Source organism: Acinetobacter sp. CIP 64.2 (assembly GCF_000369645.1).
Classification (GTDB): domain Bacteria; phylum Pseudomonadota; class Gammaproteobacteria; order Pseudomonadales; family Moraxellaceae; genus Acinetobacter.
Genome location: NZ_KB850122.1, coordinates 1471970 through 1529640 on the forward strand (window position 1 = coordinate 1471970; position 57671 = coordinate 1529640).

At 40.9% G+C, this 57671-nt stretch carries 52 protein-coding genes and 3 tRNA genes (2 of these 55 running past the window's edge); 26 read left to right on the forward strand and 29 right to left on the reverse strand.

The annotated features are described in order from the left end of the window. Nucleotides 1-677, reverse strand: the beginning of a protein-coding gene (gene uvrB / locus F895_RS04115; protein WP_005243234.1) for an excinuclease ABC subunit UvrB. It extends 1348 nt beyond the left edge of the window; the window shows 677 of its 2025 coding nt (coding positions 1-677); it begins with the start codon at nt 675-677; the stop codon falls past the left edge of the window. 483 nt (nt 678-1160) lie between these two features. Here uvrB and F895_RS04110 point away from each other — a divergent pair, with 483 nt between their 5' ends. Then, nucleotides 1161-2399 carry an acyltransferase family protein gene (locus F895_RS04110; protein WP_005243235.1) on the forward strand — a complete coding sequence of 413 codons (1239 nt, stop codon included), beginning with the start codon at nt 1161-1163 and terminating at the stop codon, nt 2397-2399. Nucleotides 2400-2471: 72 nt separating this feature from the next. Continuing rightward, entirely contained in the window at nt 2472-3269 is a 798-nt protein-coding gene (locus F895_RS04105) for an A1S_2505 family phage non-structural protein (RefSeq protein WP_005243236.1), read from the forward strand. A 34-nt stretch (nt 3270-3303) separates the two neighbouring features. Here the strand turns inward: F895_RS04105 and F895_RS04100 are convergent, their stop codons facing one another. Beyond that, a complete protein-coding gene (locus tag F895_RS04100) occupies nt 3304-3483 on the reverse strand; it encodes a hypothetical protein (protein ID WP_005243237.1) in 180 nt (59 codons plus the stop codon). Nucleotides 3484-3697: 214 nt separating this feature from the next. Between F895_RS04100 and F895_RS04095 the strand changes: the two genes are divergently transcribed. Further along, entirely contained in the window at nt 3698-4933 is a 1236-nt protein-coding gene (locus F895_RS04095; RefSeq protein WP_005243238.1) for a pyridoxal phosphate-dependent aminotransferase, read from the forward strand. A 71-nt stretch (nt 4934-5004) separates the two neighbouring features. Here F895_RS04095 and F895_RS04090 read toward each other — a convergent pair whose 3' ends face one another. Further along, complete coding sequence (locus F895_RS04090; RefSeq protein WP_005213532.1) at nt 5005-5424, reverse strand: GFA family protein; 420 nt, start codon at nt 5422-5424, stop codon at nt 5005-5007. Between the two features lie 182 nt (nt 5425-5606). On the opposite strand from F895_RS04090, the gene F895_RS04085 reads away from it, so the two are divergent. After that, nucleotides 5607-6044 carry a PaaI family thioesterase gene (locus F895_RS04085; RefSeq protein WP_005243239.1) on the forward strand — a complete coding sequence of 146 codons (438 nt, stop codon included), beginning with the start codon at nt 5607-5609 and terminating at the stop codon, nt 6042-6044. A gap of 38 nt (nt 6045-6082) precedes the next feature. Here F895_RS04085 and F895_RS04080 read toward each other — a convergent pair whose 3' ends face one another. Then, nucleotides 6083-6514 (reverse strand): hypothetical protein, encoded by a 432-nt coding sequence (locus F895_RS04080; RefSeq protein ID WP_005243240.1) that lies wholly within the window; start codon nt 6512-6514, stop codon nt 6083-6085. Between the two features lie 236 nt (nt 6515-6750). On the opposite strand from F895_RS04080, the gene F895_RS04075 reads away from it, so the two are divergent. From F895_RS04075 to F895_RS0119080, 4 genes are all read left to right on the forward strand, one after another. Beyond that, nucleotides 6751-6826, forward strand: a tRNA-Asn gene (locus F895_RS04075). A gap of 180 nt (nt 6827-7006) precedes the next feature. Continuing rightward, nucleotides 7007-7315 (forward strand): DUF8200 family protein, encoded by a 309-nt coding sequence (locus F895_RS04070; protein ID WP_005243241.1) that lies wholly within the window; start codon nt 7007-7009, stop codon nt 7313-7315. Between the two features lie 85 nt (nt 7316-7400). Beyond that, nucleotides 7401-7476: transfer RNA gene (locus tag F895_RS04065), tRNA-Asn, on the forward strand. Nucleotides 7477-7534: 58 nt separating this feature from the next. Next, complete coding sequence (locus tag F895_RS0119080) at nt 7535-7975, forward strand: DUF2726 domain-containing protein (RefSeq protein ID WP_026040205.1); 441 nt, start codon at nt 7535-7537, stop codon at nt 7973-7975. A gap of 19 nt (nt 7976-7994) precedes the next feature. Here the strand turns inward: F895_RS0119080 and F895_RS04060 are convergent, their stop codons facing one another. From F895_RS04060 to glnA, 5 genes are all read right to left on the reverse strand, one after another. After that, on the reverse strand, nt 7995-8201 hold the full coding sequence (locus F895_RS04060) for a hypothetical protein (RefSeq protein ID WP_026040204.1): 207 nt from the start codon (nt 8199-8201) through the stop codon (nt 7995-7997). Between the two features lie 105 nt (nt 8202-8306). Further along, a complete protein-coding gene (locus tag F895_RS04055) occupies nt 8307-9644 on the reverse strand; it encodes a lipase family protein (RefSeq protein WP_005243245.1) in 1338 nt (445 codons plus the stop codon). Nucleotides 9645-9753: 109 nt separating this feature from the next. Next, nucleotides 9754-10635 carry a 4-hydroxybenzoate octaprenyltransferase gene (gene ubiA, locus F895_RS04050; protein WP_005243246.1) on the reverse strand — a complete coding sequence of 294 codons (882 nt, stop codon included), beginning with the start codon at nt 10633-10635 and terminating at the stop codon, nt 9754-9756. A gap of 15 nt (nt 10636-10650) precedes the next feature. After that, the gene (locus F895_RS04045; RefSeq protein ID WP_026040203.1) at nt 10651-11142 is read right to left on the reverse strand and encodes a chorismate--pyruvate lyase family protein; all 492 of its coding nucleotides are present in this window, start codon (nt 11140-11142) and stop codon (nt 10651-10653) included. A gap of 391 nt (nt 11143-11533) precedes the next feature. Next, nucleotides 11534-12949: a type I glutamate--ammonia ligase gene (gene glnA, locus F895_RS04040; protein ID WP_171057879.1), complete on the reverse strand. Its 1416-nt coding sequence runs from the start codon at nt 12947-12949 to the stop codon at nt 11534-11536. 617 nt (nt 12950-13566) lie between these two features. Between glnA and F895_RS04035 the strand changes: the two genes are divergently transcribed. The 3 genes from F895_RS04035 (at nt 13567) to F895_RS04025 (ending at nt 16911) form a co-directional block, all read left to right on the forward strand. Next, complete coding sequence (locus F895_RS04035) at nt 13567-14151, forward strand: aminodeoxychorismate/anthranilate synthase component II (protein ID WP_005243249.1); 585 nt, start codon at nt 13567-13569, stop codon at nt 14149-14151. 355 nt (nt 14152-14506) lie between these two features. Continuing rightward, nucleotides 14507-15871 (forward strand): L-cystine transporter, encoded by a 1365-nt coding sequence (locus tag F895_RS04030; protein ID WP_005243250.1) that lies wholly within the window; start codon nt 14507-14509, stop codon nt 15869-15871. 143 nt (nt 15872-16014) lie between these two features. Then, on the forward strand, nt 16015-16911 hold the full coding sequence (locus F895_RS04025; protein WP_005243252.1) for a phosphotransferase: 897 nt from the start codon (nt 16015-16017) through the stop codon (nt 16909-16911). Between the two features lie 73 nt (nt 16912-16984). Here the strand turns inward: F895_RS04025 and F895_RS04020 are convergent, their stop codons facing one another. Both F895_RS04020 and F895_RS04015 read right to left on the reverse strand, forming a co-directional pair. Then, entirely contained in the window at nt 16985-19756 is a 2772-nt protein-coding gene (locus tag F895_RS04020; RefSeq protein ID WP_111828193.1) for a M1 family metallopeptidase, read from the reverse strand. A gap of 7 nt (nt 19757-19763) precedes the next feature. Further along, nucleotides 19764-22490, reverse strand: a complete 2727-nt coding sequence (locus tag F895_RS04015) for a TonB-dependent receptor plug domain-containing protein (RefSeq protein WP_005243254.1) — start codon at nt 22488-22490, stop codon at nt 19764-19766. Between the two features lie 355 nt (nt 22491-22845). On the opposite strand from F895_RS04015, the gene trpD reads away from it, so the two are divergent. The 6 genes from trpD (at nt 22846) to F895_RS03985 (ending at nt 28126) form a co-directional block, all read left to right on the forward strand. Further along, nucleotides 22846-23895, forward strand: a complete 1050-nt coding sequence (gene trpD, locus F895_RS04010) for an anthranilate phosphoribosyltransferase (protein WP_010590093.1) — start codon at nt 22846-22848, stop codon at nt 23893-23895. A 9-nt stretch (nt 23896-23904) separates the two neighbouring features. Then, complete coding sequence (trpC, locus tag F895_RS04005) at nt 23905-24711, forward strand: indole-3-glycerol phosphate synthase TrpC (protein ID WP_005243257.1); 807 nt, start codon at nt 23905-23907, stop codon at nt 24709-24711. A gap of 314 nt (nt 24712-25025) precedes the next feature. Then, nucleotides 25026-25958, forward strand: a complete 933-nt coding sequence (locus F895_RS04000; protein WP_000743262.1) for an IS5 family transposase — start codon at nt 25026-25028, stop codon at nt 25956-25958. A 458-nt stretch (nt 25959-26416) separates the two neighbouring features. Then, nucleotides 26417-27106, forward strand: a complete 690-nt coding sequence (locus F895_RS03995) for a Smr/MutS family protein (RefSeq protein WP_005243258.1) — start codon at nt 26417-26419, stop codon at nt 27104-27106. A 91-nt stretch (nt 27107-27197) separates the two neighbouring features. After that, nucleotides 27198-27746 carry a GTP cyclohydrolase I FolE gene (gene folE, locus F895_RS03990; protein ID WP_171057872.1) on the forward strand — a complete coding sequence of 183 codons (549 nt, stop codon included), beginning with the start codon at nt 27198-27200 and terminating at the stop codon, nt 27744-27746. 14 nt (nt 27747-27760) lie between these two features. Then, nucleotides 27761-28126, forward strand: coding sequence for a cupin domain-containing protein (locus tag F895_RS03985; protein WP_005243260.1), 366 nt, complete (start codon nt 27761-27763; stop codon nt 28124-28126). Between the two features lie 36 nt (nt 28127-28162). Here the strand turns inward: F895_RS03985 and F895_RS03980 are convergent, their stop codons facing one another. The 4 genes from F895_RS03980 to hemE form a co-directional block, all read right to left on the reverse strand. Further along, the gene (locus tag F895_RS03980) at nt 28163-30043 is read right to left on the reverse strand and encodes an Lnb N-terminal periplasmic domain-containing protein (protein WP_005243261.1); all 1881 of its coding nucleotides are present in this window, start codon (nt 30041-30043) and stop codon (nt 28163-28165) included. A gap of 77 nt (nt 30044-30120) precedes the next feature. After that, the gene (locus tag F895_RS03975) at nt 30121-30591 is read right to left on the reverse strand and encodes a DUF3015 family protein (RefSeq protein ID WP_005243262.1); all 471 of its coding nucleotides are present in this window, start codon (nt 30589-30591) and stop codon (nt 30121-30123) included. A 181-nt stretch (nt 30592-30772) separates the two neighbouring features. Then, entirely contained in the window at nt 30773-31567 is a 795-nt protein-coding gene (locus tag F895_RS03970) for a DUF817 domain-containing protein (protein ID WP_005243263.1), read from the reverse strand. A 44-nt stretch (nt 31568-31611) separates the two neighbouring features. After that, nucleotides 31612-32685, reverse strand: coding sequence for a uroporphyrinogen decarboxylase (gene hemE, locus F895_RS03965; protein ID WP_005243265.1), 1074 nt, complete (start codon nt 32683-32685; stop codon nt 31612-31614). A 198-nt stretch (nt 32686-32883) separates the two neighbouring features. Between hemE and F895_RS03960 the strand changes: the two genes are divergently transcribed. Beyond that, a complete protein-coding gene (locus F895_RS03960) occupies nt 32884-34080 on the forward strand; it encodes a L,D-transpeptidase family protein (RefSeq protein ID WP_005243266.1) in 1197 nt (398 codons plus the stop codon). 57 nt (nt 34081-34137) lie between these two features. On the opposite strand, the gene F895_RS03955 is transcribed toward F895_RS03960, so the two are convergent. Continuing rightward, a complete protein-coding gene (locus tag F895_RS03955) occupies nt 34138-35409 on the reverse strand; it encodes a GGDEF domain-containing protein (RefSeq protein ID WP_005243267.1) in 1272 nt (423 codons plus the stop codon). A gap of 163 nt (nt 35410-35572) precedes the next feature. Here F895_RS03955 and pyrC point away from each other — a divergent pair, with 163 nt between their 5' ends. The 3 genes from pyrC (at nt 35573) to F895_RS03940 (ending at nt 37352) form a co-directional block, all read left to right on the forward strand. Continuing rightward, nucleotides 35573-36607 carry a dihydroorotase gene (gene pyrC, locus F895_RS03950; protein ID WP_005243268.1) on the forward strand — a complete coding sequence of 345 codons (1035 nt, stop codon included), beginning with the start codon at nt 35573-35575 and terminating at the stop codon, nt 36605-36607. Further along, nucleotides 36592-37257, forward strand: coding sequence for a ribonuclease T (rnt, locus tag F895_RS03945; RefSeq protein WP_005243269.1), 666 nt, complete (start codon nt 36592-36594; stop codon nt 37255-37257). Before pyrC ends, rnt begins: the two co-directional genes overlap by 16 nt. A 19-nt stretch (nt 37258-37276) precedes the next feature. Continuing rightward, nucleotides 37277-37352, forward strand: a tRNA-Glu gene (locus tag F895_RS03940). 87 nt (nt 37353-37439) lie between these two features. On the opposite strand, the gene F895_RS03935 is transcribed toward F895_RS03940, so the two are convergent. From F895_RS03935 to F895_RS03910, 6 genes are all read right to left on the reverse strand, one after another. Further along, complete coding sequence (locus tag F895_RS03935; RefSeq protein ID WP_005243270.1) at nt 37440-38684, reverse strand: NADH:flavin oxidoreductase/NADH oxidase family protein; 1245 nt, start codon at nt 38682-38684, stop codon at nt 37440-37442. A 105-nt stretch (nt 38685-38789) separates the two neighbouring features. Next, a complete protein-coding gene (locus F895_RS03930) occupies nt 38790-40388 on the reverse strand; it encodes a dipeptide ABC transporter ATP-binding protein (RefSeq protein ID WP_005243271.1) in 1599 nt (532 codons plus the stop codon). Continuing rightward, nucleotides 40366-41376, reverse strand: a complete 1011-nt coding sequence (locus tag F895_RS03925; protein WP_010590059.1) for an ABC transporter permease — start codon at nt 41374-41376, stop codon at nt 40366-40368. The genes F895_RS03930 and F895_RS03925 overlap by 23 nt, the downstream gene beginning before the upstream one ends. Continuing rightward, nucleotides 41376-42446 carry a microcin C ABC transporter permease YejB gene (locus F895_RS03920; RefSeq protein WP_005243274.1) on the reverse strand — a complete coding sequence of 357 codons (1071 nt, stop codon included), beginning with the start codon at nt 42444-42446 and terminating at the stop codon, nt 41376-41378. The genes F895_RS03925 and F895_RS03920 overlap by 1 nt, the downstream gene beginning before the upstream one ends. Before the next feature lie 16 nt (nt 42447-42462). Beyond that, nucleotides 42463-44313 carry an extracellular solute-binding protein gene (locus tag F895_RS03915; RefSeq protein ID WP_005243276.1) on the reverse strand — a complete coding sequence of 617 codons (1851 nt, stop codon included), beginning with the start codon at nt 44311-44313 and terminating at the stop codon, nt 42463-42465. Nucleotides 44314-44319: 6 nt separating this feature from the next. Then, nucleotides 44320-47571 (reverse strand): lytic transglycosylase, encoded by a 3252-nt coding sequence (locus F895_RS03910; protein ID WP_005243277.1) that lies wholly within the window; start codon nt 47569-47571, stop codon nt 44320-44322. A 305-nt stretch (nt 47572-47876) separates the two neighbouring features. Here F895_RS03910 and dnaQ point away from each other — a divergent pair, with 305 nt between their 5' ends. The 3 genes from dnaQ to nudC all read left to right on the forward strand — a co-directional run bounded on the left by dnaQ (nt 47877) and on the right by nudC (nt 51760). Further along, the gene (gene dnaQ / locus F895_RS03905; protein ID WP_005243278.1) at nt 47877-49235 is read left to right on the forward strand and encodes a DNA polymerase III subunit epsilon; all 1359 of its coding nucleotides are present in this window, start codon (nt 47877-47879) and stop codon (nt 49233-49235) included. Nucleotides 49236-49361: 126 nt separating this feature from the next. Next, a complete protein-coding gene (locus F895_RS03900; protein WP_005243280.1) occupies nt 49362-51008 on the forward strand; it encodes a hypothetical protein in 1647 nt (548 codons plus the stop codon). Next, complete coding sequence (gene nudC / locus F895_RS03895) at nt 51008-51760, forward strand: NAD(+) diphosphatase (protein WP_005243281.1); 753 nt, start codon at nt 51008-51010, stop codon at nt 51758-51760. Before F895_RS03900 ends, nudC begins: the two co-directional genes overlap by 1 nt. A gap of 18 nt (nt 51761-51778) precedes the next feature. Here nudC and F895_RS03890 read toward each other — a convergent pair whose 3' ends face one another. The 4 genes from F895_RS03890 to F895_RS03875 form a co-directional block, all read right to left on the reverse strand. Next, nucleotides 51779-52651 carry an alpha/beta hydrolase gene (locus F895_RS03890; protein WP_005243282.1) on the reverse strand — a complete coding sequence of 291 codons (873 nt, stop codon included), beginning with the start codon at nt 52649-52651 and terminating at the stop codon, nt 51779-51781. A gap of 3 nt (nt 52652-52654) precedes the next feature. Then, the gene (locus F895_RS03885; RefSeq protein WP_005243284.1) at nt 52655-53365 is read right to left on the reverse strand and encodes a BON domain-containing protein; all 711 of its coding nucleotides are present in this window, start codon (nt 53363-53365) and stop codon (nt 52655-52657) included. A 71-nt stretch (nt 53366-53436) separates the two neighbouring features. After that, nucleotides 53437-53841 carry a YraN family protein gene (locus F895_RS03880; RefSeq protein ID WP_005243285.1) on the reverse strand — a complete coding sequence of 135 codons (405 nt, stop codon included), beginning with the start codon at nt 53839-53841 and terminating at the stop codon, nt 53437-53439. A 12-nt stretch (nt 53842-53853) separates the two neighbouring features. Beyond that, complete coding sequence (locus tag F895_RS03875) at nt 53854-54786, reverse strand: penicillin-binding protein activator (protein ID WP_005243286.1); 933 nt, start codon at nt 54784-54786, stop codon at nt 53854-53856. Between the two features lie 16 nt (nt 54787-54802). Here F895_RS03875 and rsmI point away from each other — a divergent pair, with 16 nt between their 5' ends. Continuing rightward, entirely contained in the window at nt 54803-55645 is an 843-nt protein-coding gene (gene rsmI, locus F895_RS03870; RefSeq protein WP_005243287.1) for a 16S rRNA (cytidine(1402)-2'-O)-methyltransferase, read from the forward strand. A 66-nt stretch (nt 55646-55711) separates the two neighbouring features. On the opposite strand, the gene F895_RS03865 is transcribed toward rsmI, so the two are convergent. Continuing rightward, nucleotides 55712-56353 (reverse strand): cation efflux transmembrane domain-containing protein, encoded by a 642-nt coding sequence (locus F895_RS03865; protein WP_005243288.1) that lies wholly within the window; start codon nt 56351-56353, stop codon nt 55712-55714. Nucleotides 56354-56414: 61 nt separating this feature from the next. Here F895_RS03865 and F895_RS03860 point away from each other — a divergent pair, with 61 nt between their 5' ends. Further along, on the forward strand, nt 56415-56864 hold the full coding sequence (locus F895_RS03860) for a MerR family transcriptional regulator (RefSeq protein WP_005243289.1): 450 nt from the start codon (nt 56415-56417) through the stop codon (nt 56862-56864). Between the two features lie 21 nt (nt 56865-56885). Here F895_RS03860 and F895_RS03855 read toward each other — a convergent pair whose 3' ends face one another. Both F895_RS03855 and F895_RS03850 read right to left on the reverse strand, forming a co-directional pair. After that, nucleotides 56886-57134, reverse strand: a complete 249-nt coding sequence (locus F895_RS03855; RefSeq protein ID WP_005243290.1) for a hypothetical protein — start codon at nt 57132-57134, stop codon at nt 56886-56888. A 173-nt stretch (nt 57135-57307) separates the two neighbouring features. Further along, a protein-coding gene (locus F895_RS03850) for an FAD-dependent monooxygenase (protein ID WP_005243291.1) crosses the window boundary here: on the reverse strand, nt 57308-57671 show its end. The gene runs 869 nt beyond the window's last position; only the last 364 of its 1233 coding nucleotides appear in the window; its start codon lies off the right edge, out of view — the gene reads right to left on this strand; its stop codon occupies nt 57308-57310.

Consider the following 57671-nt stretch of genomic DNA (forward strand, 5'->3'; position numbering starts at 1 on the left):
ATCGAATCAACTTCGTCATCAAACAATTCCACCCGAATCGCATCTTTATCCGACTCAGCAGGGAAAATATCAATGATTTCACCACGAATACGATAGGTACCGCGCAAGAACTCCAGTTCATTACGGGTATATTGCATCTCCACCAAACGGCGAATGATCTCATCACGACTGACGCGATCGCCTTGTACAATATGCAACAGCATTTGCATATAGGCATTGGGATCACCCAAACCATAAATTGCCGAAACCGATGCCACAATAATGGCATCACGTCGTTCTAATAAAGCGCGCGTTGCCGAAAGACGCATTTGATCGATGTGATCATTAATCGCAGAGTCCTTTTCAATAAAGGTGTCTGAAGATGGGACATATGCCTCAGGTTGATAGTAATCGTAATAACTGACGAAATACTCCACCGCATTATTTGGGAAAAAAGCTTTAAATTCACCATACAGCTGTGCCGCAAGTGTTTTGTTGTGTGCCATGATAATGGTTGGCCGCTGGGTCTGAGCAATCACATTGGCCATGGTATAGGTCTTACCAGAACCCGTTACCCCGAGCAGCAATTGATTACGAAAACCTTGGTTAATACCACTAACCAATTTCTCAATCGCATGAGGCTGATCTCCCGCCGGTTGGTAATTGGTGACTAACTCAAATGGTTGGTTTTCGCTCACACGTACGCTCGTAATAAAATTTAAAATCTACAAGTAGTATACAAAATAATTCGTTTTTTGTTGAGTAAAACTTCATCAAAAAACACTCTACTGAAATAACAAAATCAATAAGTTATTAGGCTAAAAATCAAAAAAAACCTCACCAAAATAAAAAACAATAACAACCAATTGCTCAAAAAAAATGAAGTGCAACTCAAAATAAAAACAACCAACAAATAACACCAAAATAAAATACATTTTGGGACATTTTTTTTAAAAATAACAAGGTTAAAATCAAACACTAAAGCCAAAAAATAATAACAACATAGGCCAAAAAACAAAAACAACAAAACAAATATCAAATAAAAACAACAAAATAAAAAACAAAAAAAATTTAAAATCAAATCAAAACAAAGATAAAAAATCTCAAACATCAAAATAAAAACATTGATAAAAAAAATCTAAAACTATAGTTTTTTTCATTTTAACCACCTATCAGGAACTATGCAAAAAAACAAATTTATCGGATTAGATTTATTAAGATTCACAACAGCAATTATTATGGTAATGCTTCATGTTCAAGCAATAATGGCTGAATCTTTTATAAAGTACTTAGCATATAATGGATTCTATGGGACCAGTATATTTTTTATTTTATCTGGATTTATCCTAACTCATGTATATAAAAATAAAATCATTCAAAATAAATTTTCAAACGCAGATTTTTTAATTAAACGTTTATCCGCCTTATATCCTATACATATATTCACGCTACTCATTGCTTTATCCTTTACTTTAATACTCACTTTCTCACAATCAAAAAATAGCTCTTATTTTATGGAGATCGGCATACAAACCTTACCAGGAATTATTTCAGATGAAAAAATAAATCTTAGTGTAGGAGACTTTATCACCTATATAATAGAAAGTCTTTTTCTTATCCAAGCATGGGAGTTTAAATACTTAGCATTAAATGCTGCGGCATGGTCTATTTCTACACTTTTTTTCTTTTATTTATTTTTCAAAATCTCAGTTAAAAAAATATCTAAATTAAAAAAATACTTTTTAGTTTTATTCTACATATGGATTATTTACTTAAGCATTCCTGTTTTTTTCACTTATAATCAATATTTTTCTTCTGATGCTATTGGTTTTATTCATAGAAATCCACTTATCAGGATACCAGAGTTTATTTCTGGAATAATACTATATTTCATATATCTGAGTAAAAACAACCTAATAAAAAAATATAGATATTTTTTGGGTGTAATTGGCTTATCAGGCTTTATAGTTATGGGCATTTTAGTTAAATCCTCTCCTGAAAAATGGTTTTTTGTTTCCCACAATGGTTTATTCTTATTTCCACAATTAGCACTTTTATGTGCTTTCATTAACACTCCGGTACCCACCCCACAATTCATCTCTTTATTTCAGCGGTTAGGAAAAGCATCTCTCTCCATCTATATGTTACATCTACCTTTATTACATATATACTTTACTGGTTATAGACTTATTTTAGGATTCATGAACTCAAACTCGTTATCTGAGGTAATACCTTTAGCAAAAGAAGTTAAAAATTTAGATTCTATTTCTGTCATTTTATTTTTATTTATTCTGATTTCTATAAGTCTATTTATTCAAGATAAATTATTTACTCCTCTACAATCAAAAAATTCTCAAAAATTAATTTCTGCAAGGCACAATTACAAAAATCGAAACCTCAATATGTCGAGTAAAGAATAATGTCTTTCTCTACTTGACCTAATTGTATTTCCACTGCAACATGGAGTTATACTCTATTGCAATGATAACAATATGGCTTACCAATACCATGATGAAACAATAATAACGGAACTGCCTGAGGATACTGTCTTTGTTTTTGGCAGTAACTTAGCGGGTATCCATGACAGTGGTGCAGCACGTATCGCAGCCCAACATTTTGCAGCAGTGAATGGTGTTGGCCGTGGTTGGGCTGGACAAACATTCGCGATCCCAACCCTAAATGAACACCTACAACAAATGCCATTGGCTCAAATTGAGCATTATGTAGAAGACTTTAAAGTGTATGCAAAACACCATCCAAAAACGAAATACTTCTTAACAGCTCTAGGGTGTGGGATTGCGGGTTATAAAGTGTCAGAAATAGCACCTTTATTTAAAGGGATTAACAGCAATGTGATTTTCCCAGAATCATTTCGCCCCTATATCGAAGAAGATGCTGTTTCGCAATTTCCAGACCTAACCGCCGATGCAGTACATGCCTTTATTTCAGATGAGGTGATTTTCTATTTTGATCATGGCTATGAGTCTTTCGAAGAAGCACTGGATCAGACCAATCTAAGCCCAGCGGAAAAAGCCATTGCGCTGGTGGTATTGAATGAAGAACTCTATCCACGTGATCGTTATGGCCGCGGTCGTGAACATGAAATTAATGATATTTTAGGCAAGCTCAATGGCAAGATTTTTAATTTCCATAACAATGAAGAAGGTGCCATGACCTTTGTTAGTGTAATCATTGCCTTAATGGAATTGTATGACATTGATGAATATGATTTTCTCAAGCTTTGGCGCGGCGAGTTGCAAATACAGCATCCTTTAAACCGCCAGCATTGAGCAGAAAAAAGCCAATCAACAGATTGGCTTTTTTTTAACGTTTACCCATCGAACGACGTGTACCGCGTGGTGGCATCCAAGTGCGATCGGCATATTGCTCAGGTTTTGGGCGAACCTGATTATGGGTTGCATCCTCAGAGTCATCCTGAGGAGATGGCATAGGAAATGGCAATTTCACCAAAGCCTTTTTGGCTTTAGGTTGTTGGGTAGTCATTGGAATTCTCTCGAAATCTAGATTTCTAACCGCATATTGTAATAGATTTTTGTGCTTTTGATAAAAATAAAATATGTAAAAAAACAGAATGATTTTAAAGCTTAAAATTTAGTAACTTTTTATGCGATTCAGGCAAGTTTCAGCCACAAAGAAGGCTATTTAAGCTAAGATAAGCTGCTTTTTATTTTTTAATCCCATAAGAAGGAATAATGCCGTGGACGTACGTCTCTCTGATCGTGTCAATGCTATCAAACCGTCCCCTACACTTGCAGTCACCAACAAAGCTGCCGAGCTTAAAGCTGCGGGTAAAAACGTGATTGGTTTAGGTGCAGGCGAACCAGACTTCGATACCCCTCAACACATCAAAGATGCTGCAATTGAAGCAATTAATAAGGGCTTTACCAAATATACAGCGGTAGACGGCACTCCAAGCTTAAAAAAAGCAATTATTGCGAAACTCAAACGCGATAATAATTTAGATTATCAAGCCAACCAAATTTTGGTGTCTTGCGGTGGTAAACAAAGCTTCTTTAACTTAGCGCTTGCTTTGTTAAACAAAGGTGATGAAGTAATCATCCCTGCGCCATTCTGGGTAAGTTATCCAGATATGGTGATCATCGCTGAAGGTACACCAGTCATCGTGAAATGTGGTGAAGAACAACGTTTCAAAATTACACCTGAACAATTAGAAGCGGCGATTACCCCAAACACACGTTTAGTGGTATTGAATAGCCCGTCTAACCCAACAGGTATGATTTATACCAAAGCTGAATTAGAAGCTTTGGCAGAAGTATTACGCCGTCACCCACAGGTTTTTGTTGCATCAGATGACATGTATGAACCAATCCGTTGGGAAGATGAGTTCTACAACATCGCAACTGTTGCACCAGACCTATATGACCGCACGATTGTTTTAAATGGTGTGTCTAAAGCCTATGCCATGACAGGCTGGCGTATTGGTTACGCGGCTGGCCCTGCAAAAATCATCGGTGCAATGAAAAAAATCCAGTCTCAATCCACTTCAAACCCAACTTCAATTTCACAAGTTGCGGCTGAAGCGGCATTGAATGGCCCACAAGACGTTTTACAACCAATGATTGAGGCTTTCAAGCGCCGTCATGATCTAGTTGTAAATGGCTTAAATGACATCAAAGGTATCTCTTGCTTACCTGCTGATGGGGCGTTCTATGCCTATGCCAATATCCGTCCATTGATTCGTGCCAAAGGTTTAAAATCTTGTACAGAATTCTCTGAATGGTTACTGGAAGAAACTGGTGTTGCTGTTGTTCCGGGTGATGCGTTTGGTTTAGGCGGATTTATGCGTATCTCTTATGCAACTGCTGATGAAGTATTAGTTGATGCTTTAGCACGTATCAAAAAAGCGGCTGATTCAATTGAAGGCGTTGATGCCGCAATTGCATCTATCCAAGCAGAAAAAGCTGCAAAATAATTTTTGCCGCAATAAAAAAAGAAGCTTCTCTATGAAGCTTCTTTTTTTATGTCTAATAGAAAGTCGGAATCCTACTCAGCAGATTCACCACTAAAGAGCGCAACCACCTCAGCTTCAGTCATTTTCTTGGTCGAATTTTGAAAAGCATAAAACTCAGGTTTGCAGTCAATATAGATTTCCAGATCAAGATTTAAATCTTGAGGCGACTCATTCAATGCAAAGGCGTTGATATTGCAATAATTCTGATCTTTAGTTCGCCAAAATAAATTGGTACCACAAGCATTACAGAAACCTCGCTCCCCCCAAGCCGATGAGTTATAAACAGAGAGATGGTCTTGTTTTAAAAATTTTAAGCTGCCCTGTTTCACATCAATGGTCATAATCACACCACTGGTCTGTCGACGACAGATTGAGCAGTGGCAAGCATGCACATCATGATTGCTTAATTCAACTTCAAATGTGGTTTCGCCACAAACACACTGTCCTTTCATTATAAATCTACCTGTTATTCAAAATTGTTATTGATGAATTATCGTTAGCATAAAACAAAGCAAACATGGCGCAATCAATAATTTGTAAAACTTACTCTTCAGCGATGAACTGTATTGACAGACTTGAGTGGAAAGACTACGTTATGTATAAGTTCCTTTTTAGAACTATTTAGGAAAAAAAGATGAAACACCCAAAAGAAATGAACGGACTGGAATTTCTAACCGCAATGTGTGCAGGACAAATTCCACCAGCCAGTATTAGTGAAACGATTCCTATGCAACCTGTTGAAGTTGCTGAGGGCTATATCAAATTTGAAGTACAAGCAGATCAGCGTCACCTCAACCCTCTCGGGGGTGTACATGGCGGTTTTGCTGCAACAGTACTCGACTCAGTAACAGGTTGTGCAGTTCATACACTTTTAGAAGCAGGCGTTGGTTATGGCACCATCGACCTGAATATTAAAATGTGTCGGCCTATCCCTAAAAATCAAAAGCTGACTGCAACAGGCAACATCATTAATATCAGTAAAAATTTAGGCATCTCTGAAGGCAAGATTGTCGATGCAGATGGCAAGCTTTATGCCCATGCAACCGCAACCTGTATGATCATTCGCCCATAAACAGCGCTAAGGATAGATATGGGCTATTCACCATAGCCCTATGCAATGGCTTTATTCACATGAAACTTTTTTGGTCGAATACATAAATGGCTAAAAACTGCATATTGCCAAATGCTTTTTACTTGTACTGAGACAATCTTCTGCTCTGCCGCAGACCAAGCAAGCGCAGTATTTGCACCTAAAAAAAGCTCTCCACCTAACTGAAACAAATACAAAGGTGATTGTTCATCAATATTGGCAGCACTCTTTTGTACCAAGAGGTCTTTAGCTGTTTGAATTTTCCATTTATTGCCAAACCATAATTGCAACAAATCGCCCAAGTACAAGGCCTGCTGTTTAAATGGAAAAGTATTAAGCAAAGCATGTTCAACAGGCGTGTAATACTGCGCAGGATCTTGAATAATTTCGAGATAGTGTTGTTGATAAAAAGTAAAATTTGAAAAAATAGACTGAATATTTAGAATAGTCATTTCGACCTCCAGTTTAGCCATTTTAGTGCTGGCAAGTAGGGTTAAATCCACACTGTTTAGATGAATATCTAAACGTTCTTTCTAATTCGAATCTAGCAATAGCCTGTTCAAAGTTCAAGTTTTTTTTCCTACTTTATCGTAATTGTGCAAATAAAAAGCATACGATGCAAAAATGAAGGAAACATGACATTTTTATCTTGACCAATTTAAAAAGCTGCCTATAATGGCACTCAGATTCTCCCATAGCTCAGTCGGTAGAGCGACGGACTGTTAATCCGCAGGTCCCTGGTTCGAGCCCAGGTGGGAGAGCCAAGATTCTAAAAAGCCTAGATCATTGATCTAGGCTTTTTTATTTGAACTGCATAAAATATGTTTATAACAACAATTACGATTATTTTGTTCGTTTCATGTTGAGTATCGTTTAAATTTCAACCTCCCCTCTTATTTTAACTATAAAATAAAATTTAACGATGATGTTAAGGAAAACACATAATGAAAAAGCTTCTATTCTGTTTAATATTCCTATGCAGTCCAGCAATGGCTGCCCAAACCACTTGGTATGCGGGTTCTTCCCATAAAGGTACCGTGACGGTGCCCATTGAAAATGGACCCAATGTCGTCTGGAAGTGTAATGGTCGTGTATGTAGCATGTCTGGTCCTTGGGGCAATTCCCTCTCCTTAGACTCCTGTCAAAGCCTAGTATTACGTATCGGTAAGATTAGCTATTATAAAAACTCAGCAGGTGCAAGCTGGAATGCCCAATCGTCTGAATTGGCGCAATGTAACCAAGTTACACGTTAACACCTAATATTTTAGTTAAGCGATTATTATTTATACTCATTTTACTTGACGGACTTTCATTTACCCCCTAAAATTCGCTCCAGATTCTCCCATAGCTCAGTCGGTAGAGCGACGGACTGTTAATCCGCAGGTCCCTGGTTCGAGCCCAGGTGGGAGAGCCAAGATTCTAAAAAACCCACTCTATTGAGTGGGTTTTTTTATTCGCCCTTTGATAAGCATATGTTTCAATCTAACCATCTCCTCTTTCTTACCATAGGCTTCATTAGTACAGCTTTACTGCTGTTTAGCTGCCTACGCCCTTTCTTTCCAAAACAAAAGTTCTTCGCTCGTCCCGTCATTACTTCATTCGAATCACGAATGTTTATCCGGTTACAACAAGCCTTTCCACAACACCACGTACTTGCACAAGTTGCCTTTAGTGCATTGATTACCAGTGATCATTATAAAATCCGCAGTAAATTTAATCGTAAAGTAACTGACTTTGTGATTTTGGATCAGGAAATGCAAGTGCTGGCGATTATTGAGTTAGATGACCCAAGCCATATCGGAAAAGAGTTAGAAGATAAAAAACGCGATCAGATGCTGCAAGAAGCAGGCTATTTGGTACAGCGCTATACACAAATTCCATCTGTAAAACAGTTACAGATGGATATTCGATAATAAATCGTCCTCAGAGGAATTATTCAGCCTGAGTGGTTGGTTCAGCTTGTTTTTGTTGTTCAAACTTTTTTGCGATTTCAGCATGTTGCTGATCATATTTTTTCTTGGTTTGTGCATCGCTTCGTGCCGCAAGAAAAGCCATCCCCACAATAAAAATTGGAATCAATAATCCCAACCCCATCAATAACCAAGGAACAGATCTTTTTTCAACAGGTTGCTGACTCATACGTACTTCAAACTCAAACGACATCAATTTCAAGATGCGTAACAATATAACAAAAAAGAGCCGCTATAAAGAGGCTCTTTGCTTAAAGCTTATTTCTAGCAATTATTAGAATTTACCAGTACACTGCGCGCTTTGACTAGCATCAATTTTGGTCGGATCAACCACTATATTGGTCTTTGCAGGCATCTGCGCTTGAACAAAGTTATACACTTGCAAATTTCTACACACAATCGCTTGTGTATGCGTTGCATTCAGGACAGGATCAAGTGTTACACTTGCTGATCCCAGAGCCTTTAAATTAGCAACTAATCCCTGAGTTACAGGGAATGGAACATTTGTATCAGCTGTTCCTTGAACAATATATACAGGCTTATCGATTCGCTTGGTTCCAGGTTGATTATCCACCAAGAACTTCTGAACAGTTTGATTATTCTTGAAGTTATTGGTATCTAATCCAGGATAATCCATAACCTTCTTATCAGGATTAACCGTCATAAATTGAATGATATCCGTTTTAAACTTCTCAATCAGACTTAAACTTGGATCATTTCCATCATCCAAACACAGTCCATTTTCGCCAGTTGTACCTTCTGCAAACTCAGCGAGGGATTTAGCTCTTTCTTGAAAAATGTCACGATAATTAAATCGTGGTTCATAGGCTTTGATACCAACTCCTGTCAATGCTGCATAGGCAAGTAGCGTTGCATAGGAATCCACGGATATACGGTTTGCTAAAGGTACACCCGCTGCTATCTCTTTTGCCTCTATGTCTGCTAAAGCTGTTGGTGCAACTTCTAGAATAATTTTACCCAGACTGGATGCTGGCGCACCAGCAACAGCACCTCTATAAGTTACATCAGCATTTGCATATTCTGCTGTGCCTAAAGAAGCCTGACCACCTTGCGATTGACCAATCGACATCCACTGTCCATTAAGCTTTGTTCCGTAATGATCTTTTGCTGCTTTAACTGCTGCAATCGCAGACTTCGCCTCACTGCCCAAGTTTAGATATGGATGAATTCCTGGTGTACCCAGGCCCTCATAATCAGGTGCAATCACCACATAGCCTGCTGCCAATAAACTATCCGCAAGAATTCTAAAGCGTGGATTCACTACATTATTACTGGGTGCACAGCTATCCCCTACACCAACGGTACCATGCTCCCAAACAACTACTCGGTAACCATCCTCAGGTTGGGCAATTTTAGGGAACATCACCAAAGCAGTGGCTTTGGCAGTGCGACCTTGAACATTGACCATGTTATACGTCATGATTTTGATTGATGCAGCATTATCTACCTTATCCTTGGAATAAGCTGCTTCAGACAGATAGGTTTTATCCGAGTCTACCCCAGTATAATTATCATCATTGTCATTACATGCGGTTAAAAATAAAGCCGAAATAGAGAATGTTATTGCCAATGCAATTTTAGACCGTTTCATAAAATATCCTTTTAGTCCTTGTTTTATTTAAAGCATGAAACTACATGCCACATTATTAATGCACAAAAAAAGTGCCCTGCATAGGACACTTTTCAACTATTCAGTCAATTTAAAATATGAATTCTAAAAAAATTCCAATAAAAATAATCAGTCCGACCCAACGATTATGACGAAATGCCCAAAAACAGAGTTGTGGATCCCGATCTTTGGTTTTAAAAGCTTGATAGGCAAAGTCTGCCGCAACCATCAACAATGCGACCAATCCAAATGGAAGTAATAAATTTTCCCGATACAAAGCACCACCAATAAGTAGTAAGCTTAGAATCTGTAGTAAACCAATAATCTGGATATCATAACGACCAAACAGAATCGCTGTTGATTTCACCCCAATCTTCAAATCATATTCGCGATCGGTAATTGCATATTGGGTATCATAAGCCACTGTCCATGCCAAATTGCCGAAATATAAAAGCCAACAGGTTAAATCTAGAGGTTTCCCCATTGCCGTAAATGACATTGGAATCCCCCATGAAAATGCCATACCCAGGACTACTTGTGGCAAGTGAGTATATCGTTTCATAAAGGGATAAATAAAAGCCAGTACCAACCCCGCTAAAGCGCAATAAAAGGTCGCAATAGGGAGAAAAAACAAGGTACAGGCACTAGCAGCAACCAAACCCAAAAAAACATAAACCGCTTCGCGTGGACGAATCACTCCTGTCGCTAATGGACGTGTTTTAGTTCGTTCCACATGCGCATCTACTTTGCGATCTGCGAAGTCATTAATCGCACAACCCGCCGCACGCATAAAAATAGTACCTAAGACCATGGCGATTAAAATCTGCAACGGTGGTAAACCACCCGCAGCAATCCATAACGCCCACATGGTTGGCCAAAAAACCAGTTCTGTACCAATCGGTTTATCAAAGCGGCATAAATAATAATACGCTTCTAAACGTTGCCGCCATGTTGTGTGTTGCACTGTTTCCATGATGAATCCTTAGAGTCAATGCTGTCGAATAAACTGTTCAAATGCGGGAAGAAAGGTTTCTTGCACAATAAATTTGCACCCATGCCAAGTATAACAACTTTGTCTGGTCCAACCTTCTTCTAAATAAATCACCCGTCTTTCACAAGCAGGAGTCGTTCGTTGAAATAAAAACCAGCCAATAGGCTTATTGCGGATATGTCTAAATATCCGTGCTTTCTTATGTAAGCTTAAAATTGGAAAGATACTTTTTGCTTTAACCCAAGCTTCTGTTTCACTGCCATATAAATTGGTTTCACGTACCCAGGCAATATGATGTGTCGGCATCTGCATCCACTGGCTGTCATTAAAAGTGAGTCGCTGGAAATGCTCTTTAAGGCGTTCGACATGAAACTCCCCTTCACCCAAATCAGTCAACTGTTGAGTGAGAGAGCCTGATGCATACAACCATTTTTTCAATTCAGCTGGGATCTCTCGTCCCTTAATTCTGTTTGGTCGTAAATTTCGCATGCTTGGCTCACTAAAAACATCATTAGGGTCTGCTAATACTTCAGCCATGCATTGCGTTATAGGCTAAAACCACACAAACAAGGCATGAAACGTAGACAATGGCGATACCCTTGTCAAGTTTCATAACGAAGTTTGGGGAAGTTTTAGACATAACCTTTCGGGACAGGGTCATTTTTTGATGTTACTACGTTAGCCCGTATTCATTTAGAAGCACTAAATTTCATACGACCCGCCTTGTAACATCCAAAAAATGTCCTCTGTCGCAAGCATCTGTGAAGTGCCAGCAGACCCTATGAGTGTACATGAATTTCTTAAGAAAAACGTATGACTTTCAATTGAATCAAAAACATAAAAAAAGCTCGCCGAAGCGAGCTTTTTGGAATTGGATATATTACAAGCTGTAGTACATATCAAATTCAACTGGGTGAGTTGTCGTGTTAAGACGACGTACATCTTCAGTTTTAAGTTCGATATATGCATCAAGCATTTCTTTAGTGAATACACCACCTTTCAATAGGAACTCATGATCCGCTTCAAGTGCAGCAATCGCCATTTCCAAGTTGTGAGCAACTGTTGGGATTTTTGCTTCTTCTTCAGGAGGAAGATCATACAAGTTCTTGTCAGCAGCTTCACCTGGGTGGATCTTGTTTTGGATACCATCAAGACCAGCCATCAACAATGCCGCAAAACCTAAGTACGGGTTCATTAATGGATCAGGAAAACGTGCTTCGATACGCTTGCCTTTAGGGCTAGAAACGTAAGGAATACGGATAGAAGCAGAACGGTTACGTGCTGAGTAAGCAAGCATAATCGGCGCTTCGTAGTGTGGAACCAAACGCTTATAAGAGTTTGTACCTGGGTTGGTAATCGCATTCAACGCACGCGCATGCTTGATTACACCACCGATGAAGAATAATGCCATTTCTGATAAACCAGCATATTCATCACCAGCAAACAAGTTCTTGCCATCTTTAGAGATTGACATGTGAACGTGCATACCAGAACCGTTATCACCCACCATTGGCTTAGGCATGAATGTTGCTGTTTTGCCATATTGGTGAGCAACGTTCCAAACTGCATATTTGAACTGTTGAACTTCGTCCGCTTTACGAACCAAAGTATTGAAGCTCACACCAATTTCTAATTGGCAAGATGCAACTTCATGGTGATGTACTTCTACGCGACCAGGCCCCATGATGTCTTCGATACGTGCACACATTTCAGCACGCATGTCTTGATGAGAGTCAACTGGAGGAACTGGGAAGTAACCACCTTTAACACGTGGACGGTGACCTGAGTTACCTGCTTCATAGTCTTTACCTGTAGACCAAGCAGCTTCTTCAGCGATCAATGTGTGGCGCGCGCCAGACATATCGATGTCCCATTTTACTTCGTCGAAAACGAAGAATTCTGGTTCTGGACCAAAGAATGCTGTATCACCGATACCTGTAGATTTTAAATATTCTTCAGCACGACGAGCAATCGAACGTGGGTCACGCTCGTAACCTTGACCAGTTGAAGGCTCGATGACGTCACAAGTTACAACAACTGTAGGCTCAGCAAAGAACGGGTCAAGAAAACCTGTTTCAGCATCTGGACGTAAGATCATGTCAGAAGCTTCAATGCCTTTCCAACCAGCAATTGAAGAACCATCAAACATTTTACCGTCTTCAAATGTATCTTCATCAATGGTATCAGCTGGGTAAGTTACGTGCTGTTCTTTACCCTTAGTATCAGTAAAGCGAAAATCGACCCATTTTGCGCCACTTTCTTTGATGAGTTGAAGGACCTTGTTCGCCATGCTCATTTGCTCCAATGAAGTTTTTATGCACTTGTTAAGTGCGTGTTAGTTGTTGATGTATAATTAGCAATTATCATACCAACAATTTAAAAGCATACCTAAAACATTGAAATTCTTTGCAGAAAAAATGCTTTAGGTTCCCTGTCCTATGCCTACTATAATGTATGCATTTAAAAATGCACCATATTTAAACATTCCTATTTTAGCGCGTCCCCAAAAAAGACATAATGAACCAAAATAGTGCAATACATATAACAAAGAACCAATGTAGTGCCAATTACGCTTTTATTATTCGCGTAAATTGGCTTTTTATATCATTCTTTTCAACATCATTCCAATCAATTCATTTAGACTTTCGATTCACTTTCAGTTTTATTTCTCAAGCCTTTCAATTACAAAAATTTATTATCGATTAGCAGCTCATTTCTACAAACAAAATTGGCCCTTTATTTAAGTGCTGAGATTTCCGAAATATTCAACATTGGCTATTTGTTTTTGCTATGATTATTCGTCTAAGAATTGTGGTCCATCATTCTCCATTCTTCTTAAAGTGAGTAACAATGTGAGCAATATCAGCACTCACTTGTTAAAACCTTAAATATAATCAATAGGTTGAATATAAAATGCTTCTAATGGTCGATAACTATGACTCATTTACTTACAACATCGTTCAATACTTTGGCGAGTTGAATCAAGAAGTAAAAGTTGTTCGTAATGATCAAGTAACATTAGAGGATATTGAGCGATGGCAGCCGAAATATCTGGTGATTGGCCCTGGTCCATGCTCTCCGAGTGAAGCAGGCATTTCCATTCCAGCCATCAATCACTTTGCTGGCAAGGTTCCTTTGCTTGGCGTTTGCCTAGGTCATCAAGCCATTGGTCAGGCTTTTGGCGGTCATATTATCCGTGCCAAAACAGTGATGCATGGCCGTCTTTCTGATATGCACCACAGTGACAAAGGAATTTTCAGCAATCTGCCTTCTCCTTTTGCTGCTACGCGTTATCATTCGTTGGTGATTGAGCAAGAAACCTTACCAGAATGCCTAGAAGTGACTTGTTGGACTAACCAGACAGATGGCACGATTGAAGAAATAATGGGGGTCAAACATAAAACACTGCCTGTCGAAGGCGTGCAGTTCCACCCTGAATCAATTTTAAGCCAACATGGCCATCAAATTTTCAAAAACTTCTTGGATATTTATGCTTAGATTCAAGTTCTGATTTTAATTTAAGTCCTCAGTAGCCCATTTTAATGTAATGGGCTGCTTTTATTTTGAACATATAAAAACAATATACAACTCATACATACGGGTTAAATTTCCAGCATTAAAATAAAGCAATAAGGTTTTATTTAAAAACAAATCATTCTTTTTCAATAATTAATCCACTTTTCACATGTTATAAAAAGTGAATTGAATTCCTCATTTCTTGATAAAAGGATTTCTTTTTAATTTTTTAGATTAACTATAGTCATAGGAATGATTAAGTTTCAGAGCTACTGAATGGTAGAATCCACCCCATTGTTTTAGCACCCCCCTGAAATATCGATCAGGATAACCTATTGTGAATACCTTGGTTTTATTAAATATTATAGTTTTTGTCCTGCTACTGGCAGGCTTGTTTTTCACCTATCGAAAAGATTGGAGTCTCTCTAAAAAAGTACTCATCGGTATGGTGGTGGGTATCTTCTTTGGTTTAGGATTGAAAACGATCTATGGTGATAGTCCTGTAATCGAACATTCAATCGCATGGATTAACCTTGTCGGTAATGGTTATGTTCAACTATTACAAATGGTGATCATGCCACTGATCTTCGTTTCGATCTTAAGTGCTGTCGTGAAACTACACCAAACCACCTCTCTCGGAAAAATCAGTGTATTAGTCATTGGTATTCTGTTAATCACGACGGCGATTGCCGCACTGGTCGGTGCAGCTGTGACCAATTTATTTGGTTTATCTGCCGAAGGACTGGTACAGGGCACAAAAGAAGCCGCACGTTTAGCGACTATTCAAAGCCAATACATTGGGCAAGTCACGGATTTAGATGTCCCGAAACTCCTGCTCTCGCTATTTCCGCAGAACCCATTTGCTGATTTGACTGGCGTTCGTCCTACCGCGATTATCAGTGTTGTCATCTTCGCTGCGTTTTTGGGCGTTGCTGCGCTCAAACTCATGGATAAAGACACCGTCAACGGCGAAAGAATCCGACATGGTATTGAAGCATTACAAGCCTTAGTGATCAGTCTGGTTCGTTTAGTGATGCAATTTACCCCTTATGGTGTATTGGCACTGATGACTAAAATGGTCGCTACAGCAAATCTGGCTGACATTGTAAAATTAGGTGAGTTCCTGATTGCTTCTTACCTCGGACTTGCGATTATGTTCCTTGTCCATGCGTTGCTTTTGTTATTTGTACGTGTCAATCCAATCGACTTTTTCAAGAAAGTATTCCCTGTATTGACCTTTGCGTTTACCAGTCGTTCAAGTGCTGCCAGTATTCCACTCAATATTGAAGCGCAAACCAAGCAACTCGGCGTACCAGAAGGAATTGCCAGCTTCTCTGCTTCCTTCGGTGCAACAATTGGTCAAAATGGATGTGCGGGCTTATACCCTGCCATGTTGGCGGTAATGGTTGCGCCCACTGTTGGCATCAATCCACTTGACCCCTTATGGATTGCTCAATTGGTTGTCGTCGTTACCCTCAGTTCAATCGGTGTAGCAGGTGTGGGGGGCGGTGCAACTTTTGCCGCTTTAATCGTCCTTCCCGCAATGGGCTTGCCGATTACCCTAGTAGCATTACTGATTTCAATCGAGCCTTTGATTGATATGGGACGTACTGCTTTGAACGTGAATGGTTCAATGGCCGCAGGTACAGCGACCAGTCAGTTACTGGGGGTCAGAAATCCTCAACCAGACAATGATGCTTAAACTGATACAAGCATAAAAAACACACGGTAAATTTAACATTAAAAAGGTTTGCCGTGTGTGATATCCAAATACATACTGATAAAAATTCCTGCCCACAAAATCAATAAACAACCTGTTCAAAACCTTCGAGGAATTCATTCAATATGATGCATAATGATCAAGTCAATATTGACACTGACATTGTCACCAATATGATCCATGAACAATTTCCACAATACTGCAATCTCGAAATAAAAAAACTAGATACTCAAGGAACAATGAACGCAATTTACCGTCTTGGAGATAAATTAGCTGCCAAATTTCCATTACGTTTAATTGATAACAAGCTGTGCAACGAACAGATTCTAGCTGAAGCGTCCGCAATGAAGGAAATTTCACAATGCACAACCGTACCATGTGCTCAAATGATCGGGATCGGACAGCCCAGTATAGATTTCCCAATGCATTGGATCATACAAGATTGGCTTGAAGGCGATATTGCCACACCGATTGATTTTTCATCGTCCACATCCTTGGCTCAAGATATCTCAGATCTCATCCTAAACCTGAGATCAGCACATACACATCAGCGCCGTTTTGATGGCAAAGGACGTGGTGGCAATCTGACAGACCATGATGACTGGATATCAACATGCTTAAAGAAAAGTAAAAATTTATTAGATGTTGATATGCTTCACGCTATATGGGTACGTTTGCGCCAGCTTCCTCATAGGCAACGAGATGTCATGAGTCATAAAGATTTAATTCCTGCAAATCTACTAGTTCAAAATCAGCGGCTCATTGGCCTGTTAGACTGTGGCAGTTTTGGGCCTGCGGACTCAGCTCTCGATCTGGTTGCTGCATGGCATCTATTTGACTCCCCACGACGAGAACTCATCAAAGAAAATCTTCAATCGGATGATATTGAATGGAAAAGAGGTGCTGCCTGGGCCTTCCAACAAGCACTGGGGCTGGTCTGGTACTATGAGAAAAGTAATCCAGCAATGAGTGCGTTAGGACGATCAACATTAATTCGAATTATAAATGACCCTGACATCTAAACCGCCCTTCGATATGACAGCTAAAATAAACAAGCCAACAGATTAACGCTGGCTTGTTTAGTGACTGAATCAATTACAACTTTAACTGTTGTAGGAGTGAACCGTCTTGCTTTGCCACCAAAGATTCACACAACTGGATTCGTTCCTTGGTCTGGTTTAAACCTCGTTCAACGCCCACCAACTCTTTGGTACGCGGTGCAAAGAAAGTGTTTAACTGTGTCACTTCTTGTTGTGAACATGCTGCACCACTAAACAATGCAGGGAAACGTCCCGCAGAAGACTTGCCTAAGCGATCAAACACAGCATCGTGATTGGCTTCGAACCATGTCCACAATCCACCTTGCTCGCCGCTATAATTATTAATTGAGTTGATCACGGTACGAACTTCGCCGACTTTAACGCGTGAATCCAAAACAAGCTGACGTGCCAATGGTCGTGTTTCAGTCTGGTTGGCTGCGCCTAAAGCCGTGAGAATTGCAAGGCGCTGTGTCGGTTGTGTAATATGCTTTAATTCAGCCAATAATCGATCAAATGCAGGCTTGCCTTTGTCTTGTACACGGACTGCCAGAACGGTTGGCAATAATTCCGGTGTGAGCTGTGCAAAATTCAATTGCTTCTGAGCAAACAGTGCATCGGACTGTTTTAGAAATTGCTCACGGACTTCAGGCACTTGAATTTCTAATGCAAGGAATTGAGCCAATTCACTTCGCCACAAGCTATCTTCAGCTGATTCACCTGCTTTACTGATATAACCCAATTGCTTTAGCTTTGGCAGATATAAATTTGCTAAGACTTTTCTAAAATGCTCGCGTTCAGCTGCTGTTTTTAAGATATGGCGCTGGATCGTACTCAACTGCTGGAATAATGCAGTACTAATTTGACGACTGTCAGAAGAAGCGAATTTTTTTGCCACATCAACAACAGCCAAAACGTTAATATCACCATGATTAAATGCTGCAGAAACTGCATAAGCATAGGCCAACTGTTCAGTATTGGACAGTTTCCCTGTTGCCGCCGTTAAACGTGCCAACTCTTTTTCTGGCAAACTAAACTGGTAATAGCCTGCGGCATCGGCATTTGGAATATACCAGCTGTCTGGAGTCGCCCCTTTTAATTCAATCTTGGCTTCCGCTTGGTCGATCAGTTCACACTGAACTTTACTTGGCGCATTTGGTACTTCATAGCGTACACATAATGGGACGCCCCAGAGACTGTTGGGATCTCCTTTAGAGCCTACAGGTAGATAGCGCTTTTGCTTTACATTTAAGAAAACTTTGTTGCCCTGCTGCTCTAATGAAGTACTCACTAAAGGCACACCAGGTTGGTCAATAAAGCTTTTTACTGCTTTAGCGAACCGCTCGCCCTGACCGGACTGTTCGGCCAATGCGCTAATTAAATCATTGGCAGTCGCACTGCCATATTGATGCTTTTTAATATAGTTACGTACCCCTTGCTTAAACTTTTCCTCGCCCAAATAGCTTTCAAACATATTTAAAACAGCTGCCCCTTTTTGATAGGTAATCCCATCAAAAGCAGTTTGAATATCAGCATTGCTTAAAATCGGCTGGCGGATACGACGTACACTAACCAGACTATCACTTTTCATCGCACCTGCCGTATCGGCGACACGTTCCAGATCGGCATTAAATTCAGGGTGGAGTTGTTGGGTGATTTTGCTTTGCATCCACGTTGCAAAAGATTCATTCAGCCACAAATCATCCCACCACGGCATGGTCACCACATCTCCAAACCATTGGTGAGCTAATTCATGTGCATTGACATTAAATGAACTCTGCACAAAAGACACAGGAGAGTCTTTATCTAGCAGCATCAAATAATCTCTAAATGTGATCAGTCCGGGATTTTCCATTGCACCAGCAGCAAAGTCAGGCGCTGCAAGCAAATCTAGCTTGTCAAATGGATAACCAAAAGCAAAATAGTCTTCTAAGGTTTTTAAAATAGCTGGCGTTTCAGATAAGGCATGCTGCATTTTTTCAGCCTTACCATCCGGTGCGATTCCTCGCAGTTTGATTGCCTCTTTACGCCACTCAGTCGCAGCAATATCAGGGCCTGTCTGTACTTGCCAAGACCCAACTGCCAGTGCCAACAGATAAGTCGGTAATGGCTTGGTCGGTGCAAAGCTTAAAGTTTTCCACCCCGATTTTTCGGTCTGCTCAGAGACTGGATGGGTATTGGTAAAACCTGAATATTTGCTTGGTATAGTTAAGCGAATATTAAATGGCGTTTTAAACCGTGGTTCATCGAAAGATGGAAATGACTGACGGGCACTAATCGCTTCCATCTGGGTCATGACATAAGGTTTACCTTCAAATTCGATCTTATAAATGCCATCCAGTTGCTGATCATAAGCAGCATTAAAATCGAGTACTAAACGATATTGCCCAACAGGTAAGGTCTTGGCAAACTTAATTACACTCACGCCATCGACTTCCGAAGCCTGCTCATATTTCGCTTTGGTTTTCTGTCCAGCTGCAGAGATAATACTAGCCTCTTTTACCGACAAGGATTTACCGTGAATCCACAGATGGTCGGTCGCTTGAGTAAGTTTTAAATGAATCGTGGTTTTGCCTGTATAACCTTTTTGAGCAGGATCAATTTTAAAGTCTAAATCATAAGATTCAGGCACAACCCATTCAGGTAATTTTCCAATCGGAATCTGTTCCTTGGTATTGGATGCAAAAATTTGCGTTGCTGATAAAGAAAGTAAAGTTGTAAGTAATAATGTTTTTTTTAATGAAGGTTTGACCAACATAGGAGATCTATCCTCTGTAGTTTTTAAAATAAAAGACGCAGCAAATGGTGTGCCATTCCGCTGCATCCACACATCATTTTTAGAATTTATAGTTAAACTCTAACCAAGCTTGACGGCCATAGAGAGGATAACCTGTTGCATAATAGGCCCATCCACCTGTGTAATCCAACTTATCCTTATCAAATAAATTATTTACAATAATCGAAGCCGATGCCTGAGATGAAATTTGATAAGTTCCACTCCAATTGACAACATACATCGGGTTCAACCAACCAGACTCATCGGCTTTCGGTAATTTTCCATAACGACTCAATAATACGGTCGACTCAAATGGACCGCGCTTCCAGCTCAGGCTGCTATTAAAGCGATCACGCCAATCAAGATTACTTTTATCCCAAAGTAAATCATCAGCAGGATCTTCTTTGGATTGCTGATATTTATTCTTCAGTGTACGACTAAAATTGACGCTCCACAGGAAATTACCCCAATGATCAGTTTTCCAGCGCAATTTACTGGTCAAATCGATACCACTAGAACTGACGGAAGCGGCATTGATTGGAACAATATTAATATTGCGAATCACATTCGGGTTAACCACAGCATCTGTAGGATTACGTTCAATCCGTGCAAGTGCATCTACACATTGCGTATCATTAATATTTCTGCGTCCAGCACGACAATCAGCCTCAGTTTTAAGCAACTTGTCTGCACTGATGTTCGTCACTTGATCATCAATCTGGATATTCCAGTAATCAACCGATAAATCAAAAGTTTTAACAGGTGACCAGACAAAACCAAAACCATAAGATTTGCCGTTTTCAGGTTTTAAATCTTTGTTTCCGACTTTAATATAATCTGCGCCAGGGGAATACAATCTAAATTCACAATTACTTAATGGCTGTCCTGTTTGCTCACAGCGTAAATAATCCGTCGTACTCGAGTAATATCCTTTTTGTTTATTTAAGAATAAATAGTTCATGTCAGGGGCACGAAAGCTGGTTTGGTAATTACTGCGAAGTAATAAGGTTGGGTCTGGACGAAACTCTAGCCCTGACCCAAAAGTAAATTTATCAATACTATTATCCGAAAGCGCATAGCGATCATAACGTCCAGATAAAGTTAAATTTAATGGTTTTGCTAAAGGAAGGAACAACTCGGTTCCCAGGGCTTGACGCGAACGCGTCCCACCATATTCACCATAACTGGTTGTATTAAATTTACCCTGCTCAAAAGCTTTATCTGGTCTATTTTTAAAACCTTGCCGCCCAACTTCAGCAATTGCTGCCAATTTCGCCGTTCCCGCAGGTAACTCAAATACATCACCATTGGCAGCCAAACTCACACTTTGCACCCAAGAACGATCTTTTTGCTCACTGCTCCCCCAAACTCTTCCGATCTCGTCTGGATTGAGAGGCTGGTTTAAACGTTTTAAATCTGGTGCGTAAATTGGAACACCATCTTTATCTACCCCTAAACGTGAACCTAAGAAATATTCATCTATACCAGCAAGCTGATTGATCGGGTTGCGTAAATTACTGGTATAAATCGAACCGTTGTATGCCGCTTCATAATTCCAGCTACTGTCAGCAATATCCCCTCGAATACCAAAATTTAAATTTGATGAAAACTCCTGCCATTTCTTATTAACTTTATTCAGGCCACCAAACTCCTCTGGTGCAAAAGCACGATTCCAGATTTCATAATTGCCTGAGTTTTGATTGAAAAAGTAGCCATTAGTTCCCAGCGAAGTCCATGTCGGTGAACGAGTATTATTCTGGATCTGATTTGCGCCAATCAGGATATCTGCAAATAATTGCGTTTTATCATTCAAGCTATAATCCAACCCCAAGTAACCGTTTTGGCTACGATTTTGGGTTTGTACAGACCAATAAGTTGAACGTACACGATCACTGGTACAACGATCACCATTTTTAGCAAAGTTATGTACGGAACTCTTGAAAAGCTGCTCATATGCTTGGCAACCATCCCCGCCAATGGGCAAATATTGTCCTGTCTCCGCATTCCGGCGTCCAACAATTGTTGTCGGTGCTTCACCTTTCTTTGTACTGGTAGACATGAAATGACGATCTGTTGCGAAAATCGGCTCACGCGCACTTAGTTCTAAGCCATAAACAAGGCTCAGTTTATCTAGATTATTACTGCCACTCAGTTGTAAGCGTAGATTTTCTCCGCCTTCTTTGGTAGTACCAGCTTTGAGATTGATCTGTGTGCCATCCGTTTTCTTTTTCAGAATGATATTCACCACACCTGCAATTGCATCTGAACCATAAATTGCAGAAGCACCTCCATTTAAAATCTCAATCCGGTCAATAATTGCAGTAGGAATATTGGCCAGATTGACAAAATTAACATTGCCCTCATACGCTACAGGATAGTCCGCGACGCGATGACCATTGATTAAGGTCAAGGTATAGTTCGGCCCTAATCCACGTAGACTGATGGCATTTGCCGCAGGCGTTCGGATATTGCCAAAATCGGCGCCTTGTACAAACCCCGTGTTTTGAGCCAGATTATTTAAGGCATCAAAAGCATTGGTATAGCCTTGTTTTTCAATATCGGCAGCGGTAATCACGGTTACACTGGTTGGACCATCTTTTTGTGCTTTTGAGATACGTGAACCTGTGACCGCTACACGCACCACTTTATCCGATGTTGCCTTGCTTTGTGGCTGTTCTACATTGCTCTCAGCATAACTTTCTAATGGATGAAGGCATGCAATAAAGACAACAACAAAACAACCTTTGTTTTTAGCCGCCCCAAGATATTTCAAGTAATTTAGGTACATATTTATGAATGAATAAAATTAAGACCGACCTAATATATCCACTTTTATTTAGTTGATTTATACTCATTTTTTCTAGAGATATGTATGATTAAGATATACCAAAAGGTTAAGTCCTTATCATAAAAAATCAGAATAAATTAAAACCTTTTTCCAGAAATAAATTGAACTATTCAAAAATACCACATCAATGAACAAGCAAAATTTTTAAAACTATGACCGAACGACAAAAAACTTTGTTTATTTTCTGATAACATAGCTCGTAGCTAGTGAATCATGGATCACAAAAAGCCAAACCATCTACTCAGACAACTGACTTCACTCAAAATTTTAATCATTGATGCTGTAACTCATGACTATGAATATCCAACAGGCCCTTAATCACATTACCAAAAACATTCATCTTACCCAGCCTCAAATGGAAGATGTAATGCGCAGTATCATGCAAGGTGAAGCAACGGAAGCGCAAATTGGTGCACTGATGATGGGCTTACGCATGAAAGGTGAAAGTATTGATGAGATCACCGCTGCGGCACGTATCATGCGTGAGTTTGCCATCAAGATTGATGTCAGTGATATTCCGCATCTCGTCGACATCGTCGGTACAGGCGGTGATGGTCAAAACTTATTTAATGTTTCAACCGCTTCTAGCTTTGTGATTGCCGCTGCAGGTGCAACCATTGCCAAACACGGTAACCGCGGTGTATCCAGTAAATCAGGATCTTCTGATCTACTTGAGCAAATCGGCATTCAGCTTGACCTAGATATGCAACAAACTGAACGCTGCATCCGTGAAATGGGTGTAGGTTTCCTGTTTGCGCCCAATCATCATAAAGCCATGAAATACGCTGTTGGCCCTCGTCGTGAACTAGGAATCCGCAGCATCTTCAACTTACTGGGACCATTGACCAACCCTGCTGGTGTGAATCGTTTTGTGATTGGTGTATTTTCAGATGAACTTTGCCGCCCCATTGCTGAAGTATTAAAACAGCTCGGTGCCGAGCATGTATTGGTTGTGCATTCTAAAGATGGTCTGGATGAAATCAGCCTAGCTGCACCAACCGCGGTAGCGGAACTTAAAGAAGGTGAAATTACCGAATGGACGTTGAACCCAGAAGATGTCGGTATTGCCTCTCAAACCCTCACAGGCTTAGTGGTCAATAGTTCAGAAGACAGTTTAAAGCTGATCAAAGATGCTTTGAGTCGAGATAAATCAGAGGTTGGTGAGAAAGCCGCGAATATGATTGCACTAAATGCAGGTGCAGGCATTTACGTCGCAGGCATTACCAAAACCTATAAACAAGCTGTTGAGCTGGCTCAAGATATTCTATATGGCGGACAGGCCTTAGAAAAAATGAGTATCTTGGCTGAATTTACCAAGACATTGAAACAATATCAGGCAGACTAAGGACTTCTCATGATCGATATTCAAAATACCATTTTAGGTAAAATTGTTGACCGCAAACATGAGGAGCTTGCAGCACGTTTAAAACAACGTAGCTTGCATGATGTTGAACAGTGGGCTAAACAGGCCACCCCTGTTCGTGGTTTTGCCAATGCCTTACAACACAAACGTCCAGCCGTAATTGCTGAAATTAAAAAGGCTTCCCCATCTAAAGGCATCATTCGTGCAGATTTCAATCCTGCTGAAATTGCCCAACAATATCAACAAGCAGGTGCAGCTTGCTTATCGGTATTAACCGATGTGGATTTCTTCCAAGGTGCTGATGAAAATATTGCGATCGCACGTCAGCATTGTGCTCTCCCTGCTTTGCGTAAGGATTTCTTAATTGATCCTTATAATGTAGTTGAAGCACGTGCGCTGCAAGCAGACTGTATTTTATTGATCGTGGCATGTTTATCTGATCAACAACTGGAAGAAATGTCGAAGACTGCATTTGAACAGCAGCTTGATGTGTTGGTTGAAGTGCACGATGAATCTGAATTGGAACGTGCTTTAAAGCTGTCAGAACAATGCATTTTGGGTGTCAACAACCGTAATCTTAAAACCTTTGAGGTCGATTTAAATACCTCATTGCGTTTAAAGAAATTATTGCCTGCTTCTCGTATCTTGGTGACTGAAAGTGGTATTGCCACCCCTGCTGATGTAGACATGATGCAAGCCAACGATATTCATACGTTCTTGGTCGGCGAAAGTTTTATGAAGCAGCCTCGTCCTGATCAGGCATTTAATGAATTGTTTGGGCAACCTGAACAGATTTAAATTTATAACTAGATATAAAGCCCAATTGTTTATGATTGGGTTTTCTCTTTAAGACATATAAAGTTTAATAAGCCTTTCAAATTTAAAGCTCAGGAGTTCATTTGATTCACATCAGTAAGGAAGATTTAGTCTTCATCTTACCGTCAACATCAATGGCGTTTCCTTCGGAACACTAGACTCTCCTACATATATGCCTAGCTTCATTGGAGCGTTTAAATATCTACTAACAAGCCCTTCATATTTTAATAATAATCTAACAAGGCTTTGTTGCACAAACCTATCTGTAAAGGCTTTTTCAGCGATATAATTTTCAAATGAAGAAGCCTACACACAAAATCTACCGCACAACCAATTGGCCCGCATATAACCGAGCACTCATTAATCGCGGAAATATTGCCCTTTGGTTTGATCCTGCTACGCAATGGTATGCTCCATCAAAAGGCAAACAAGGGCGAAATCAAACCTACTCCGACGCAGCCATCCAATGCTGCTTAATGATTAAATCCTTATTCCGTCTATCTTTACGTATGGTCACTGGCTTTGTGCAAAGTCTGATTAAACTTTGCGGATTAAATTGGACCGCACCAGATTACAGTACGCTTTGTAGAAGACAAAAGCATATTGATATTGCAATCAGCTACCAAAAAAGTAGCGATGGGCTGCATCTACTCGTAGACTCTACAGGGATGAAGTTTCTAGGTGAGGGCGAATGGAAACGCAAGAAACATGGAGCTGAATATCGTCGCCAATGGCGTAAACTACATATTGGTATAGATGCCAAAACCCTACAAATACGCGCTATTCAGCTCACAACCAATAATGTCTGTGATTCACAGGTGCTTGGTGATTTACTTAATCAGATTCCACAAGATGAGCAGATTGACTCTGTTTATACCGATGGAGCTTATGACACCAAGCAATGCCGTCAGGTCATTGCAGATCGGCAAGCACATGCGGTGATTCCACCTAGAAAAAATGCGAAACCATGGAAAGATACAAAGAGTAGCTCGCTAGAGCGAAATGAATTACTTCGAACAATTAAACGTTTAGGTAGGACACTATGGAAAAAATGGTCAGGCTATCATCGCCGAAGTTTGGTTGAGACTAAAATGCACTGCATCAAATTATTAAGAGATAAACTCAGTGCAAGGAGCTTTGATAGCCAAGTCAATGAGGTTCATGCACGTGTAGCAGTCCTCAACAGATTTACGGAATTAGGTCGACCACTTACCCAAGTTACGCCTTAAATTTGGCTCAATTAGGGGCGCTTTGCCTTTCAAATCTTTGTGCAACAAAGCCATCTAACAATCGAAAACTTTCGTGAAAACTTGTACCCCAATAATCAATTTATAAACTATTATCATTTAACATTAGAAGAAACATTTGATGATTTTACAAACCTTGCGGTAAGGAACAAGACATCTATTTTTTTCATATTTCTTTTAAATATAAATTCCTTTTTTACTTATGAAAATCTTACAGAAAATACTGTATATGCTGAATATGTACCAATTACTTCTGTGGAATTTGCCTTACAAGAATTACTAAAATATATAGATTCTCTTCCATAAGACTATCTCTTTTTTGAATTAGATAAGACTCTATTAAGTCCATCCCCCTCTATAAATACAATACAGTTCAAATCATCACAAATTCAGACTATAATTTTAAACCTCTCTCGTATCTTACCTATTTTTCTAACATTATGAGTAAACATGATTCATCGCTTTCTAAAGATCAGTTTAACTTACTGAAAGCCTTTAAAAAGCAAATCTCTAACCCTCAATCCAGTGCGATTGCGAAACAGGCTGAGCTAGCGAAAACTCAAGCTGCCACTGAAGAATTGGAAGATACAGAACTTTTTAAAAAAGCCCTGCTTGGGGTCAAACCGATCGACAATCAGAACATTGCCGATACTAAAGTGACGCGTAGCAAAAAAGTCGATGCCCAGACCTTGGCAAAACGTGCAGCGGCAGAAGGTGGAGCTGAGCAAGAGCTTACAGAAATCTCGGATACTCAAGCAATCTTAAATCCTGTTGCCAGCCAGGCTGCCTTAAGCTATCGAATTGCAACTTTACAGCACAAAGTCTTTGAAGACCTAAAAGCAGGAAAAATTCGCTGGTTCGAAGCAGTCGACTTACATGGTTGTACGGTTGAGCAAGCCCGAGCAGCAGTTCTGCAAATCATTCAAATAGCAAAAGATGAAAACCAGAACGTCATTAAAATTGTACATGGCAAAGGTCCAGAAGCCATTTTAAAAACCTATGTCAACGGTTGGCTCAGACAGCACCGTGATGTACTGGCTTTCGTCAGTGCACCTGAAAATCAAGGCGGTACAGGTGCTGTTTTAGTGCTCCTGAAACGTGCCGAAAAGAACCCGAAATACACGCAATAATCTGCATTTATATCAAAATTAAGATTTTTAATCGTTTTCTGATACAATTGCCGTTTTTGTTCAACCCACCTAAGTGAACATTGTTATGTCTATGCAGCAATCGTACGCAAATATCTTAACTGCCGTTGGTGAAGACCTAAATCGCCCGGGCTTACAAGATACACCGATGCGTGCGGCGAAAGCGTTTTCTTTTTTGACTTCAGGTTATAGTAAAACCCTTGAAGAAGTTACAAATAGCGCACTCTTCCCTTCCGATAACCATGAAATGGTATTGGTCAAAAATATCGAATTTTATTCACTCTGTGAACATCATTTACTGCCATTTTATGGTCGGGTACATATCGCCTATTTACCTGAAGGTCAGGTACTTGGTTTATCTAAATTTGCACGTATTACGGAAATGTTCGCACGACGTCTGCAAGTTCAAGAAAATTTAACCCAGCAAATTGCTGAAGCAGTAGCAAAAGTCACGCAAGCACGTGGTGTTGCTGTTGTAATTGACTCAGCGCATATGTGTATGATGATGCGTGGTGTTGGCAAGCAAGAATCAACCACACGTACCGTTTCTTTTGTTGGTGACTTTAAAACTGACAAAGATGTACGTCGTGAGTTCTTAAGCGCTGTACCTGAAAACTATTAAGTTGAGCATCAGAGATGTCATCAACCATTCAGTTAGCAGGTTTTGGCGATTTAATCGCAAATGACGCAAGTATTGATTACCCTCGTCCCGATCGTCTGGTTCGAGGTAATCCTGAACGTTTAACCTATAGTTTATATGAACATCCACATATGGACTGCGGCATCTGGCAATGTGAAATTGGCGCTTGGAATATTCAATTTGCAGACAATAAACAAGAGTTTTTTCAAGTCATTGAAGGCACTGTCCGTATCCATGATGCGAAAAGCAATTCATTTATTGAAGTGAGTGCTGGCAATGCCGGAATTATTCCACCGGCATTTGTGGGTACATTTGAAGTTATTGAAAAAGTTAAAAAATACTATGTGATTGTTGAGGTTTGATCCTTATAAATTCTAGTGATCAAGCCTCGTTTAGACTTAAAAAAAACGGACATAGCCCAATCCCACCTTATTCCAGTCTTTATGATCTTGCTGTTCAAAATCCCACTTTAAGCGCAAGGCATGATTGCTATTTAAGCTATATTGAAGCTGTGTACCCACTCTTAGATTCCATTGACTCAGGTCTTGCCAATACGGCAGTTCAACTTGTACCACGCTATTGATATTGTCTGACCACTGATTCATACATCCTAAAGTTGGTCCTGCCCCAACACGCCAGCCCTTATCCAAAGCCTTTCCGCCTTGAATATGGCTTTGTAGCTGCGCATAACACAAATGTCGACGATCATAATCGGCCATGCTATAGCCCACTTGCATGTTCAGATTCATCACCCCATGTTGGGCATCTTCACTAAACTGCCCATTTTCAATGGCTTCCTGCTTCCAGCCCAAATTAAAACCCCACGTTAATGGTGATTTAAACGGTTGAATGGGGTTATAGGAGTTGACCGATAAAAGATCTAAATGTTCGAGCTTGAGTTTGTCATCACGGTATTGCAGATTGCCGTCTAAAAATAATAATTGTGCACCTGTACGATAGCCACCTTGCGGATCAATCAAGTCGTGATAGGCTTGACGATGCCCAAGTTCAATAAACTTTTGTCCTTGTACCTCGCCCACATTCACCGAAACATTGCGTGCATGATGACCTTCCACAGGTTGTTTTTTTGGACGTATCGGTTCTTGGCGCTGCTTATCAATATCAATTTGACTACGCTGTGCAAGTAACTGCCGTAATTGCGGCTGGGCAAAATCAGCATCAATCTGTTGACTGATATATTGCAGATATAAATCATCATAGGCCATTTCTAAAATCTTGGCCTGATCTTGTGGCTGATAGGTGTTTAAAATGGGTTGAATTTGATCAATCTTGGTAAACGCAACTTGATGAGCAACCTTGGCCAAAGGCGTACCATGTTGTTTGGCTTGTGCAAGCAATTGTGTTTCGAGTGCAGGGCGATAAACCACTTCCTTGACCAAATTCTGTTGATCAACTACTTTCAGGGTTTCAATTGGAATGGCGGCATAATTGAACTGCTGTTTTAGGTTTAAATTAGGACGAACCAAGTCAATCAAACCCAATAAACGATAAGCACAGTTATCGCTGACAAAATAATAAGGGAAACTCACATGCTGCATTTCCCAAATATGTTCAACCAAAAAGCGGGTTTCTTCTGGTGTTAAATTGAGTTCATATTCCCATAAATCACGGCTTTCAAAATCACCATATTCTTTTACTTTGCGATAGTACGGCATCAGGGAGTATTCACCAGGATACTGCCCTGTCAAACCTTTCCACGCATAAGACCAGTTATCCTCGCCTCTGACTGTGGCCGCATAATTTACCGCATAGGACACCAAGTTTAATTGCTTCTGATCTTTAGGGTCTAAACGCAATAAAGTATGCCCAAACATCGAACTTGGATTACCCATAAAATCTGTGGCATAGATCAAAGTGGCTTTATGTGGCTTGATTTGATTGATCCAGTCCTCAAATTCATTGCAGTTGGCTGGAGGAAGTTGTTGAGCCTCGATATTCAGCTGTTGCATCAGCCAACGGCTACGGGCTGGAAATTTACAACGAATGGATTGGTTATCTGCCGTCTCAAGAAATAAGGCTTGAATATCAGCGTGTAATTCGTGCTTTAAATTGGTTCTACCATCTTTTACATAAAAATAGCCGCTGTAAGCAACTTCACTGTTTTGCTTGTTGTCGGCATACATCAAGCGTAGCCAAGTGGTCTGCTGATCTAATTGTTTTTGATTGGCCAGATTCAAATAAGTCTGAACATCAGATTCACCCGCTGCATGGACAAAGTGAGACAACAACGATGCAAACGCAAAAGTAGCTAATTTCATTCAATCGTAATTTTTAAAATAATCAGAATCATTATAAGAAAACCCTGCCATCAAGACAGGGTTTTATCGTGCCGCAATTAAACGTATGCTTTGAGCACAGCGTCTTTTGCCATCACACTTTGTAAAGCATCTAAAACTTGTAGTGAGTTGGTATTTTTACTTGAATAAATTTCAGCAAAGTTTGCTTTAGACACAGCAAAGAAACGTGCTTTGTCATTGGCTTTAATTTGCATTAATTCAGCAAGAACATTTAAGCTTTCACCTTGACCCACCGCCATATCACGCGCTAAAGACTCAGCATTTTCATTGGTGAAGGTCACGACTTGAGCGGTAACAGTACCACCTTGACGGCATCCTAAAGTACCAAATGTAATACCTAGTAATTGGTTAGTAAAGATACCATTGGTTGTTGCAGCAAGAATTTTAGGACCAACGCCTTTTTTACCCGCCCAAACTTGTGTACCCACACCACAACCGACATCATTGTCAGCCATTGCAACAGTTGAACCAGCAGCTAACAAAGCAGCTAATGCAATTTTTTTTAACATAGGAACGATCTCCAGCAAGAATTATATTTCGCTATTCTTATCACTATTGTATTGTGTAATCCTTTTTACACATGAATTAAAATAGCGAGCTTAACTTGTTTTAGCAAACAAATTTTGAAATATATCTGAAATATTCATAACAAAAAATTAGACAACGTCTCTTAAAAGAACCTCAACCGACTTAATTTAACTTCCAAGACCCATTTTTATCTCTCGTACCCAAGATTTTTAATACCAAAACCAGACTGAGTAATAATAATAGATACCATGACCCCAACTTGCCCCAGCCGACTATATGCCATGCGTCCACTTGGCTTGGATACAGCCAAATTTTATAAAAGGTACTAATATTTTCAGCAATCCAGATCAGGAAAGCGAGCACAAGTAAAACGGGTAACATCGGGATTTTAAAATGACGTTGCTCAAGTTGAAAAGACAGCTTGGTTTTCCAGAAAATCAACACGCTCCAAATAAATAATCCAACACGAATATCTGGAATAAAGAATTTGGTCATAAAGTTAAGATACGACAATACAGCCAAGCCTAGCATATTACCGAAACTGGGAAGCTTTTCGAAAGAGACATGATAAAGTCGTAAAGAACGGGCAAAAAAACTACCAACCGCTGAATACATAAAACCAGCAAACAAAGGCACAGTGAGTATCTTGAAAACAGCTGGCTGAGGATATTGCCACGATGCGATAGCGGGATGTGTCAAAAAGATTTCCATGCCCATTGCCATGATATGGAATAATGCAATCACCTTCGCTTCTGCCCATGACTCCAGTTTTAAGTAAATCAAACAGGCCTGAATGATTAGCGCGTAAAAAAGTAAATAGTCATAACGAAAAAAACCATAATATTCATGGCTTCCCATCGGTGCACTAATTGCAAATGCAATTAAAAGCAACAATCCAAATAAGGCAGCCGAAGCTGCCTTAGTGATAAAATTAAGGGGTAAAACAATCAACTGCACGAAACTGATCCTAACGTGTTAGACCTTAAAGTATGGTTTAAATATCAGCCTAAATATTTGGCACTGTATTCATGTACAGTATCAACAAAAATCTTTGGCTGTGCAGGATCAACCCATTGGGTAATACCGTGACCTAAATTTGCGATATAACCCGTTTTTTCACCGTTGGCATAGGCATCATCCAGCATTGCTTTGACTGATTTTTCAATTGAAGCAGCTGAGCCATAAAGCACGGCAGGGTCTAAATTACCTTGTAAGGCCGCGCGACCAGCAATCACATCACGTGCAGTATAAAGTGGTGTGGTCCAATCCAAACCAAATGCATCTGCACCTGTCGTCAGCATGGTCTCTAACCATTGCCCACCGCCTTTGGTGAAAACAATAATTGGAATACGACGACCATCTTTCTCGCGTTGGAGACCTGCAATAATCTTGGTCATATAGTTCAATGAGAATTCAACATATTCTCTATGCGCCAATGCCCCCCCCCAACTGTCAAAGATCTGGATGGCTTGTGCACCCGCATCAATTTGTGCATTCAAATAATCAATCACTGAATCCGCTAAATGATCCAGTAAAGCATGCAATACTTCTGGCTGTGCATACATCATGTTTTTGGTAAAACGGAATTCTTTGCTTGAACCACCTTCAATCATATAGGTTGCTAAAGTCCACGGACTTCCCGAAAAACCAATTAATGGCACTTGTCCATTTAGCGCAGAACGAATGGTCGAAACTGCATTCATCACATAAGCTAAATCAGACTTGGCATTGAGCTTTGGTAAATTCGCCACATCCTGTTCAGTACGCACTGTTTTATGAAATTTTGGCCCTTCACCTGTTTCAAAATATAGGCCTAAACCCAATGCATCGGGTACAGTCAAAATATCTGAAAATAAAATCGCAGCATCCAGTTCATAACGGCGCAATGGTTGCAACGTCACTTCACACGCAAATTCGGTATTCTTACATAAAGATAGAAAGTCTCCTGCCTGCGCACGAGTTTCACGATATTCTGGTAAATAACGCCCTGCTTGACGCATCATCCATACAGGTGTGGTGTCTACAGGTTCACGTAATAAAGCTCGTAAAAAACGATCATTTTTCAACGGTGTCATTACCAATCTCTAAATTCTTTCATGTAGAGCGCATCATAACAAAGTTATTCAGGAATTTATAACCGCAATGCCTCACAAAAGCCCTCCCTTCAAATAAATTTCGCTTTTACACAAAACTGCTACTGCAAGCCGTATTATTTTCTGTAATACTTGCAATATCTTATATCTCAATATGAATAATTCTTAAGGTTGAATTACATGTTTGTTCGCTCATTACTCGCTATGAGTTTAAGTTGTATTCTTACTAATGTTGCTTTTGCTGCGCCAACAACTGAGCAACCATTGAATCCCAAAAAAGTCGCAGGTTCAGTACAAGATCCTATTGATCCTTTAGCTATTGACCGTTCCACTTCTGCTGTTGCTGCTGATCCAGCCTCTAGCGTTGCTGCGCCAGCAACATCTGATCCTCAAGTGAATACAGGTGCTGCATCCGTCGTCTCTCAAAAATTAGAAAATACACCAGATACAGCAGCGGCTGCGCCTGCCGCTAAAGTTTCATGGACATTGGACAGCATCAATAATGCTGAATGGCCTGAAACTTTACCCAAAGGACAGCTTCCAGCCTATGCACGCGCTCATGTGATGCTGAATAACGCGCATGCTTCACCAGGTGCAATTGATGGTTCAAATGGTAAAAATACTTTAAAAGCCATTGCATCATTCCAGCAAATGAATGGTTTAACGCCAACAGGTCAACTGACTAAAGAAACATGGGATGCCTTGGTTGCGAAGCAAACCAAACCGGCTTATGTTGAATACACCCTCACCGATGCTGACTTTAAAGGCCCGTATGCGGATTCAATCCCGTCAGACTACGCCTTACAAGCAAAAATGAAAGGTTTGTATTACACCCGCGTAACAGAAATGTTAGGTGAAAAATTCCATATGGATGAAAATTTCTTAAAGAAACTGAATCCAACGGCAACCTTTAAAAAACCTGGCGAGAAAATCATTGTTGCCAATGTCCGCAATGATTTACCAGAAGATATTCATTTGATCGTTGCGCACAAAGGTGCAAGACAGCTGTATTTATTCAACAGCCGTAACCAGATGATTGCTTCTTTTCCTGCAACAATTGGTAGTTCTGACACGCCTTCTCCAACGGGTACCTATAAAGTAGTCGGTGTTGCTCGCAACCCGTACTATAGCTACTCACCATCGAACTTTGTACAAGGTAAGAACCTTAAACCACTCACTTTACCACCTGGTCCTAACGCGCCAGTGGGGAATATCTGGATTGGTTTAAGCAAGAAATCATTTGGTATTCATGGTACACCAAACCCATCGTTGATCTCTAAAACTGCATCACATGGTTGTATCCGTTTAACCAACTGGGATGCCAATGATTTAGGTAATAAAGTACGCTCAGGCGTGACTGTAAAATTCTTGGAATAATGTAAAAATTATTTGATAAAACCGAAGATCAACATTGATCTTCGGTTTTTTTATCGCTTAAATATTTTGCTCTACGTTGGGGAGTGGCTGATAATAAATCTGATTGCGGCCTAATTGCTTCGCACGATATAAGGCTTTATCTGCTGTATCAATCAAAAGCTCCTGACTAATTTTTGGATTGCCATTAAAAACAGTTATCCCCAAGCTAATGGTCACATGATTTGCGACTAAGGATTTTTCATGAGGAATCATTAAACGATCAATGGCGCGATAAATATTAGTTGCAACCGCATAAGCCCCTTGTGCAGAAGTTTCAGGTAATAACACCACAAACTCCTCTCCACCATATCGTGCAATAAAATCCATATGCCGAATTGAACTTTTGATGCTTTTCGCGATAGCCGAGATCACCTGGTCACCCATTTGATGCCCATAAAAATCATTGTAATTTTTGAAAAAATCAATATCGATAAAGAGTACCGATAATGATTTTCGCTCCCTACAAGATAAATCATAATAATAGCGGCACATTTCTTCAAAAGTACGTCGATTTGATACATCTGTAAGTTCATCATGCTGACTCAAATGTAACAACTCAGAGGCCTGAATCCGCAAAATCTGTTCATCAATCTCTGATATTTTCGACTTTATAAATATTTTTCTTTCTTTAGAGGTTAACATCACACTAATCGAAAAACCGAGCAGTAAACTTCCAATCAGCGTCCGCCCAATCATTAAAAAGTCACTTGTATGATTAAGTAAATATAAAATAAACAAGATAGAAACTGCAGCAAATGAGCCAATCCACAACATATGTAATGGTCGAATTCCACTCAGAATAAATCCCAACATATATAAAAAGGCAATCAATACCATCGCCTGATTCTGCAATACCAGATTGGAAACGCTCATCATCAACACGGAGGTCAATACAATAGTTAAGAAAACAATGAGACAGGCTGTCGGATAAAATAAGTTGCTCAGCGTTTTAAATCTTGAGAAGACCCAAAACAAGAAAAGTGCAATACCAACGACCATTAAACTCAAAATACTGTAGATAAAGTCGAGCACAAAATGCTCACTTGCACGTATGACAATAAAGTTAGAAGGTAAAATCAGCAGAACAAAAACAGTATAGGTAATCACCCCCTGACCAAAGAACTGAATTGCATTGAGGCGGGTTCGATCAACATTAAAGGTCCAAAATTCATTTTCTAATTGTTGAGGTAAAGTTTGATGAGAACTTTTTGACTTGGAATGTTGGGCAACAAGCTGCTCTAGGTCTTCTTTTGCCCTCTGCAACTGATCAAGATCATAGCCATTGTCCATCCCATACACTCTTTTTATACTGCACTATTTTTGTGCCGCATAAAAAATAACATAAATTCTCATTTTGTCATGTGCTTTGCTTAACCACTTATCCGTAATTGTAGTTACCATTTTCACACTTTATGCATTATTATTTGTATTATTTTTAAGTTTGAAGTAGACCTTGAATACTCTTACACTTTTGCAACCAGATGATTGGCACGCACACCTGCGTGATGGTTTAGCTTTAAAACGTACTGTCCCTGATTTAGCCAAACAATTTGCACGCGCAATTTGTATGCCCAATCTTGTTCCACCCGTCAAAACTGTAGATGCAGCTTTAGCCTATCGCGAGCGTATTCTTGCCCATGTCCCAGAAGGGCTTCATTTTGACCCGCGTATGGTGCTTTATTTTACCGATCACACTTCTCCAGATGAAGTGCGTAAAATTAAAGAGTCTGAATTTGTCAATGCCATCAAGCTTTATCCTGCGGGTGCAACCACTAACTCAGATAATGGCGTTAGTGATATTCGTAAAGTGTACGCTGTGATCGAACAACTGGAAGAACATCAAGTTCCGCTGTTGCTTCATGGTGAAGTCACGCATAATCATGTTGACATTTTTGATCGTGAAAAAAGATTCCTAGATGAAGTACTGTCACCGTTACTGAAGCAGTTCCCACAATTAAAAGTCGTACTAGAACACATTACAACAAGTGATGCGGCAAATTTTGTACTGGAACAAGATCGTAATGTTGCAGCAACCATTACCCCTCAACATTTATTATTCAACCGCAATGATATGTTAGTGGGTGGCGTCAAACCACATTTCTATTGCTTGCCAATTTTAAAACGTCAAACGCATCAAACCACCTTGCTGGAAGTGGCAACTAGCGGCAATCCAAAATTCTTCTTAGGTACAGATAGTGCTCCACATGCGCAAAATGCCAAAGAGAATGCCTGTGGTTGTGCAGGCTGCTATAGCGCACCTAATGCCATTGAGCTTTATGCACAGGCATTCGACCAAGTCGGTAAACTAGAACGTCTAGAAGGTTTTGCCAGCATGTTTGGTGCTGATTTCTATGGCCTACCACGCAATACTTCAACCATTACGCTCGTCAAAGAAGACATTACCGTCGCTGAATCTTTTGATTACCTAGAAGATCAGAAAATTATCCCACTTCATGCAGGTAAAACACTGCAATGGAGAAAAGTGTGACCCAAGAAGAAAATAAAGCGCCTGTGATCGGACAGCGTTTTCGTGGATTTTTACCTGTTGTCGTCGATGTAGAAACTGCAGGTTTTAATTCGCAAACCGACGCCCTACTTGAAATTGCCTGTATCCCGATTGTCTATGATGAACAAGGACAGTTTGTCCCAGGTCCATCATTTCAAGCACATATCAATCCATTTGAAGGTGCAAATCTTGATCGTCGTTCACTCGATTTTATTGGGATTGACCCATTCAACCCAATGCGTGTTGCAATGGCTGAGGATGAACGAAGTGCTTTACGTCGCATTTTCAAATCATTGAATGAAGTACGCAAAGCCCAGCACTGTACCCACGCGGTATTGGTCGGTCATAACGCGCACTTTGACTTAGGTTTCCTGCAAGCTGCAATTGCACGTTCTGGAACCAAAAACCAGAATCCTTTTCACAGCTTTTCGGTGTTTGATACGGTGACCTTAAGTGCAGTCATGTTTGGGCAAACCGTGTTGGCACGTGCCTGTATTCAGGCCGGAATCGAGTTTGATGGTAAGGAAGCGCATTCTGCTTTGTATGATACGCAGAAAACGGCTGAACTGTTTTGCTATATTTTGAACAAACTGTCTCCTCACCTTCTTGACAGTTTGGTGACAGAACCCTAATATACACCCACCTCAAGAAGTCCCTATCGTCTAGAGGCCTAGGACATCGCCCTTTCACGGCGGTAACCGGGGTTCGAATCCCCGTAGGGACGCCAAATTTGAAAAAGCCACTGCATCTTAAGACAGTGGCTTTTTTATTTGCTTTGAATAATAAAAAGGACTCCGAAGAGCCCTAATATATCTTATGCAGACTTCCGAGAATTGACTCGACCTTTCACCACCGCTTTGATATTCCCTTTCGCATAATTTAAGAATACCAACAGTGGTGATAATTTTGGATTCGGCTTTTTACCTTGCCCAATGGCTTTAAACTGCGCTGCATACCAGATGATTTCCATAATCGCCATCTTATCGACAAATGGAATACCTGTTTTGATTTGGTTCACAGCATAACGAACATCATGCCCTGCAATTAAACGGTCTGTCAGATCCGTTTCAACCGCAAGTGGACGGGCAATCCCGATAAAATCACATGCACCACTTTCAAGTGCAGCATTCATTCCTTCTACGGTACGGAAGCCCCCCGTCACCATCAACTTACAAGAGACATGTTGGCGGATTTTCTCGGCAAACTCCAAGAAATATGCCTCACGTGCAACGGTACTGGCTTTACGGGATTCGGCTTTTACCCCTGCCATGGCTGGCGCCTCATAAGTCCCTCCCGAGATTTCAATAATATCGATCCCCGCTGCATCAATCGCCTTAAATACAGTAATGACATCATCTTCAGTAATACCACCGCGCTGAAAATCCGCCGAATTCAGTTTGACCGAAATGATGAAATTTTCAGAGGTCGCCTCACGGACTGCCTTATAAATTTCCAGCAAGAATCGCATACGGTTCTCAATCGAACCACCCCATTGATCGGTACGCTTGTTGGTCAGAGGTGATAAAAACTGGCTGATAAGATAACCATGTGCACCATGAAATTGCACCCCTTCAAATCCAGCCTTTTCACATACAGCTGCAGCCGTTGCAAAACGCTGGATGATATCTAAAATTTCTTCATGTTTGAGTTCACGTGGTGTGCCAAACATTGCTGCAAGCACTGGACTAAATGGTACCGCTGATGGCGCAACGGTCTCTTTGTTTAGACCTTTAGGACATTGCCGGCCAGGATGTGACAACTGAATCAACTGCACCATGCCATATTTTTTACCAATCGCTGCCCACTGCTGCAATTTCTGCAGATCTCGCTCGGTTTCAATCGCAACCACACCTGGCTCATTCTTGGCATCAATATTCACCATGACATTGCCAGTCACAGCACAGCCCAACCCACCCTTTGCCCATGCTTCATATAGACCAATCAGTAGATCATTGGGTTGTCCTGCATCATTCGCAAGCGCTTCGCTCATGGCCGCTTTGATAATACGATTTTTAAATGTGGTATTGCGAATCTGGATACTGTCTGCAATCTGACTCATGGTCATCCTCTGCTATAATTAGAGTATTTGCTCTAATTTAATCTAATTATTGTGCCTGTCAAGCATTCTTCCGATAAACTGACAATAGCATATGTCAATTTAATTTCAATATGAATATTCGCTGGCAGAAATGAGTTGACGCGTATATTCAGTTTGAGGCTGACTAAATAGAAGTGCTGTGGCTTGATATTCCAAGACTTTGCCCTGATGCATCACTATCACTTTTTGGCATAATGCTTGAATGACTTGTAAGTCATGACTGATAAATACATAACTGATTTTTTCTTGTAGCTGCAGATGACGTAGTAACTGAATGATAGCCAGTTGCGTGGTACGATCTAAAGCAGATGTCGGCTCATCCAGAACCAGTAACTTAGGTTTCAACACCAATGCACGAGCAATTGCGACCCTTTGTCGTTGTCCACCAGAGAGCTGATGGGGATACTTGGTTCTTTCTGCTGTAGCCAATTCGACTTTTGCAAGTACAGTGTCAATTTGCTCATGACATTGCTGCTTGGAGATACCTTGTAGCTGAAGCCCCTCTGCAATAATTTGTTCAACGGACATTCGCGGATTTAAGCTACTAAAGGGGTCTTGGAATACAATCTGGAAATCTTGGCGTATTGGTCGAAGCTGTTTTCGAGTCAATTGGTTTAAATCATTCTTCTGCAAAAGGATTTCACCTTCACTTTTGATCAACCGTGCGATAGCCAACGCCAATGAAGACTTTCCTGAACCACTTTCCCCTACAATACCCAAAGCCTCACCTTGCGATAGACTAAAACTCACAGCTTCAGCAGCAACGTTATAGGATTGAACCCGATTAAATAGCCCCCTTTTTATGGGGTACTTTACCGTGACATTTTTTAATTCCAGTAATCTCTGACTGGGTTGTAATTGCAAAGCCTGTCCAAAATCATGATTCAGTAGACTCTGCGTATATACCGTCTTGGGATGTGTAAAAATTTCATTGATCTCCCCCTGCTCTTCAACTCGCCCTAGATTAAGTACCACAACCTGATCTGCATAATGCCGAATTAAATTCAGATCATGGCTAATCAAAATCAGCGCCATCTTTCGCTGCTGTTGTAACCGTTTTAACAACGCTAAAATTTGGGCTTGTAGCACAACATCTAAAGCCGTCGTTGGCTCATCTGCGATCAAAATCTCAGGCTCTAAAGCCAAGGCCATCGCCAACATCACCCGTTGTCGTTGCCCTCCTGATAATTCATGTGGATAGCATTTGAGAATTTGCTCTGCCTCAACAAGCCCAACATCTAGCAATAAACAGAGAGTCTGTTGTCGAATATCGGCCTTACTCAGCCCAGATAAAATCAGGCTTTCAGCAATTATTTTTTCTACACAGTGCAAAGGGTTCAACGCTGTCATCGGCTCTTGAAAAACCATGGCAATTCGTTTGCCCCGAAGCTGCTGCAATTGAGCTTGGTGAGCAGACAAAAACGCTTGGCCAGCAAATTCAACTCGCCCTTGCACCGCCAGGTTCTCGGGTAACAACCCTAATAAGGCTAGCGCACTGATTGATTTCCCAGAACCACTTTCGCCAACAATCGCCATCGTTTGGGCAGAGTAAATATCAAAGCTCAAATCCTGGATCAGACAGTGTCCTATTTCATTTTGGATATTGAGTTGCTGAACACTTAATAAAGGCTGTAAAACAGTCTTAGCGTCTTGGGTCGAATGCATCACGCGCTGCCTCCCCAATATAAATCAATAAAGACAGTACAATCGCCAATGTAAAGAATCCTGACAGCACCAGCCAAGGTGCATCGAGATTGTTTTTACCCTGTAATAATAACTCTCCGAGCGAAGCCGCATCAGGCGGTAGACCATAACCTAAAAAATCCAATGCAGTTAAAGCAATGATATTTGCAGTCAACATAAACGGAATCTGTGACAGACTTGAGCTTATTGCATTAGGCAAGATGTGCCGAAAGATAATGTGGTCATCCCTCACCCCCAACGCTTGCGCTGCCCGAACATAATCAAGATTTCGTGCGCGCAAGAATTCTGCCCGTACCAATCCAACCAGCTCCGTCCAGCCAAATAGCAGCATGATCAGAAATAGCCAATACACACTGGGACTAAACATACTGACCAGGATCATGACAATGAACAGCATTGGCAAACCGCCCCACACTTCTAGCACCCGTTGTCCAATCAGATCAATCCAGCCACCGTAATACCCCTGTATTGCCCCCACAATAATGCCAACGACAGCAGAACACAGTGTCAGGGCAAATCCAAATAAGAGGGAAATGCGAAGACCATAGAGAATTCGGGCAAATACATCTCGACCTTGATCATCCGTTCCAAGCCAGTTCTGTGGACTTGGTTTTGATGGCACAGGCACCGCAAGTGATAAATTGGGAGATTGATAGGAAAAAGACACCGGTGGGGAAATCATCCAGCCCTGCTTTTCAATTAACTGCTTCACCACAGGATCTTGATAATCTGCCGTGGTTTCAAAAACACCGCCAAAGGTCGTTTCTGGATAATCCCGAATGATCGGGAAATAAAAAGACTGCTGATAACGAACCAACAGCGGTTTATCATTGGCAATGAATTCGGCAAATAGCGACAAAACAAAAATAATTATAAATAGAATAAAACAACGAAAACCAAGCTGATTATGCTGAAAGCGAGAAAATCGTGCGCGCATTAAAGGTGACATCATTGCCCACCTCTTGATTCAAAATCAATACGCGGATCAATCACTTGATAGAGTAAATCGCCGGTTAACCGCAAAATCATTCCAAATAGAGTAAATAAAAAAAGAGTTCCAAAAATGACAGGATAATCACGCTGGGTAATTGCCTCAAAACCTAATAGGCCAATACCATCCAGATTAAAGATAATCTCGATAAATAAGTTCCCCACAAAGAAAATCCCGACCAGTGTTTCCGGTAAAGCTGCCACCACCACCAAAATTGCATTACGAAAAACATGTCCATACAGGATCTGATTTTCGTTTAGACCCTTTGATCGCGCAGTCAGCACATAGGGCTTGTTCAACTCTTCTACAAATGAATATTTAGTCAGATAAGTACGTGCAGCAAAACTCCCCAATACCATACTCAGAATCGGCAAACTCATATGCCACAGATAATCTTTTATTTTTGCCAATAGACTCAGTTGGGCAAAGTTTTCCGATACCAATCCTTGCAACGGAAACCATTGTAAATAACTGCCTCCTGCAAAAAAAACAATCAACAAAATGGCAAAAACAAAAGATGGAATCGCATAACTTACCGCAAGCAACAACGAACTGGATTGGTCAAACAGCAAACCATTATTTTTGGCTTTTTTGATGCCCAAAGGAATCGCAATCAGGTAAATCAGAAAAGTGCTCCATATCCCTAAGGACAAGGTAACAGGTAACTTTTCATAGAGCAGTTGCGTTACGGGTTTATCTTTAAAAAAACTGCTGCCGAAATCCAGCGTCAAATACCCTTTAAGCATTAATCCAAACCGCTCATAGGCAGGCCGATCAAAACCATATTGTGCTTTGATTTTTTCAAGCATCTCCGGACTTAAGCCTCGTGCACCCTGATACTGTGCCAGTGTACCGAGCGTAGATTGTGAATGGCTACCTGCCCCTAAACCCTGTGCATTCTGGATCTGTTGTACCGCTTGTTCGACAGGCCCACCTGGTGCAATTTGCACAATAATAAAATTAATCAATAAAATGAAAAATAAGGTTGGGATCATCAATAACATTCTTTTCAGAATATAGTGAAGCATTTAATAAGATCCTTGATTATTTTAATTCAGGTTTTCGCATAGGCCGATCAAGTTTTGTGGCTTTTGCAGCATCAACCCACCAGTATTCCCATCCTACAGAAAGCTTTGGTTTAATTTGTGGTTGCTGATATATATCCCAATATGCGAACCATCGCTCAGGTTTTCCATAAGTCAGGATCTGATAATAACCTGCTCTCAGCAAACGATCGAGTACACGCGTATACACCACTACTTCTTCACGTGTTTTTGCCGCCACAATCTTCGTAATCATCTGATCAATTGCAGGATTCTTTATTCCTGAATAATTGTAATTCCCTGATTCATCCGCAGCAGCACTCCCCCAAAACTGGGCTTGCTCTTTGCCTGGTGTCAGGGTCTGTGGCAATTTCAATACCATCATATCAAAATCTTGATGCCGAATCCGTTGCATGTATTGCGGAACATCGACCTGTCTGAGATTGACTTGAATCCCTAAACGACCCAGATTGCGCACAAAAGGCATCAATTCACGTTGTGGATTTTCTTGCTGCATCAATAATTCAATACGAACTGCTTTTCCTTGCCGATCATACAGTCGACCTTGGCGAATAACATAACCCGCATCTTTTAAAAGCTTTTGCGCTGTCAATAAATTCTGTCGATTAAAACCACTTGCATCAGAAACAGGATAATGCCAATCCGCCAGTACTCCTTGACGCATGACTGGATCTAACTGAGCCAAGAACGGAGTCAGGATTTTTAGCTCGGCGGTACTCGGCCGGCCTGTTGCTGCCAAATCGGTATTGTCAAAATAGCTTTGTAATCGCTGATTCTGATTGAAAAATAAAGCTTTATTTTGCCATTCAAAGTCATAGGCATAGGTTAATGCCTGACGAAGATGGATATCATTCAAAGGAGCGCGGCGGATATTAAACACCAAACTCTGAATATCCAATGGCGTTCCCAAACGCGCTTTATAGGTCTTGATCAAGCCCGACCTAACTGCTGGAAAATGATAAGCAGTCACCCAATTACGGATATTTTTTTCTTCATATAAATTGAACTGCCGGGCTTTAAAGCCTTCAAAACTGACTTCTAAATTTCGATAATACACATATTTAAGTCGATCAAAGTTATAACGGCCTTTATTCACAAGCAAATCTTTGGCCCAATAGTTTGGGCTGCGCTTATAGGTAATACTACGACCTGCATCAATCCGCTCAATCACATAAGGGCCAGACCCGACAATTGGTTGTAATGTCACCCTCGTAAAGTCTTTATTGTTCCAGTCTCGTTTTGAATAGATTGGAAGGCTTGCCACAATCAGCGGCATTTCCACATTATTCTTCGATTTAAACGTAAATTTAATCTGGTATCTGGACAATACTTCTGTTTTAGCCAAATCAGACAAATACATCTGAAAACCTAAATTGGCTTTGCTTTGATACATCTCAAAGGTAAATTTGACATCTTCTGCGGTAACAGGCTGACCATTATTAAATCTCGCATGTGGATTCAAATGAAAAGTCACTGCTTGTAGATGCTCTGGATCGTAACTGACCTTTTCCGCCAATAATGGATACATGACCCGTGGTTCATCCAATGAGCGATCCATTAAACTATCAAACAGATAATTGACCCCTTCAGTCGAACTACCCTTGCCATTCATGCTATTTAAATTATCAAATGTTCCCAAACTGGATTGACTCAGGATTCCTCCCTTAGGTGCATTTGGATTGGCATAAGGCATCGCTTTGAGCTGTGCGTATTTCGGCTGCACATGCATGGCCAAATAAGGCGTGGTTTGCATTGCCGCAAAGGCAATCGGAGTAAAAAGGCTTAGTCCATAACATAGACTAAGCCTTTTTGTGAAAAGCGAAAAGCTCATCTCTAATTACAAGTTAGGCACTTTAATGACATCACCAATACGTAACTGAGTACTTGGGGTCAGATCATTCATTTCTGCCAAGGCGCTGGTCTCCAAACCATAACGGCTTGCTAAACCGATTAAGGTATCGCCACGCTTAACTTTGTATTCAGTTACTGTTTTAGGAACTGAGATACTTTGACCGCGTTGTAGACTGGCATTGGCTTTGAGATCATTTAAATCAGCCAATTCACGGCCCGACATCCCAAAACGACTGGCAATGCTGTTCAGTGACTCACCCGCTTTAACAGTATATTTTTCAGTATTTCGACTTGGTGCAGCAGCTTTAGGAGCTGTTTTAGTGTTGTCGGTTTTTGCCGCTTCAGCTTTTGGAAGATCACCTGTCAACTTCAGTTTCTGACCGAGACGCACATTACTGGTCCGAGTTAAACCATTTAAACCCGCAACATAATCCAACTGCAAATTATGGCGACTCGCGATATTGCCTAAGGTATCACCCGACTTGACAGTATAGACATCTGGGGTACTTTCATCTCTCGCTTTAGTCGTATTGCTGGTCGTCGTTTTTGCGGGTACATCACCGCTTAACTTTAAACGCTGACCAACGCGCACCCCTGCTGTTCGCTCCAGTCCATTCAAATCGGCCACGTAGCTGAGTTGTAGATTGTATTTGGCTGCAATCGCATTCAAGCTATCACCAGACTGAACCACATATTGGTCAGGTACAGTTGAACCCGCTGGAATCTTTAAGCTTTGGCCCAAACGTACGCCACTATTTGACTTCAAGTTATTCAAATCAGCTAATTCACTAAGCGAAATTTTCGACTTGGTCGCAATACTTGATAAAGTATCGCCACGTTGTACCGTATAGTTCTCCGTTTTATAACTGCTCGATGCACTTACATTTTCATGTTTTACATTGCTCTTGGCAGGCTCAGACTCTTCTTGAGTCTGAGAAACCTCATGCAATGGCACATTAATTTTTTGTCCGACGAACAAACTGCTGCTCGGGGTTAAGCCAGATGTTAGATCAGCCAATTCTTGGTTTGATAATGCATAACGATCAGCGATCAACTTTAAATATTCACCACGTTTCACGGTATACGATTTGGTTGCAACTTTTGTAGCCGTTGCTGCTTTACTTTCTGTGGCACGTGTCGTTTGATGTGCTGTGCGAGTATTCGTTTTCGGCTCAATCAAAGTGAGTTTTTGCCCTACGAATAAACCATCCGTTACAGACAGGTTATTATAATCAGCCAATTGTTTCAGCGTTAAATCAAAACGTGAGGCCAAATTGGTCAAACTATCACCTGACTGCACCACATAACTCTCTGGCTTCTCAGCGGCTTTAACAGGCTCAGCTTGAGGTTTGGCATCATAAAGATACAAACTGGTACCAACAAATAATGTGCCGTTTGGATCAATTTGGTTCCACTGCGCAATGTCACGCCAATTCACCCCATTTTTCTGAGCAATGATTGCAAGCGTATCACCGGGCTGTACGACATAGGTACTACGCTTGCCTTTTGGTGCAACCACCACCACATCAGTATCGGTTTTGATATAAGGTTTGCCCTGATTGCGCTTCGCATCATCACTATTTGCAGTCGCAGTGTCTTCAACCAAGTTCTTCGGATAAGCAAAGCCCTTACTGACTTCTTGACCTTTTTCATCAGCAACGGACTGGCTGGTCTGAATGGCAGTCAACTTAATCTTGCCATCAAATGGATCGACAATTTCTGTCCCTTTCGGTGCAATGGCCTTGATTTCCGCAACCACCTGATCTCTTTCAGCCTGAGTTGCTTGTGGCTCTAAAGCATGTGCAACAGTTTCCTTCTTACCTTCTTCCTTGATTGCTGCACTAATTTGCTCACGTTCTTTCAAAGAAATTGGTGGCTCTGTTTTGACTGGTTTGATATTCGCAGCGGGGGTAATCGCAACTGGAATACGTGGCGCACTCGGTACATCTGCAGCTGCTGCAAATGATGCTAAAGCATCGGAACCGCGTGGCGTATTCAGTTTACTGGTCGATGATGTTGTTGGGCGCGTTGTATTACTTGCGGTTAAATTCGGGGGTGTTACCGTGGCTGCGCTGCTAGATCCAGTGCTTGTCGTGGTACGAATCGTCGTTGAGGTATTCGACGAACTGTTATTCATTGCTGGTGGTGTTTTATTGCTTGCCCAGAAACCACCCGAACTTGATTTACCCGAACGAAGTTTTGCATCAATTGATGGGCTTAAATCCGCAGGAATCAAAATTCGCATTGGACTCATTGGATCCACCATTTCACCACGATAACCTGGGTTCAATGCATAGAGCTCAGCACGACTTAAACCTGTAATCGAAGCGATCTGATTTAACTCAAGTGGTGCAGCCAAACTCACTTCACGGAAGTGAGGACGGTTGGCAATTGGTGGCAAACTTACCCCATAAGCACCCGGATTTTTAATAATCTGCGCCACAGCCAAGAAACGCGGCACATAGTTCATGGTTTCTTGAGGAAGTTTTAATGACCAATAATCAGTTGGCAAACCTGCCGCACGGTTACGGTTAATCGCCTGTTGAATACGCCCCGGCCCAGCATTATAAGCCGCCAGTGCGAGTTCCCAAGAGCCAAACTGGTTATATAAGCTACCAAAAAATTCATACGCTGCACGCGTCGACTCGACAACGTCACGACGACCGTCATACAGGCTGGTTTGCTGTAAACCATAAATACGGCCCGTACTCGGAATAAACTGCCATAAACCTGCTGCCGCAGCACTACTGGTTGCAGCAGGGTCATAAGAACTTTCAATAATCGGAAGTAGCGCCAATTCGGTTGGCATACCACGGCGTTCCGCTTCTTTTACAGTGTGGTATAAATAACGGCTGGCACGTGCACTTAAACGATCCAAATAAGGTTGGCGTGAAATAAACCAGCTACGTTGTGCCTCAATACGGGAATCCCAATGGTTCAGATCCATCTTGAAACCTACCGTCATCCGCTTCCACACATCACCATGTTTCAGCACCAATAGACGGTCACCTTCTACAGCACGCATATCCGTTGCAGAAAGTAAATCCTCTAAAGAATCTAGGCTACTTGCATCCAGATAACCTGAACCCACATGTTTAGACGATGAGGTTTTGCCAGATGAAGGTGTTGAAGAACAACCTGCAGTAATTCCCAACGCGGCTAGAGCAGAAGTGAGTACAGTGATTTTGAATAATGATGTTGCAGATTTTTGCAACATCAAAGTGCTCGATTTATACATAAAAACTTCCAGTCAACTCACGCTAGTTTATTTCTTCGATTTGCCATTGTAGTAAAGCATGGCACTTAGACAAGGCAATAATTTAACGTGATTTGCATGGAAATGTTACAAGAAATTAAAAAAGATGAGTTTTGTAACGTTCAGAATCAGAATTTAGCTTTACAATACAAGAGATAGCTCAAGAATGCTAAAATTCTGGGCACCCAATCCAGTTTGGATGGGCGAAGGTCACACTTGAATATTGCTCTCGCTTTTTGGATTGCAAATACTCAATTTTTTATTCTGCTTATTGTTCAGGTTCAGATATGTCACAAACAATCACTCTTTATGTTGATGGCGCATGCAAAGGAAACCCGGGTCTTGGGGGTTGGGGTGCTTATGTCATTACCGAACAAGGTGAACATAAACTGTTTGGCGGCGAACCAGAGACGACCAATAACCGTATGGAACTACAAGCCGCGATTGAAGGTGTTGCATTCTGTCCAACTGATGCACGCTTAATCATCTGGACCGATTCCAACTATGTCAAACAAGGCATTACCGAATGGATTCATGGCTGGAAAAAGAAAAACTGGAAAGATGTTAAAAATCCTGATTTATGGCAAAAACTGGATGCGATCTGCGCCAATCGAGATATCGAATGGAACTGGATTAAAGGCCATGCTGGACATGCAGGTAATGAAATGGCAGACCAACTGGCAAATCTTGGTGCCGAACAAACAGCTCAACAATTGAAATCTGCAACACAGGCTAACGCTGATACAAAAAAGCCTGAAGCGGACTGGCTGTTAACAGACCCCTTCGGCCTAGATGTAGAGGTAGAGGCAGACGATATGATTGAAGAAGAGCCACAAGACAATATGCTACAAGCTGAACAGACTGATAACAATCAAGTTGACCAGAACATAGAAATACCGAACTTGAATCAACACCCACACATTGTCATTACAGAGGCCAAAGTTCATCTTCAAGGCCCCCGTCAGCTCATTCTTGATACAGAGACGACAGGTTTTTATTATCAAGATGGAGACCGTATCATCGAAGTCGGTGCGATTGAAATGGTCAATCGTAAACTGACAGGTAGCTCGATTCATATCTATATCAATCCTGAAAAAGCTGTTGGCGATTCTGAAAATGTCCATGGTATCAGCGATGATTTTTTAAAAGACAAACCGAAATATGCAGAAATTGCCGATACACTCTTTGCCTATTTAAAAGGTGCCGAGATTATCGCGCATAACGCCACCTTCGATATGAACTTTCTGGATATGGAGTTCAAGCGTACTGGACTCCCTCCGCTTTCAGAGGTCTGCGAAGTTACCGATACCTTGGCAATGGCCAAAAATAAACATCCTGGGCAAAAGAACTCTTTGGATGCCTTGGTCCGCCGTTACGAAATTCCAGCACGCGATCGTACCTTCCACGGCGCCTTGCTGGATGCTGAAATTTTGGCTGATGTCTATCTGGCCATGACTGGCGGGCAAGTTTCATTTGATATGGATGCCCTTTCTCAAACTGAACAAAACCAAAGCAAAACTACCCGTCAACGTGTGCAAGTGGACTTACCTGTGATTGAACCTTCAGAGCAGGAACTGAATGAACATGAGACTTGGGTCAAACAATTTGAGCAAAAACATGGAGAGCCTTGCCTTTTCGCAAAATAAATTTTCTGCTCAATGTAAGTTTTTGTATTTCAAGCCTCTAAAGTTAAGTTATATTAACCCTAAAGATTTAGACCTCCTAAAAAAGGAGGTCAATGGATATAACAACTTAGGAAAGGTGTAGGTCATATGTCTTACCAAACCTCGATTCATTTCGACCCAACGGCATTATTAATAATAAAAAATGAGATCGACAATTCGATTAAATTGGTAGAAACAGCGGTCAATACCCTTGCTGAAGAACAAGCTTTACCATTTGGAATTGATGATGCACTGAACCAATTTGAACAATGCACGCAAGTGCTTGCCTTAATTGACATGCCACATTTATCACAAATTACGCAATACTCTGCGGAGTTGATGCGTAAAATTATGGCGCAACCACAGCAAATTCAAACCAGTGATGTGGTGGCCCTAAGTGAAGGCACTACAATGTTGAAACGTTATATTGAATTCATCTGCTTACGTGAAGTAAAAGTGCCACAGTTCCTGCTCGACACACTCAATCGTTTAGAAAAAGCACTAGGTAAACCACTGACCAAAGAAGGTCAAACCGTACAGCCACTGCTTGAGTTCATTACGCCAACGTTTAATTTACCGCAAGCGCCAAGCCTAGAACAATCACAATATATTCATCAGCTCTATAAGCTGTGTTTAAACAAATTGATCAAGCAAGCAGAAACACCACTTGATCTACAAGGGATTAAATTAGTCGGTGTTTATCTGGCTGGTTTAGCGGTTGGTCAGCCAAGTCAGCAATACTGGCAACTGGTCAATGTGGGCTTAAGCCATATTGACGTGCTTTCAATTACCGAAGCACGTCTACGCACTTTAATTCAAATTGAAACCAATATTGCTAAATTCCTGTTAGAACCGGCTAGCTTTAAAAATACCATCGCCGATCTTGCCGACATCTTATGTATTTGCATTAGCCAAGAAGATAATGTGTCACACCACATTCGAGAGCAACTAAATATTGGTGATGAACTACTGAGTGACACTCAACTTCAAGTGTTAAGCCGTCATTTATATGGCCCTGACTATGAAACCGTACATACAATCAGCCAGTTAATGACTGAGGAAATGGCTCAAATCCGTAATGAGATTGAGTATAACCATCAAAATATGTCCGCTGAAAAGACTCAAGAAATTCAGCAAAAATTGCATCAGCTTTCCAATGTCTTCAAAGTACTGAATTTGAATGAGGCAGCCCAAGAGCTGACTCAACAGGCAGCCAAATTAAGTCAACCCAATACATTAACTGATGCAACTTCAATACAGCAGTTAATGAACAGTATTCTGGCTTCAATGAACTCGATTGGCATCTTGGAGCGTAATTACACATCAAGCCGTTTACAACTTCGTGTCAACAATATGCAAATCTCGCTTGACCGCTTAGATGAAGCACATAAAGCCTTACTCACTGAAACAAAAACACTGATTGAAACCTTGACACAAACCCTCAGTCTTTATGTTCAAGATCCAAGCGCGCATAGTCTGGAAGCACTGCCAGATTATTTAAAAGAGCTTTCTGGTGCCGCACTGTTCTTGGGCAGTTCTGCACAACAAATCGCCTTATTAGGCGCTGCTCATTTTGCTCAACATCGTTTAGCGCAAAATCAAGCTTTCGATACTGAACAGATCCATTGCATTTTAAATGTCGTTGCTGGCTTAGATTTACTGATTGATAACCTGAAGAATAAGCAGCCTGTATTGCAATCTATGTTTGATGTGGCATTATCAAACAGTCAACAATTACAAACCATAGCCGCATAATGACTCAACTATCACTTGCTTACATTTTTCAACACCAAAAACTGTTAGTCGACCAAAATCTCCAACTTCCACAAGTTGAAAAATTGGCAAGTGACCTCCCCATCCATCATAATGATCACGTCATTGCACGTGATCTGCTTGAAAATGAATCCATTCCCGAGGGTTATCAACTTGTTCCTATTCGGGAGTTGATTCAATCTTGGTCCAGTAGTGATTTCTTGCAAGCCAGCCGAGCCGTTCAATTATTGGAATGGCGGCGCAACCACAAGTTTTGTAGCCATTGCGGGCATGCGACAGAGATTCATCCGAAAGAATATGCAATGGTCTGTCCTGCTTGTGGCTATCATCAATATCCTCGCGTACAACCTTGCATCATTACCATTATTACCAAAGGTGATGACGAAGTCCTATTGGCCAAATCAGCCCATAATAAAAGTAATATGTATGGATTGATTGCAGGATTTGTTGAAGTTGGAGAAACCCTAGAAGAAGCGGTGCAAAGAGAAGCGTTTGAAGAAGTTGGACTGAAACTGAAAAATATTCGTTATATGTCGAGCCAACCCTGGCCTTTTCCAAGCAATCTAATGATTGCCTTTCATGCTGAATATGAATCAGGCGATATTCAATTACAGCTTGAAGAAATTAGCGCTGCACAATTCTTCAAGTTCGATCAACTGCCTGAAATTCCCTTCAAAGGCAGTATTGCACATAGCATGATCATGCAAATGATCAACAATAAAAAAGCATCTTAAACGATGCTTTTTTATTGTTTAGTGCTCTAGCGCTTCATCTAAAAAATGCAAGATGGTACGTTTGGTTTTAAAATAATGACTCATCAGACTTGCCAATGTCGCAACAATGCTAATATGCCCCGTCTTCGGAATCACAGCAATATGGCTGTGATTACCTTTTTCTCTTAACGCCTTATCTAGATCAAAACTATTTTCTTGACTAACCAGCTGATCTTGTTCAGCCATCAATAAATAATGCTTAATCTGATTCGGTTCGATAAAATAATATGGCATCACTTGTTGATACGACACTTTCTGATCAAAGGCATGTTCAGCCAATGGGTCATTCTTATAATCAAAATGATAAGGCCCCGCCATACCGACAATGGCACGAATCTTATCTTTATATTTAAAATTTTGTGAATAGGCTGAATACACCACTGACATCACATTAAAAGCACCCGCAGAATGCCCCATCAAAATGATATTGTCGGTAGAAATGTTCAGCTTGGTTTGATTCTGACTTAAGTAATGAATCGCTTGTGCGAGATCATCAATAAAGGTCGGAAAGATATGCTCAGGTGCTAGATGGTAGTTAATGACTGCAACATCATAGCCTTCCCGTGCGAAACTTTCTCCAACAAATAAATAATCGCGTTTATTACCATGTTGCCAAGAACCACCATGCACAAACACGATCAGGGGTCTTTGCTGCTTCGGACTTTTGGTTCGATACAAATCCAGACGCTGTCTGGCTTTCAGCCCATAAGCCAGATGTTCTTCCTTCTCAAAAGTATCTTTTGGGGTTAGGTAATTAATCGAATAACTAGCAAAATCATAAAGGCGAAACTCCTGATAAAATGTTTTCGCCTTGATTACATTTTCTTGTACTTGTTGGATAAGTTGCTTCATAAATTAAGGTTTAGTTGGGGTAATAGTCGCAGGTTCCGCCTGATCAGGATCAATTGCAACTGGCGTCTCAACCAGAGGCTGTGTCGTTGCAGTTCCGACCATCGGTGATGCCGCGGTTGAACTGGCTACCGTACCAGAAGGTTGATCCACATTGTCAATGAGCGTGACAATTTTACTCACATTACCCACTTTTTGTAAGACATCATCTAAATCTCTTGATTCAGCAGTATTTAAACGCCCCATGACATACAACACACCATTTTCTGTATGCACCAACACTTTGCTGTCAGAGACAACAGGTGCTTTCATTAACAGGCCACGAGTATTCGCCGTCACCGTTGCATCTTGCATGATAGTGTTATAGCCAACTTTATCGCCTACTGTTATATAGTTGTGCACAGCTTTGACATCTGACATTGAACGTAAATTGTCTTCCGCCAACTGTTTTAAATATGGATCAGGCACTTGTCCTGTTAATAAGACATTACTATGGAAACTTTCAATATTGATACGTGACTGCTTGAAACGATGATCTAGCTTGTACAAATTGATATTTGCGGTACGTTTGATTGAAGAATCAATAAAAATCTGCCCCAGACTACGTTCACCACTATTCGTTCCAACGGGTGAAGTGCCTGTACCGCCAGAAATAAAACTTGCACAACCCGATAAACTTGCAGCGCAAAGCAACGTAATCGATAAACGTTTTAACACTTGGCAAGACTCCCTATCTACAAACAAATTTGTTCAATTTTCAATATTTAGCATTATATTAGACTCATGAATCAATCTAAGGTAAATGCATGTTCAATCCATTGCTGATCATACTGCAATTTTGAAAAATCTGGTTGTACTGTTTTTGCAATTTTCTGTGGAAAATCAAAACAAATTACATCAAAACGACAATCAAAGTCATCATAATGTGGAGATTTATGTAAAAACCACTGCGCCGTCTTAATGATTTTACGCTGCTGAGCCTGCGAAATCACTTCACAAGCTCCTGCATAACTCCCCACTGATCTCGCTTTAACTTCGACAAAAACCAGCTGCTTCTCCCGTTTTACAATCAAATCAATTTCACCATAACGTGAATGATAATTTCGTGCTATGCACTCATATTGCTGCGTTTGTAAAAGAACAAGTGCTGCCTGCTCAGCCCATTGGCCTAAGTCCTGCCTGTGTGTTGACATACCTGCTCAATCTTATTTTAAAACCTGGATACCCTTTTTCTGCTGTTGATAGCAATAAGGCTGACGATAAACCTTGCCGTCTTTTACATCAATCGCGCCAGTTCGGCCTTCAAAAGAAAAATGACGATCGGAACTAGTTAAAAATTGCTGACTAATACTCCACGCATCTCCACCAAATGCCAATAAACGCTGAAACGCCATATTTTCAGGTTGTTGTTTATAAGCCACGATTAAATCCGCCCACTGACTATTATATAAGGCCGGCGTATCACAAAAACTTAAGCCGATTGGAATAGGTTTATCCTGCTCAATACTTAATGCTGTAGCATAGATATTTTTTTCAGGCAAAGTTCCAAGCTGTTCTAACCATGGCTGATCACCGAGTAGCAGCAGGCCTTGTTTGCGGGCCAGTTTTTTCGGCAGTTCATTAACCACATGAATATTTGAGCCGAATTCAGACATCAGCGCCATCATAAACAGTTCTGTTGCAGATTCAGTTCCAGCTTGGCGCAATACCAATAAGCTTTTAATCTTGTCTTTCTTAAGTAATTGATTCAGTGCAACTGCATCATGTTGCTTGGCCAAGCTAAATTGCCATACGTTGCTGGTCTGGCTATTTACATCATTTAAAGCAAGGACAGGAATTGCTGGGTTCAGTTGCATGACCGTTTCAATATCAGGTCTGGCCAATGGTCCAACAATCAATCTGGTCTTGTTATTCACTCTTTTTTTAAAAATCGTATCCACGCTATTTTTGGCTGAATCTACAAAAATGATTTTTTCTTTGCTGCCAGATGCTGTATAAGCGCTCAAGAAACCACGTTTGATGCTCTGACCAGCTCGCGCCATCGTACCAGATTCAGGTAGAATCACCAGTACGTCCGCATAAACTGGACTCACACATGCTGCCAAACATAATAGCAGCCAATATTTTTTGTAATACATTAGGGAGTTACCTTTTATGAGTGCTCAATTATTTGTTGTAGCAACCCCGATTGGGCACTTAGATGACATGACCTTTCGTGCAATTGATATTTTAAAATCCGTATCGGTAGTTGCCGCAGAAGACACTCGTCAATCTGCTCAATTATTCAAGCACTATAATATCTCAACTCCACTCACAGCGTGTCATGATCACAACGAAAGTAACAAAATTGATCAACTTCTGCAAAAAATGCTCAATGGCGAAAGTATTGCACTGATTAGTGATGCAGGTACTCCCCTGATTAGTGATCCTGGTTTTAAACTCGTTCGTGCAGCACAAGAACATGGCATTCGTGTGATTCCTGTTCCTGGTGCATGCGCGGCGATTGCGGCCTTGAGTGCGGTGGGATTGCCAAGCGACCGTTTTAGTTTTGAAGGCTTTTTACCCTCTAAAGCCTCTCAGCGCATCAGTCAGCTAGAAAAGTTAAAAGATGAAACCCAAACCCTGATTTTTTATGAAGCACCGCATCGTATTCTGGCCTGTATCAAAGATATGGCGCAGGTTTTTGGTGAAGATCGTCCTGTCGGCTTTGCCCGTGAAATCACCAAGACCTTTGAAACCATCAAGAAAATGACCTTAAAAGAACTGGTCGCTTTTATTGAAAATGATCATAATCAGGAAAAAGGTGAGATTGTGGTGGTCGTGGGTGGTGCAACTGCAGAAAAAGACATGGAACAAGATAAACTGGATGAATTGTTAAAACGTTTATTACAGGATTTATCGGTCAAAGCAGCATCACAACTGGCTGCCGATTTGACTGGTATTAAAAAGAAAGTCGCTTATCAACGGGCCTTGGAACTCACCCAACAAAATCAATAAAACAAAAGGAGGAGATTTTTAACATATCTCCTCCTACTATTCAGTGTCGCATCACAAGAATAACCATCAGGCCTTGGTCATTATATTGCCCTGATCTACTTTTCTTTCCACTCTCGCCTGCTTAATCACACTTAGACCAGAAGAAACACCCAAATACGCGATAATAAAGGCTACAAATAAATCAGGGAACATGGTGCCTGTTCCAAACACACCTACTGCGGCGATGATAATGGCAATATTGGCAATCGCATCATTACGGCTGCATAACCATACCGAACGCATGTTGGCATCCCCATCACGAAATGCATAAAGCATTAGTGCGCAGATCACATTCACAGTCAAAGCAAGTACACCAATTGCCCCCATGAGCATCGGCTCAGGGGTTAGTCCTAACCACCATGACCAAACCACTTTCATGATCACAAAAATACCGAATGCAGCCATGGTCACACCTTTTAACAAGGCCGCGGTTGCACGCCAATACAAAGTCATGGACAGCACGGCCAAAGAAATGGCGTAGTTGGCGGCATCACCTGCGAAATCCAAGGCATCAGCCCACAATGAGACTGAGCGTGCCTGTGAACCCCCAATAATCTCAACAAAAAACATCAATGCATTTAGAACTAAAGCAACCCACAAAGCCTTTCTAAACTTCGGACTAATTTTTTGTGTTGGCGAACACGTTGTATTGCAACCACATCCTGCCATGACTTTTCTCGCTAAATCTTTTATAGTGATTTAAAACCCTAGAGTAACTCCAGAGTCAAGCATGATCAGTTTTAGCATTGGACAATTGGCCAAAAAGTCAGGAGTTTCAGTCGATACCATTCGCTATTATGAAAAAATTGGGCTGCTGGATAAACCCAAACGAACGGCGGGAAATTATCGTCATTATTCTGAACAGATGCTTTCGGAACTTTTATTTTTAAAGCATTGTCGTGAATTGGGGATTACCTTGCAGGATATTCAAAAACTCAAGGATTTATCGACCAATCCCAATCAGACCTGTACACAAGTTGATCTCCTGATTGATCAATATCTTGCTGAAGTATCGCAAAAAATTAGAAATCTGGAGCATCTACACCAAGACCTGCTCCATTTAAAACAGCAATGCTCTCAACATCGTACGATTGAACAATGTGGAATTTTAAAAGAACTCCATCAGCCACTAGAATGTGAGCATGCAGCACATCAACATAAAAAAGCACCACAATCGTGATGCTTTTTAAATCTTCTCAGTTTATTCGTGAGTCTCGCCAGGTGGGACTTCTGTAATTTGTCCACCACGTGCAAGAAAGGCCGCAACTTCATCTTCCAAAGCCTGACGCTGTTTCTGTTTGGCTGTCACAGTTAAGGTCTCAGCTTCGGCAAGATCAGCATCATTGGCGCTCGACTCTTCGCTATCTGCACCACTTTCTGCCGCTTTCGCCTCTTCGTCGTCTACAGCAGAATCTTCTGTGTTTTCGTCGTAATCATTCATATCTGTCATATTATCTCCCCACAATGACTACACTTTCATCATCGCTATTTGGTCATCAGAAACTTGATGAAATTTAGCAAGCTCTTTTCATTTCGCAAAGTACAATATTGATTAAATCGTATTTTTTGCGACCAAATTCACTCTGATTTATAAATGATTGTTTAAAAAATATCTACTATTTTTTAACACGCATATTGTGTGTCTTTCAATGCACCCAATCCATTGGCCTGTTGCATAAAGCGATCTTTGAACCAGTCGAATTGTTCAACCTGTTTTAGACCAAAGTTTCGCGCCCAGACAAATGGAAACAGTTCTGCACTTTCAAGCCAACCAATCGCTGACATACTGTGCATCATGGCATCATTTTGCCCTTTGCGCCGATGCTCATAACGCAATAAGCTCTGCTCATTGGCCCAGACCCCACGTTTTAAATCATGCAGCAATACATCACATAACACAGCTGCATCCAGACAACCAATGTTCACACCTTGTCCAGCTAAAGGATGAATCACATGTGCAGCATCACCGATCAATGCCAAGCCTGAC

Excerpts from the sequence above, each read along its gene's own strand:
- hemE (WP_005243265.1), bottom strand. The coding sequence starts at position 32,685 with ATGACACCGTTGAAAAATGATCGTTTTTTACGAGCTTTATTACGTGAA.
- F895_RS04110 (WP_005243235.1), top strand. The coding sequence starts at position 1,161 with ATGCAAAAAAACAAATTTATCGGATTAGATTTATTAAGATTCACAACA.
- trpD (WP_010590093.1), top strand. The coding sequence starts at position 22,846 with ATGAATATCCAACAGGCCCTTAATCACATTACCAAAAACATTCATCTT.
- F895_RS03890 (WP_005243282.1), bottom strand. The coding sequence starts at position 52,651 with ATGAAGCAACTTATCCAACAAGTACAAGAAAATGTAATCAAGGCGAAA.
- F895_RS04080 (WP_005243240.1), bottom strand. The coding sequence starts at position 6,514 with ATGACTATTCTAAATATTCAGTCTATTTTTTCAAATTTTACTTTTTAT.
- F895_RS04100 (WP_005243237.1), bottom strand. The coding sequence starts at position 3,483 with ATGACTACCCAACAACCTAAAGCCAAAAAGGCTTTGGTGAAATTGCCA.
- F895_RS03975 (WP_005243262.1), bottom strand. The coding sequence starts at position 30,591 with ATGTTAAAAAAAATTGCATTAGCTGCTTTGTTAGCTGCTGGTTCAACT.
- F895_RS03915 (WP_005243276.1), bottom strand. The coding sequence starts at position 44,313 with ATGAGCTTTTCGCTTTTCACAAAAAGGCTTAGTCTATGTTATGGACTA.
- dnaQ (WP_005243278.1), top strand. The coding sequence starts at position 47,877 with ATGTCACAAACAATCACTCTTTATGTTGATGGCGCATGCAAAGGAAAC.
- F895_RS03865 (WP_005243288.1), bottom strand. The coding sequence starts at position 56,353 with ATGGCAGGATGTGGTTGCAATACAACGTGTTCGCCAACACAAAAAATT.
- F895_RS03875 (WP_005243286.1), bottom strand. The coding sequence starts at position 54,786 with ATGTATTACAAAAAATATTGGCTGCTATTATGTTTGGCAGCATGTGTG.
- F895_RS04025 (WP_005243252.1), top strand. The coding sequence starts at position 16,015 with ATGATGCATAATGATCAAGTCAATATTGACACTGACATTGTCACCAAT.
- F895_RS03995 (WP_005243258.1), top strand. The coding sequence starts at position 26,417 with ATGAGTAAACATGATTCATCGCTTTCTAAAGATCAGTTTAACTTACTG.
- F895_RS03900 (WP_005243280.1), top strand. The coding sequence starts at position 49,362 with ATGTCTTACCAAACCTCGATTCATTTCGACCCAACGGCATTATTAATA.
- ubiA (WP_005243246.1), bottom strand. The coding sequence starts at position 10,635 with ATGGAAACAGTGCAACACACAACATGGCGGCAACGTTTAGAAGCGTAT.
- F895_RS03925 (WP_010590059.1), bottom strand. The coding sequence starts at position 41,376 with ATGTCACCTTTAATGCGCGCACGATTTTCTCGCTTTCAGCATAATCAG.
- F895_RS03980 (WP_005243261.1), bottom strand. The coding sequence starts at position 30,043 with ATGAAATTAGCTACTTTTGCGTTTGCATCGTTGTTGTCTCACTTTGTC.
- F895_RS04035 (WP_005243249.1), top strand. The coding sequence starts at position 13,567 with ATGCTTCTAATGGTCGATAACTATGACTCATTTACTTACAACATCGTT.
- F895_RS04045 (WP_026040203.1), bottom strand. The coding sequence starts at position 11,142 with ATGCGAAATTTACGACCAAACAGAATTAAGGGACGAGAGATCCCAGCT.
- nudC (WP_005243281.1), top strand. The coding sequence starts at position 51,008 with ATGACTCAACTATCACTTGCTTACATTTTTCAACACCAAAAACTGTTA.
- folE (WP_171057872.1), top strand. The coding sequence starts at position 27,198 with ATGCAGCAATCGTACGCAAATATCTTAACTGCCGTTGGTGAAGACCTA.
- F895_RS04060 (WP_026040204.1), bottom strand. The coding sequence starts at position 8,201 with ATGAGTCAGCAACCTGTTGAAAAAAGATCTGTTCCTTGGTTATTGATG.
- rnt (WP_005243269.1), top strand. The coding sequence starts at position 36,592 with ATGGAGAAAAGTGTGACCCAAGAAGAAAATAAAGCGCCTGTGATCGGA.
- F895_RS03920 (WP_005243274.1), bottom strand. The coding sequence starts at position 42,446 with ATGCTTCACTATATTCTGAAAAGAATGTTATTGATGATCCCAACCTTA.
- glnA (WP_171057879.1), bottom strand. The coding sequence starts at position 12,949 with ATGAGCATGGCGAACAAGGTCCTTCAACTCATCAAAGAAAGTGGCGCA.
- F895_RS03985 (WP_005243260.1), top strand. The coding sequence starts at position 27,761 with ATGTCATCAACCATTCAGTTAGCAGGTTTTGGCGATTTAATCGCAAAT.
- trpC (WP_005243257.1), top strand. The coding sequence starts at position 23,905 with ATGATCGATATTCAAAATACCATTTTAGGTAAAATTGTTGACCGCAAA.
- F895_RS04000 (WP_000743262.1), top strand. The coding sequence starts at position 25,026 with ATGAAGAAGCCTACACACAAAATCTACCGCACAACCAATTGGCCCGCA.
- F895_RS04070 (WP_005243241.1), top strand. The coding sequence starts at position 7,007 with ATGAAAAAGCTTCTATTCTGTTTAATATTCCTATGCAGTCCAGCAATG.
- F895_RS03960 (WP_005243266.1), top strand. The coding sequence starts at position 32,884 with ATGTTTGTTCGCTCATTACTCGCTATGAGTTTAAGTTGTATTCTTACT.
- F895_RS03930 (WP_005243271.1), bottom strand. The coding sequence starts at position 40,388 with ATGCATTCGACCCAAGACGCTAAGACTGTTTTACAGCCTTTATTAAGT.
- F895_RS03860 (WP_005243289.1), top strand. The coding sequence starts at position 56,415 with ATGATCAGTTTTAGCATTGGACAATTGGCCAAAAAGTCAGGAGTTTCA.
- F895_RS04085 (WP_005243239.1), top strand. The coding sequence starts at position 5,607 with ATGAAACACCCAAAAGAAATGAACGGACTGGAATTTCTAACCGCAATG.
- F895_RS03880 (WP_005243285.1), bottom strand. The coding sequence starts at position 53,841 with ATGTCAACACACAGGCAGGACTTAGGCCAATGGGCTGAGCAGGCAGCA.
- F895_RS03910 (WP_005243277.1), bottom strand. The coding sequence starts at position 47,571 with ATGTATAAATCGAGCACTTTGATGTTGCAAAAATCTGCAACATCATTA.
- F895_RS03935 (WP_005243270.1), bottom strand. The coding sequence starts at position 38,684 with ATGAGTCAGATTGCAGACAGTATCCAGATTCGCAATACCACATTTAAA.
- F895_RS04055 (WP_005243245.1), bottom strand. The coding sequence starts at position 9,644 with ATGAAACGGTCTAAAATTGCATTGGCAATAACATTCTCTATTTCGGCT.
- F895_RS04105 (WP_005243236.1), top strand. The coding sequence starts at position 2,472 with ATGGCTTACCAATACCATGATGAAACAATAATAACGGAACTGCCTGAG.
- F895_RS04015 (WP_005243254.1), bottom strand. The coding sequence starts at position 22,490 with ATGTACCTAAATTACTTGAAATATCTTGGGGCGGCTAAAAACAAAGGT.
- F895_RS03955 (WP_005243267.1), bottom strand. The coding sequence starts at position 35,409 with ATGGACAATGGCTATGATCTTGATCAGTTGCAGAGGGCAAAAGAAGAC.
- F895_RS0119080 (WP_026040205.1), top strand. The coding sequence starts at position 7,535 with ATGTTTCAATCTAACCATCTCCTCTTTCTTACCATAGGCTTCATTAGT.
- F895_RS03855 (WP_005243290.1), bottom strand. The coding sequence starts at position 57,134 with ATGACAGATATGAATGATTACGACGAAAACACAGAAGATTCTGCTGTA.
- rsmI (WP_005243287.1), top strand. The coding sequence starts at position 54,803 with ATGAGTGCTCAATTATTTGTTGTAGCAACCCCGATTGGGCACTTAGAT.
- F895_RS04090 (WP_005213532.1), bottom strand. The coding sequence starts at position 5,424 with ATGAAAGGACAGTGTGTTTGTGGCGAAACCACATTTGAAGTTGAATTA.